This is a genomic window from Pseudomonas sp. F2, assembly GCF_057174385.1.
This window is the reverse complement of record NZ_CM169904.1, coordinates 922,747-980,417: the sequence shown is the minus strand read 5'-3', so window position 1 is coordinate 980,417 and position 57,671 is coordinate 922,747. Positions and strand designations below refer to the sequence as shown.

Annotated in this window: 47 protein-coding genes (2 of these 47 only partly in view); 28 read left to right on the top strand and 19 right to left on the bottom strand. The window is 60.4% G+C overall.

Going from position 1 to position 57,671, the window contains the following annotated elements:
• Positions 1 to 153 carry the final stretch of an NUDIX hydrolase gene (locus AC193Q_RS04320; protein ID WP_098964282.1) on the top strand. It extends 411 nt beyond the left edge of the window, so 153 of the gene's 564 nt are visible here — the last part of the coding sequence; the start codon falls outside the window, past its left edge; it ends in the stop codon at positions 151 to 153.
• Positions 154 to 276: 123 nt separating this feature from the next.
• Here the strand turns inward: AC193Q_RS04320 and AC193Q_RS04315 are convergent, their stop codons facing one another.
• The gene (locus AC193Q_RS04315; RefSeq protein ID WP_483879186.1) at positions 277 to 573 is read right to left on the bottom strand and encodes a DUF1330 domain-containing protein; all 297 of its coding nucleotides are present in this window, start codon (positions 571 to 573) and stop codon (positions 277 to 279) included.
• 69 nt (positions 574 to 642) lie between these two features.
• Between AC193Q_RS04315 and ribBA the strand changes: the two genes are divergently transcribed.
• The 5 genes from ribBA to AC193Q_RS04290 all read left to right on the top strand — a co-directional run bounded on the left by ribBA (position 643) and on the right by AC193Q_RS04290 (position 6,004).
• Complete coding sequence (gene ribBA, locus AC193Q_RS04310) at positions 643 to 1,752, top strand: bifunctional 3,4-dihydroxy-2-butanone-4-phosphate synthase/GTP cyclohydrolase II (protein WP_095666807.1); 1,110 nt, start codon at positions 643 to 645, stop codon at positions 1,750 to 1,752.
• A 327-nt stretch (positions 1,753 to 2,079) separates the two neighbouring features.
• Positions 2,080 to 3,105, top strand: a complete 1,026-nt coding sequence (locus AC193Q_RS04305) for an ABC transporter substrate-binding protein (RefSeq protein WP_047293862.1) — start codon at positions 2,080 to 2,082, stop codon at positions 3,103 to 3,105.
• The gene (locus tag AC193Q_RS04300) at positions 3,102 to 4,016 is read left to right on the top strand and encodes an ABC transporter permease (protein ID WP_121185019.1); all 915 of its coding nucleotides are present in this window, start codon (positions 3,102 to 3,104) and stop codon (positions 4,014 to 4,016) included. Before AC193Q_RS04305 ends, AC193Q_RS04300 begins: the two co-directional genes overlap by 4 nt.
• 6 nt (positions 4,017 to 4,022) lie before the next feature.
• Complete coding sequence (locus tag AC193Q_RS04295; RefSeq protein WP_025111627.1) at positions 4,023 to 4,832, top strand: ABC transporter permease; 810 nt, start codon at positions 4,023 to 4,025, stop codon at positions 4,830 to 4,832.
• A 17-nt stretch (positions 4,833 to 4,849) separates the two neighbouring features.
• Positions 4,850 to 6,004 (top strand): ABC transporter ATP-binding protein, encoded by a 1,155-nt coding sequence (locus AC193Q_RS04290; protein WP_121185017.1) that lies wholly within the window; start codon positions 4,850 to 4,852, stop codon positions 6,002 to 6,004.
• A gap of 127 nt (positions 6,005 to 6,131) precedes the next feature.
• Here AC193Q_RS04290 and map read toward each other — a convergent pair whose 3' ends face one another.
• Genes map through AC193Q_RS04275 form a run of 3 tightly spaced genes read right to left on the bottom strand, consistent with a single transcriptional unit; the run spans position 6,132 to position 7,570 of the window.
• A complete protein-coding gene (gene map, locus AC193Q_RS04285) occupies positions 6,132 to 6,923 on the bottom strand; it encodes a type I methionyl aminopeptidase (protein ID WP_121185015.1) in 792 nt (263 codons plus the stop codon).
• A complete protein-coding gene (locus AC193Q_RS04280; RefSeq protein ID WP_003225727.1) occupies positions 6,920 to 7,147 on the bottom strand; it encodes a ParD-like family protein in 228 nt (75 codons plus the stop codon). Before AC193Q_RS04280 ends, map begins: the two co-directional genes overlap by 4 nt.
• 36 nt (positions 7,148 to 7,183) lie before the next feature.
• Entirely contained in the window at positions 7,184 to 7,570 is a 387-nt protein-coding gene (locus AC193Q_RS04275) for a hypothetical protein (RefSeq protein WP_147438963.1), read from the bottom strand.
• Here AC193Q_RS04275 and AC193Q_RS04270 point away from each other — a divergent pair.
• Positions 7,569 to 8,504: a Ppx/GppA family phosphatase gene (locus tag AC193Q_RS04270; protein ID WP_121185013.1), complete on the top strand. Its 936-nt coding sequence runs from the start codon at positions 7,569 to 7,571 to the stop codon at positions 8,502 to 8,504. The genes AC193Q_RS04275 and AC193Q_RS04270 overlap by 2 nt on opposite strands.
• A 123-nt stretch (positions 8,505 to 8,627) precedes the next feature.
• On the opposite strand, the gene metE is transcribed toward AC193Q_RS04270, so the two are convergent.
• Positions 8,628 to 10,916 (bottom strand): 5-methyltetrahydropteroyltriglutamate--homocysteine S-methyltransferase, encoded by a 2,289-nt coding sequence (gene metE, locus AC193Q_RS04265; RefSeq protein WP_121187741.1) that lies wholly within the window; start codon positions 10,914 to 10,916, stop codon positions 8,628 to 8,630.
• 391 nt (positions 10,917 to 11,307) lie between these two features.
• On the opposite strand from metE, the gene AC193Q_RS04260 reads away from it, so the two are divergent.
• The 5 genes from AC193Q_RS04260 to yecR all read left to right on the top strand — a co-directional run bounded on the left by AC193Q_RS04260 (position 11,308) and on the right by yecR (position 15,601).
• Complete coding sequence (locus AC193Q_RS04260) at positions 11,308 to 12,684, top strand: pyridoxal-phosphate dependent enzyme (protein WP_121185011.1); 1,377 nt, start codon at positions 11,308 to 11,310, stop codon at positions 12,682 to 12,684.
• A complete protein-coding gene (locus tag AC193Q_RS04255) occupies positions 12,681 to 13,853 on the top strand; it encodes a cystathionine gamma-synthase (protein ID WP_095666813.1) in 1,173 nt (390 codons plus the stop codon). Before AC193Q_RS04260 ends, AC193Q_RS04255 begins: the two co-directional genes overlap by 4 nt.
• 532 nt (positions 13,854 to 14,385) lie before the next feature.
• Complete coding sequence (locus tag AC193Q_RS04250; RefSeq protein ID WP_047293847.1) at positions 14,386 to 14,760, top strand: hypothetical protein; 375 nt, start codon at positions 14,386 to 14,388, stop codon at positions 14,758 to 14,760.
• A 186-nt stretch (positions 14,761 to 14,946) separates the two neighbouring features.
• Positions 14,947 to 15,261: a hypothetical protein gene (locus AC193Q_RS04245; protein WP_121185009.1), complete on the top strand. Its 315-nt coding sequence runs from the start codon at positions 14,947 to 14,949 to the stop codon at positions 15,259 to 15,261.
• Positions 15,262 to 15,292: 31 nt separating this feature from the next.
• Positions 15,293 to 15,601, top strand: a complete 309-nt coding sequence (yecR, locus tag AC193Q_RS04240; RefSeq protein WP_121185007.1) for a YecR family lipoprotein — start codon at positions 15,293 to 15,295, stop codon at positions 15,599 to 15,601.
• Position 15,602: 1 nt separating this feature from the next.
• On the opposite strand, the gene AC193Q_RS04235 is transcribed toward yecR, so the two are convergent.
• A complete protein-coding gene (locus AC193Q_RS04235) occupies positions 15,603 to 17,228 on the bottom strand; it encodes an ATP-binding response regulator (protein ID WP_121185005.1) in 1,626 nt (541 codons plus the stop codon).
• A gap of 113 nt (positions 17,229 to 17,341) precedes the next feature.
• Here AC193Q_RS04235 and AC193Q_RS04230 point away from each other — a divergent pair, with 113 nt between their 5' ends.
• Both AC193Q_RS04230 and AC193Q_RS04225 read left to right on the top strand, forming a co-directional pair.
• Complete coding sequence (locus tag AC193Q_RS04230; RefSeq protein ID WP_483879185.1) at positions 17,342 to 17,956, top strand: LuxR C-terminal-related transcriptional regulator; 615 nt, start codon at positions 17,342 to 17,344, stop codon at positions 17,954 to 17,956.
• Between the two features lie 54 nt (positions 17,957 to 18,010).
• A complete protein-coding gene (locus AC193Q_RS04225) occupies positions 18,011 to 18,205 on the top strand; it encodes a PLD nuclease N-terminal domain-containing protein (protein WP_027613057.1) in 195 nt (64 codons plus the stop codon).
• A gap of 97 nt (positions 18,206 to 18,302) precedes the next feature.
• Here the strand turns inward: AC193Q_RS04225 and AC193Q_RS04220 are convergent, their stop codons facing one another.
• Positions 18,303 to 19,301 carry a bile acid:sodium symporter family protein gene (locus AC193Q_RS04220; protein ID WP_041062602.1) on the bottom strand — a complete coding sequence of 333 codons (999 nt, stop codon included), beginning with the start codon at positions 19,299 to 19,301 and terminating at the stop codon, positions 18,303 to 18,305.
• A gap of 85 nt (positions 19,302 to 19,386) precedes the next feature.
• Here AC193Q_RS04220 and AC193Q_RS04215 point away from each other — a divergent pair, with 85 nt between their 5' ends.
• The 3 genes from AC193Q_RS04215 to AC193Q_RS04205 all read left to right on the top strand — a co-directional run bounded on the left by AC193Q_RS04215 (position 19,387) and on the right by AC193Q_RS04205 (position 23,189).
• A complete protein-coding gene (locus AC193Q_RS04215) occupies positions 19,387 to 20,175 on the top strand; it encodes an AraC family transcriptional regulator (protein ID WP_483879184.1) in 789 nt (262 codons plus the stop codon).
• 139 nt (positions 20,176 to 20,314) lie between these two features.
• The gene (locus AC193Q_RS04210; RefSeq protein WP_196302434.1) at positions 20,315 to 22,027 is read left to right on the top strand and encodes an amidase; all 1,713 of its coding nucleotides are present in this window, start codon (positions 20,315 to 20,317) and stop codon (positions 22,025 to 22,027) included.
• Positions 22,028 to 22,211: 184 nt separating this feature from the next.
• Complete coding sequence (locus AC193Q_RS04205) at positions 22,212 to 23,189, top strand: TerC/Alx family metal homeostasis membrane protein (protein WP_476284393.1); 978 nt, start codon at positions 22,212 to 22,214, stop codon at positions 23,187 to 23,189.
• Between the two features lie 91 nt (positions 23,190 to 23,280).
• On the opposite strand, the gene AC193Q_RS04200 is transcribed toward AC193Q_RS04205, so the two are convergent.
• Together AC193Q_RS04200 and AC193Q_RS04195 are read right to left on the bottom strand one after the other, a co-directional pair.
• The gene (locus AC193Q_RS04200) at positions 23,281 to 24,381 is read right to left on the bottom strand and encodes a polyamine ABC transporter substrate-binding protein (RefSeq protein ID WP_047598364.1); all 1,101 of its coding nucleotides are present in this window, start codon (positions 24,379 to 24,381) and stop codon (positions 23,281 to 23,283) included.
• A 297-nt stretch (positions 24,382 to 24,678) separates the two neighbouring features.
• Positions 24,679 to 26,100, bottom strand: coding sequence for a purine-cytosine permease family protein (locus tag AC193Q_RS04195; RefSeq protein ID WP_182401526.1), 1,422 nt, complete (start codon positions 26,098 to 26,100; stop codon positions 24,679 to 24,681).
• A gap of 323 nt (positions 26,101 to 26,423) precedes the next feature.
• Between AC193Q_RS04195 and AC193Q_RS04190 the strand changes: the two genes are divergently transcribed.
• Entirely contained in the window at positions 26,424 to 26,909 is a 486-nt protein-coding gene (locus AC193Q_RS04190; protein ID WP_003225754.1) for a flavin reductase family protein, read from the top strand.
• Positions 26,910 to 27,045: 136 nt separating this feature from the next.
• On the top strand, positions 27,046 to 28,089 hold the full coding sequence (locus tag AC193Q_RS04185) for an LLM class flavin-dependent oxidoreductase (protein ID WP_401275410.1): 1,044 nt from the start codon (positions 27,046 to 27,048) through the stop codon (positions 28,087 to 28,089).
• Between the two features lie 91 nt (positions 28,090 to 28,180).
• Here the strand turns inward: AC193Q_RS04185 and AC193Q_RS04180 are convergent, their stop codons facing one another.
• The 5 genes from AC193Q_RS04180 to AC193Q_RS04160 form a co-directional block, all read right to left on the bottom strand.
• Complete coding sequence (locus AC193Q_RS04180) at positions 28,181 to 28,489, bottom strand: hypothetical protein (protein WP_483879183.1); 309 nt, start codon at positions 28,487 to 28,489, stop codon at positions 28,181 to 28,183.
• Positions 28,490 to 28,704: 215 nt separating this feature from the next.
• Entirely contained in the window at positions 28,705 to 29,109 is a 405-nt protein-coding gene (locus tag AC193Q_RS04175) for a hypothetical protein (protein WP_483879182.1), read from the bottom strand.
• Between the two features lie 6 nt (positions 29,110 to 29,115).
• Positions 29,116 to 40,668 carry a two-partner secretion domain-containing protein gene (locus AC193Q_RS04170; protein ID WP_483879181.1) on the bottom strand — a complete coding sequence of 3,851 codons (11,553 nt, stop codon included), beginning with the start codon at positions 40,666 to 40,668 and terminating at the stop codon, positions 29,116 to 29,118.
• A 24-nt stretch (positions 40,669 to 40,692) separates the two neighbouring features.
• Positions 40,693 to 42,399 carry a ShlB/FhaC/HecB family hemolysin secretion/activation protein gene (locus tag AC193Q_RS04165; protein WP_483879180.1) on the bottom strand — a complete coding sequence of 569 codons (1,707 nt, stop codon included), beginning with the start codon at positions 42,397 to 42,399 and terminating at the stop codon, positions 40,693 to 40,695.
• 154 nt (positions 42,400 to 42,553) lie between these two features.
• Positions 42,554 to 43,003, bottom strand: a complete 450-nt coding sequence (locus AC193Q_RS04160) for a winged helix-turn-helix transcriptional regulator (protein WP_121184992.1) — start codon at positions 43,001 to 43,003, stop codon at positions 42,554 to 42,556.
• Between the two features lie 172 nt (positions 43,004 to 43,175).
• Here AC193Q_RS04160 and AC193Q_RS04155 point away from each other — a divergent pair, with 172 nt between their 5' ends.
• Entirely contained in the window at positions 43,176 to 43,994 is an 819-nt protein-coding gene (locus AC193Q_RS04155) for an alpha/beta fold hydrolase (protein ID WP_483879179.1), read from the top strand.
• Between the two features lie 45 nt (positions 43,995 to 44,039).
• Here the strand turns inward: AC193Q_RS04155 and AC193Q_RS04150 are convergent, their stop codons facing one another.
• From AC193Q_RS04150 to AC193Q_RS04140, 3 genes are all read right to left on the bottom strand, one after another.
• The gene (locus AC193Q_RS04150) at positions 44,040 to 44,753 is read right to left on the bottom strand and encodes a DUF72 domain-containing protein (RefSeq protein ID WP_483879178.1); all 714 of its coding nucleotides are present in this window, start codon (positions 44,751 to 44,753) and stop codon (positions 44,040 to 44,042) included.
• A gap of 346 nt (positions 44,754 to 45,099) precedes the next feature.
• Entirely contained in the window at positions 45,100 to 46,887 is a 1,788-nt protein-coding gene (locus tag AC193Q_RS04145; RefSeq protein WP_483879177.1) for a thiamine pyrophosphate-requiring protein, read from the bottom strand.
• A gap of 235 nt (positions 46,888 to 47,122) precedes the next feature.
• The gene (locus tag AC193Q_RS04140; RefSeq protein WP_121184984.1) at positions 47,123 to 48,016 is read right to left on the bottom strand and encodes a LysR substrate-binding domain-containing protein; all 894 of its coding nucleotides are present in this window, start codon (positions 48,014 to 48,016) and stop codon (positions 47,123 to 47,125) included.
• 176 nt (positions 48,017 to 48,192) lie between these two features.
• On the opposite strand from AC193Q_RS04140, the gene AC193Q_RS04135 reads away from it, so the two are divergent.
• The 5 genes from AC193Q_RS04135 (at position 48,193) to AC193Q_RS04115 (ending at position 51,675) form a co-directional block, all read left to right on the top strand.
• Positions 48,193 to 48,813, top strand: a complete 621-nt coding sequence (locus tag AC193Q_RS04135) for a LysE family transporter (protein WP_121184982.1) — start codon at positions 48,193 to 48,195, stop codon at positions 48,811 to 48,813.
• Between the two features lie 73 nt (positions 48,814 to 48,886).
• The gene (yghU, locus tag AC193Q_RS04130; protein ID WP_483879176.1) at positions 48,887 to 49,726 is read left to right on the top strand and encodes a glutathione-dependent disulfide-bond oxidoreductase; all 840 of its coding nucleotides are present in this window, start codon (positions 48,887 to 48,889) and stop codon (positions 49,724 to 49,726) included.
• Positions 49,727 to 49,957: 231 nt separating this feature from the next.
• Entirely contained in the window at positions 49,958 to 50,326 is a 369-nt protein-coding gene (locus AC193Q_RS04125; RefSeq protein WP_095666830.1) for a hypothetical protein, read from the top strand.
• 66 nt (positions 50,327 to 50,392) lie between these two features.
• On the top strand, positions 50,393 to 51,244 hold the full coding sequence (locus tag AC193Q_RS04120) for an AraC family transcriptional regulator (protein WP_131670230.1): 852 nt from the start codon (positions 50,393 to 50,395) through the stop codon (positions 51,242 to 51,244).
• A gap of 44 nt (positions 51,245 to 51,288) precedes the next feature.
• Positions 51,289 to 51,675 (top strand): cupin domain-containing protein, encoded by a 387-nt coding sequence (locus AC193Q_RS04115; protein WP_121184976.1) that lies wholly within the window; start codon positions 51,289 to 51,291, stop codon positions 51,673 to 51,675.
• 49 nt (positions 51,676 to 51,724) lie between these two features.
• Here the strand turns inward: AC193Q_RS04115 and AC193Q_RS04110 are convergent, their stop codons facing one another.
• Together AC193Q_RS04110 and AC193Q_RS04105 are read right to left on the bottom strand one after the other, a co-directional pair.
• Entirely contained in the window at positions 51,725 to 52,453 is a 729-nt protein-coding gene (locus tag AC193Q_RS04110; protein WP_483879175.1) for a type 1 glutamine amidotransferase, read from the bottom strand.
• Positions 52,454 to 52,574: 121 nt separating this feature from the next.
• Positions 52,575 to 53,771, bottom strand: coding sequence for an MFS transporter (locus AC193Q_RS04105; protein ID WP_483879174.1), 1,197 nt, complete (start codon positions 53,769 to 53,771; stop codon positions 52,575 to 52,577).
• A gap of 242 nt (positions 53,772 to 54,013) precedes the next feature.
• Between AC193Q_RS04105 and AC193Q_RS04100 the strand changes: the two genes are divergently transcribed.
• The 3 genes from AC193Q_RS04100 to AC193Q_RS04090 form a co-directional block, all read left to right on the top strand.
• Positions 54,014 to 54,946, top strand: a complete 933-nt coding sequence (locus tag AC193Q_RS04100) for an AraC family transcriptional regulator (protein ID WP_483879173.1) — start codon at positions 54,014 to 54,016, stop codon at positions 54,944 to 54,946.
• An 87-nt stretch (positions 54,947 to 55,033) separates the two neighbouring features.
• Complete coding sequence (locus AC193Q_RS04095) at positions 55,034 to 55,489, top strand: (2Fe-2S)-binding protein (RefSeq protein WP_027613020.1); 456 nt, start codon at positions 55,034 to 55,036, stop codon at positions 55,487 to 55,489.
• On the top strand, positions 55,489 to 57,671 hold the 5' portion of the coding sequence (locus tag AC193Q_RS04090) for a xanthine dehydrogenase family protein molybdopterin-binding subunit (RefSeq protein WP_121184968.1). It continues 70 nt past the right edge of the window; only the first 2,183 of its 2,253 coding nucleotides appear in the window; the start codon lies at positions 55,489 to 55,491; the stop codon falls past the right edge of the window. Before AC193Q_RS04095 ends, AC193Q_RS04090 begins: the two co-directional genes overlap by 1 nt.

Here is a 57,671-nt window from a genome sequence, read left to right as displayed (position 1 = left end):
AAGTTCTTTGCCCCTGAAGACATTCCGTGGGAGCAGATCTACTACCCGGCGATCCGGCAGATCCTCGAGCGCTATATCGAGGAGCGTCAGGCCGGGGTGTATGGGATCTACATGGGCAATGATGACAGCGGCAAGATCCACTTTATCCGCTGAGGACTGTCTATCCCCTTGTGGGAGCGAGCCTGCTCGCGAAGGCGTCGGGTCAGTCGATACAAATGTTGAATGATCGACCGCTTTCGCGAGCAGGCTCGCTCCCACAGTGTTTAGCGGTGTTGCTTAAAGTGGGGCGATGCCTTCGACGATGACGATGTCCGCCCGCGCCCATTCCTCGCGATAACGTTTCGCTTCCTGATACGCCGCCGAGTGGTAGCACGCCAACGCCTGCTCGTAGCTCTCGAACTCGATCACCACGCTACGCTGAGGAGTAGCCCTGCCCTCGAGCGCTTCGCTGCGCCCGCCTCTGGCCAAAAACTTTGCGCCGAATTCGGCAAACGCCTTCGGTGCGCGCTGGGTGTATTGGCTGTAGTGCTCGGCATCGTCGACATCCACGTGGGCAATCCAGTACGCCTTCATAGTGACCTCATTGTTGATTTTGTATTATGGTATACCAATATTATTTGCAACCAACCCTGAGAGTCCAGCATGGCCTTTAACAGCATCGAAGAAATCCTCGAAGATTATCGCCTCGGCAAAATGGTCCTGCTGGTCGATGACGAGGATCGGGAAAACGAAGGCGACCTGCTGCTGGCCGCCGATTGTTGCACGCCCGAGGCGATCAGCTTCATGGCCCGTGAAGCGCGCGGATTGATCTGCCTGACGTTGACCGACGAGCATTGCCAACGCCTGGGCCTGGAGCAGATGGTCCCGAGCAATGGCAGCGTATTCAGCACCGCGTTTACCGTGTCGATTGAAGCGGCGGTCGGCGTCACCACTGGCATTTCTGCGGCCGATCGCGCGCGCACGGTCGCGGCCGCTGTGGCCACAGACGCCCGCGCTGAAGACCTGGTGCAGCCCGGCCATATCTTCCCGCTGCGCGCCAAGGAAGGCGGCGTGCTGACCCGCGCCGGCCACACCGAGGCCGGTTGCGATCTGGCGCGCCTCGCCGGTTTCACCCCGGCCTCGGTGATCGTTGAGGTGATGAACGACGACGGCACCATGGCCCGGCGTCCGGATCTGGAAGTGTTCGCGCGCAAGCACGGGATCAGGATCGGCACCATCGCCGACCTGATCCATTATCGCCTGAGCACCGAGCACACCATCGAACGCATCGGCGAACGTGAGCTGCCGACGGTGCATGGCACCTTCCGCCTGATCACCTTTGAAGACCGCATTGAGGGCGGTGTGCACATGGCGATGGTCATGGGCGATCTGCGCCGCGAAGAGCCGACGCTGGTGCGTGTACATGTGATCGATCCGCTGCGTGATCTGGTCGGCGCCGAGTACAGCGGGCCGAGCAACTGGACGCTGTGGGCGGCGCTGCAACGGGTCGCGGCCGAAGGTCATGGGGTTGTGGTGGTATTGGCCAATCATGAATCGTCGCAGGCGCTGCTCGAGCGCGTGCCGCAATTGACCCAGCCGCCACGGCAGTTCAGTCGCTCGCAATCGCGGATTTATTCGGAGGTCGGCACCGGGGCGCAGATTCTGCAGAACCTCGGCGTCGGCAAACTGCGCCATCTTGGGCCGCCGCTGAAGTATGCGGGGCTGACCGGGTATGACCTGGAGGTGGTGGAGAGCATTCCGTTTACCGAATAATGCCCAGACACAGGTGATTTCCTGTGGCGAGGGAGCTTGCTCCCGCTGGACTGCGCAGCAGGCCCCAGCTTTTCAGAGAAGCGAGGGTCGCTTCGCAACCCGGCGGGAACAAGCTCCCTCGCCACAATTTCATCTATAGAAAATCCTTCAGCGGTCAAAAAACAGCTTCGCCAGATAACCGGTAAGGCAAAGTGCTTGCACAAAGTTTGGAATACCATAATATGATATTCCATAGACCGAACGACCTGAAAAACCGTCCGGCTACTGCTCCCGACAGGCGGGCAACAACGCAAGCCCGCTCAAAAACACAACAATGAGGGCGTAAAAATGGTGTTGAACAAAGCTGCAACCGCAATCCTTTTTGCGGGACTGCTGAGCGTGACCGGCCAGGCTGCAATGGCCGCCGAGAGTGTGAACTTTGTCAGCTGGGGCGGTAGCACCCAGGATGCGCAGAAACAGGCCTGGGCCGATCCGTTCAGCAAGGCCAGCGGCATCACCGTCGTGCAGGACGGCCCGACCGACTACGGCAAACTCAAGGCCATGGTCGAGAGCGGCAACGTGCAATGGGACGTGGTCGATGTCGAAGCTGACTTTGCCCTGCGCGCCGCTGCCGAAGGCCTGCTCGAACCCCTCGATTTCAACGTCATCCAGCGCGACAAGATCGACCCGCGTTTCGTCAGCGACTACGGCGTCGGCTCGTTCTTCTTCTCCTTCGTCCTCGGCTACAACGAGGGCAAGCTCGGCGCTGCCAAGCCGCAAGACTGGAGCGCCCTGTTCGACACCAAGACCTACCCCGGCAAACGCGCCCTGTACAAATGGCCAAGCCCCGGCGTGCTCGAGCTGGCGCTGCTGGCCGACGGCGTAGCGGCTGACAAGCTCTACCCGCTGGATCTGGATCGCGCCTTCAAGAAACTCGACACCATCAAGAAAGACATCGTCTGGTGGGGCGGCGGCGCGCAGTCGCAGCAACTGCTGGCCTCCGGTGAAGCGAGCATGGGTCAGTTCTGGAACGGCCGGATTCACGCTCTGCAGGAAGACGGCGCACCGGTCGGTGTGAGCTGGAAACAGAACCTGGTCATGGCCGACATTCTGGTGATTCCAAAAGGCTCGAAAAACAAGGACGCGGCGATGAAGTTTCTGGCCAACGCCAGCAGTGCCAAAGGCCAGGCGGACTTCTCCAACCTGACCGCCTACGCCCCGGTCAACGTCGACAGCGTGGCGCGCCTGGACTCGGTGCTGGCCCCGAATCTGCCGACGGCCTACGCCAAGGATCAAATCACGCTTGATTTCGCGTACTGGGCCAAGAACGGTCAAGCCATCGCGACACGGTGGAACGAATGGCTGGTCAAATGAAAATGGCGGCCACTGCGCCCCGCCCCGCAACGGTGACCGGGAGCGCCACTGGCGCTGCCGGCTCGACCCCCACCTTCAGACAACGCTGGAAAGGTGCCGGCAATCTCATCCCGGCCCTGCTGTTCCTCGGTTTGTTCTTTCTCGCGCCGTTGATTGGCCTGCTGTTGCGCGGCGTGCTCGAACCGACCCCCGGCCTTGGCAACTACGAACAACTGTTCGCCAACTCGGCGTATGCGCGGGTGCTGCTCAACACCTTTTCGGTGGCCGGTCTGGTGACGATTTTCAGCCTGTTGCTGGGCTTCCCACTGGCTTGGGCGATCACCCTGGTGCCACGCGGCTGGGGGCGCTGGATCCTCAACATCGTGCTGCTGTCGATGTGGACCAGCCTGCTCGCCCGCACCTATTCGTGGCTGGTGCTGCTGCAAGCCTCGGGGGTGATCAACAAGGCGCTGATGGCGCTGGGCATCATCGATCAGCCGCTGGAAATGGTGCACAACCTGACCGGCGTGGTGATCGGCATGAGCTACATCATGATCCCGTTCATCGTCCTGCCGTTGCAGGCGACCATGCAGGCCATCGACCCGATGATCCTGCAGGCCGGCTCAATCTGTGGCGCCAGTCCGTGGACCAACTTCTTCCGGGTGTTCCTGCCGCTGTGCCGGCCGGGGCTGGCGTCCGGCGGGTTGATGGTGTTCGTGATGTCGCTCGGTTACTACGTTACCCCGGCGCTGCTCGGCGGGGCGCAGAACATGATGCTGCCGGAGTTCATCATTCAGCAGGTGCAATCGTTCCTCAACTGGGGCCTGGCCAGTGCCGGCGCCGCGTTGCTGATCGCGATCACGCTGGTGCTGTTCTACTTCTACCTGAAGCTTCAGCCGGAATCCCCGGTTGGCGCCAGCAACGCGAGGTAAGCCGAGATGCTCCTGACTCCCAATGCCATGAGCCGCCGCATGCGTTTCGGGCTCTACGCCACCACCGGTTTGATCGGCCTGTTTCTGCTGTTGCCGATCGTGTTCATCGTCCTGCTGTCGTTCGGTTCGTCGCAGTGGCTGGTGTTCCCGCCGCCGGGCTGGACGTTGAAATGGTACGGCCAGTTCTTCTCCAACGCTGACTGGATGAACGCCGCGGCGGCCAGCCTCAAGGTCGCGGTGCTGACCACGATCTGCGCCGTGGCCCTCGGCCTGCCGACGGCGTTCGCTTTGGTGCGCGGGCGCTTCCCCGGACGGGAAATGCTCTACGGCCTGTTCACCCTGCCGATGATCGTGCCGCTGGTGATCATCGCCGTGGCGGTGTACGCGCTGTTTCTCAAGCTCGGTTACACAGGGACGATGTTCGCCTTCGTGGTCAGCCATGTGATCGTCGCGCTGCCGTTCACCATCATCTCGATCATCAACTCGCTGAAGCTGTTCGATCAGTCGATTGAAGACGCGGCGGTGATCTGCGGTGCCTCACGCCTGCAAGCGGTGTTCAAGGTGACATTCCCGGCGATTCGCCCGGGCATGGTTGCCGGCGCCCTCTTCGCCTTCCTCGTATCGTGGGACGAAGTGGTGCTCAGCGTGATGATGGCCAGCCCGACCCTGCAAACCCTTCCCGTGAAAATGTGGACCACCCTGCGCCAGGACCTGACCCCGGTGATCGCCGTCGCTTCGACGCTGCTGATCGGCTTGTCGGTTTTGGTCATGGTCATCGCCGCCGCGCTGCGCCGGCGCAACGAAATCAGCGCCTGAGCGCCCAGGAGTACGACATGAGTGCCGTGATCAAAGACGCCTCCCAGCAAAACGACAAACCTCTGGTCAGCCTGCGCAACCTGAACAAGCACTACGGCGACTTTGCCGCCGTCGACAACATCTCGCTGGACATCAAGGACGGCGAGTTCCTGACCTTCCTCGGCTCCAGCGGCTCAGGCAAAAGCACCACGCTGTCGATGCTCGCCGGGTTCGAAACCCCAAGCAGCGGCGAGATCCTGGTCAACGGTCAGTCGCTGGTCAATGTGCCGCCGCACAAGCGCGACATCGGCATGGTGTTCCAGCGCTATTCGCTGTTCCCGCATCTGTCGGTGCGCGACAACATCGCCTTCCCGCTGGCGATCCGCAAACTCGCCGCCGCCGAACGTGACAAGCGCGTCGACGCGATGTTGAAACTGGTGCAACTGGAACAATTCGCCCATCGCCGCCCTTCGCAATTGTCCGGCGGCCAGCAACAACGCGTCGCCATCGCCCGCGCGCTGGTCTACGAGCCACGCATTCTGTTGATGGACGAACCCCTTGGAGCGCTGGATAAAAAACTGCGTGAAGACTTGCAGGATGAACTGCGCCAGTTGCATCGGCGCCTGGGCATCACCATCGTCTACGTGACCCACGATCAGGAAGAAGCCATGCGCCTGTCGCAGCGCATCGCGATCTTCAGCCACGGCAAGATTGTCGGCCTGGGCAGCGGTTATGACCTGTACCAGAATCCGCCGAACGCGTTTGTCGCGTCGTTCCTCGGCAACTCGAACTTCCTCAAACTCAAGGCCCAAGGCAATGCGGCGGCGGGTTTTGAGGGGCAGTCGTTGTCGATTCGCCTGACTGCCGGCTTGCACACCGATCAGGATGTGCTGCTGATGGTGCGGCCGGAAAAGGCAGTGGCGCTGAGCGTGCAGCAGGCGAGCGCAGAACCGCTGACAGCGGGTTGGAACGAGGTGTCGGCGCAGGTGGTGGAGGTGTTGTTTCTTGGTGAGAGCCAGACGTGCAGCGTGCTCACCGCAGGCGGTACTTCGATGACGGTAAAAGCGTTGTCCGCCGCCGGCATGCCGCTCAAGGCTGGCGACCCGGTGCGGGTACGCTGGGCGACGGCGGATGCCTGTGTCTACACCGAATGGGCTGAAAGCGACCTCAATAAAGCCGCCGGATCTCACTGATATACCCCACGCAATACACCTCCCTGTGGGAGCGGGCTTGCCCGCGAAGAGGCCGGTACATTCAATATCAATGTTGAATGTGCTGACGTCTTCGCGGGCAAGCCCGCTCCCACAGGAATCTCAGTGTTCAGGCGATCGGAGTGAACCCTTCAATTTCGTCCGGCCACGCCGTGAGGATTTCGAAGCCTGTCTCCGTCACCGCCACCATATGCTCCCACTGCGCCGACAACGAGCCATCCTTGGTCAGCACGGTCCAGCCGTCCGGCATGTTCTTCACATGGCGCTTGCCGGCGTTGAGCATCGGTTCCACGGTGAAGATCATCCCCGCCTTGAGCTTCATGCCCTGATTGGGGAACCCGTAATGCAGGATCTGCGGTTCATCGTGGTAGACCTTGCCAATGCCATGCCCGCAATACTCGCGCACCACGCTGAAGCCTTCTTTCTCCGCCAGACTCTGGATCGCATGGCCGATGTCGCCCAGCGTCGCGCCCGGACGCACCCTGCGGATGCCGGCGCACATGGCGTCGTAGGTGGTCTTGATCAGGTGCTGCGCTTCTGGCGTCGCCTCGCCAACCACGTACATGCGGCTGGTGTCGCCGAACCAGCCGTCCTTGATCACCGCGATGTCGAGGTTGACGATGTCGCCGTCTTTCAACGGCGTGCCGGACGGAATGCCGTGGCACACCACGTCGTTGACCGAGGCGCAGACGGTTTTCGGGAAACCGTGGTAACCGACGTTGGCTGGAATCGCTTTCTGCACGTTGACGATGTAATCGTTGCACAACCGATCCAGCTCATCGGTGGTCACCCCCGCCTTCACATGCGGTACCAGCATCGCCAGCACCTCGGCGGCCAGCTTGCCGGCAGCACGTGACTGAGCGATTTCGGCGGGGCTGTTGATCTTGATCTGGTTTCTCATGCGCTGACGGCTTCCTGAGTCAGTTGGTGCAGATCCAGCCCGCCGTTCTGTTCGGCGCGGATCAGCAAGCGGCAAATGGCGCTGTGGTCGAGGTTGGGGTGCAGTTCGGCAAGCATGCCGATGCGCATCCAGTGCTCGGCCTGCGCGTTGATCGAGCGGCTGAGTGCATTGCTGGAGATGCGCAGGTTCTCGTGCATGTCTTCCGAAATCTTTACGATGCCCATATCCAAATCCAATACGAAGTGTATATGGATCGTATATTAGCCAAGCCTCATGGAAAATTGCAAATACACTCCGCAAACCTGCTGAGATAAACGTGCAGGAGCTGCCGCAGGCTGCGATCTTTTGATCTTCAAAAACAAAGTCAAAAGATCGCAGCCTGCGGCAGCTCCTACAGGGATTTTGTTTTGGTTTTTGGGGGAAGCGTGTGGAATTTCAGGCAAAAAAAAGCTGCCCAAAGAGGCAGCAAAAACTTTAAGAACACGCGATGTATTGGGCTCAGGATAGACGCCGGATAATGACAGGGTCATGACAGCCAACAATTCACTGAACCGCCCCTGCCCCGTCATCAGGATGTCATCAAGCGCATCGCAGAATCCTCGCAAACCGTCTTGAGCCTTCGACGGATGCTTTGCAGGGATTCCCATGAAAGAAGACGCCTCGCTCTTTGCCGCCATCGACCTGGGTTCGAATGCGTTTCGCCTGATGATCGGCCAGTCAGTTCGCAGTCGAAAAGGCTTGATGATCCAGGAAGTCAAAACCCTGCGTGAGCCGGTGCGACTGGCCGAAGGTTTTGACGGTGGTGCTCTGGACGAAATGGCGCTGGACCGGGGCTGGCAGGCGCTGGCGCGGTTCGGCAAGAAACTGCGCGGATTCGAGGCCGGCAAAGTGCGGGCCGTGGCAACCAGCGCGGTGCGCGAGGCCGACAATGCGCAGCTGTTTCTGCACAGCGCCGAACGTCATCTGGGGTTTCGCATCGATGTCATTTCCGGCCATGAAGAGGCGCAACTGGTCTATGCCGGCGTCGCCCATTCCCTGCCGGGCGCTGAAGACATGCGCTTGGTAGTCGATATCGGCGGTGGTTCCACCGAGCTGATTCTCGGCCAGGGCACACAACCGCTGCTCACCGAAAGCATCGCCATCGGCAGCGGCACCCTGGGCGTCCGCTATTTCCCTGACGGGCGCATCGCACCCGGTGCGCTGCAGGAAGCCGAACGCGTGGCGATCCTGCACTTCGAGAAAGTCGCCCGCCGCTACCGCGCGCAGGGTTGGCAGCAGACCATTGGCTCGTCCGGCACGGCGCGAATGCTGGCGAAAGTGCTGAAGGCCAATCGCTTGAACGACTTCGGCCAGGATGGCATTACCTATGGCGGGTTGTTGCGTTTGTCGTTGTTGCTGCTGAAGGTGAAGAACGTTCAGCAGTTGAAGCTGGCAGGTTTGCAACCGCATCGCCAGAGCATTTTGCCCGGCGGATTGGTATTGATGCTGGCGGCGTTCAAGGCATTCGGGATTTCGCAGATGGCGCCGTCGGAACCGGGGCTGCGCCTGGGTGTGCTGCATGGATTGATGAGCCGGCACTGATACCCTACACACTCCAGTGTGGGAGCGGGCTTGCCCGCGAAGGCGGAGTGTCAGTCGAGAATTATTCAGCTGACACTCCGCTTTCGCGAGCAAGCTCGCTCCCACAGGGTTTGTATTCAGGCTTCAGGCCAGTTCTTTGCGCAGCTGACGGGCGGCGGCAACCATGTGCACCAGTGCCGCCTCAGTCTCCGGCCAGCCACGGGTTTTCAAGCCGCAATCCGGGTTGACCCACAACCGCTCGGCCGGAATCCGCTGCGCTGCCTTGCGCAGCAAACTGGCCATCTCCGAAGCATCGGGAACGCGTGGCGAGTGGATGTCGTAGACACCCGGGCCGATCTCGTTCGGATAGGCGAAGGCTTCGAAGGCATCGAGCAATTCCATGTCCGAACGCGAGGTTTCGATGGTAATCACGTCGGCATCCATCGCCGCGATGGACTCGATCACATCGTTGAATTCGCTGTAGCACATGTGGGTGTGAATCTGGGTTTCGTCACGCACACCCGAGGCGCACAGGCGGAACACGTCGGTGGCCCAGTCCAGATAGTGCTGCCATTGCGCGCGGCGCAGCGGCAAGCCTTCGCGGAATGCGGCCTCGTCGATCTGCACGATCTTGATTCCGGCGGCCTCCAGATCCACCACTTCGTCACGGATCGCCAGCGCCAGTTGCCGCGCCTGCACTTCACGGGACACGTCCTCGCGGGGGAACGACCACATCAGCATGGTCACCGGGCCGGTCAGCATGCCTTTCATGACCTTGCCGGTCAGGCCCTGGGCGTAGCGGATCCAGTCCACGGTCATGGCTTGCGGACGGCTCAGATCACCGACGATCACTGCCGGTTTCACACAACGTGAACCGTAGCTCTGCACCCAGCCAAAACGGGTGAATACATAGCCGTCCAGTTGCTCGGCGAAGTACTCGACCATGTCGTTGCGCTCGGCTTCTCCGTGCACCAGCACATCGAGCCCCAGTTGCTCCTGGATTTCCACGGCGTGACGGATTTCGCTGTACATGGCTTCGGTGTATTCGGCTTCGCTGAGCTTGCCTTGCTTGAACGACTGACGCGCCAGACGAATCGAGGCGGTCTGCGGAAATGAACCGATGGTGGTGGTCGGGAACAGCGGCAGATCGAGGCCGGCGCGCTGCTTGGCGATGCGCTGGGTAAACGGCGACTGGCGCTGGCTGTCCTGCGCGGTAATGGCCGCCACACGGGCCTGCACCGCCGGTTTGTGAATACGTGGCGAGGCGGCGCGGCTGGTCTGTACCGAGCGGCTTTGGGTCAAGGCGCGGAGCACCTTTGGTGACTCAGGCTCGTTGACGGCCTGCGCCAGCACGGCGACTTCTTCACACTTCTGCACGGCAAACGCCAGCCAGCTTTTCAGCTCGGCATCGAGCTGGTCTTCGCGGCTCAGGTCCACCGGACTGTGCAACAGCGAACAGGACGGCGCGACCCACAGCCGATCACCCAATCGCTCATGCGCATGCTGCAAAGTCGCCAGCGCATGTTCCAGATCGCAGCGCCAGACGTTGCGACCGTTGACCAGGCCCAGCGACAACACTTTGTAGGCCGGCAGGCGATCGAGGATGGTCGGGTACTGTTCCGCTGCACGCACCAGATCGATGTGCAGACCGTCAACCGGCAGATTGGCGGCCAGGCCGAGGTTCTCTTCCAGACCACCGAAGTAAGTGGCGAGCAGTTTCTTCAGCGGATCACGCTGGATCTGGTTATAGGCTCGCTCGAAAGCGTTCTTCCACTCCTGCGGCAGGTCGAGCACCAGAATCGGCTCGTCGATCTGCACCCATTCCACACCGAGGGCGGCGAGCCGGGCGAAGATCTGCCCGTACAGCGGCAGCAAACGATCAAGCAATTCAAGCTTGTCGAACTCGGCGCCTTTGGCCTTGCCCAGCCATAGATAAGTCAGTGGGCCGATAATCACCGGTTTGACGTTATGGCCGAGGGCACGTGCCTCTTCGACTTCTTCGAACAACTGTTCCCAACCGAGCTGGAACTGTTGATCGACACTGAATTCCGGGACCAGATAGTGGTAGTTGGTGTCGAACCACTTGGTCATTTCCTGAGCGTGCGCACCGCCGCAGCAGCTGTCGCTGACACCACGGGCCATGCCGAACAGGGTTTGCAGGGTGGCTTTGCCGTCGTGCGGACGGAAACGCTCGGGGATCACCCCAAACATCAGCGAGTGAGTCAGCACCTGGTCGTACCAGGCGAAATCGCCCACCGGCAGCAGCTCGATGCCGCTGTTTTTCTGCAAGTCCCAATGGGCCTTGCGTAGTTCACGACCCACTTCACGCAGGCCGGCCTCGTTCAGTTCTCCTTTCCAGAACGCCTCTTGCGCTTTCTTCAGTTCGCGGTCGCGACCGATGCGCGGAAATCCGAGGGAATGGGCCAGTGCCATGACAAACAACTCCAATGTCTTGTTGATGGCGGCCATTGTCGGGATCAGGCATTGGTGAGACAAACTCATTTTAATCTTGATGATCACAAGTTTCCCTCATGATCAAATGCCAGCTGTTTGCCCGCTGAAACATGTTTTGCCCTGCAGGATATTCCTGCGCGAATCAAGCAATCGAGCGCGGTCACGACGCCCTTTGAATACTCCATGGCGCCTTGATGTAAACCCTCTGAAACCGCGCCGTTGCAGGCTTTGATTCTGTTCTATGGTTAGATCGAAATGGCTGTATCTGCGGCTGACTAATGGTTGCGACAGATCCTGTCTGCGCCTATGTTGCACGCGAGCTTTTCCCCGCGAATGGAACGCGATCAACACCACTACAAGAGGTGAAGAAATGTCAAAGGATTCACGCCCTGCCGTACTTGGGCTGATCGGCAATACGCCGCTGGTACAAGTTACCCGCTTCGATACCGGCCTCTGCACACTGTTTCTCAAACTGGAATCACAAAACCCCGGCGGCTCGATCAAGGACCGCATCGGTCTGGCGATGATCGACGCCGCGGAACGCGACGGGCGCCTGCAACCGGGTGGCACCATCGTCGAGGCCACCGCCGGCAATACCGGCCTGGGTCTGGCGCTGGTCGGCCGGGCCAAGGGCTACCGCGTGGTGCTGGTGGTGCCGGACAAGATGTCCACCGAGAAAGTCCTGCACTTGAAAGCCATGGGCGCCGAAGTGCACATCACCCGCTCGGACGTCGGCAAGGGCCACCCCGAGTATTATCAGGACGTCGCCGCCCGCCTGGCGAAAGACATTCCCGGCGCGTTCTTCGCCGACCAGTTCAACAACCCCGCCAACCCGCTGGCACACGAGTGCAGCACCGCGCCGGAAATCTGGGCGCAGACCGAGCATGACCTGGACGCGATCGTGGTCGGCGTCGGGTCTGCCGGCACCCTGACCGGGCTGAGCCGTTTCTTCAAACGCGTACAGCCGGATCTGCAAATGGTCCTCGCCGATCCGGTGGGTTCGGTGATGGCGCAATACAGCCGCGACGGCACGATGCCGACGCCCGGTTCGTGGGCGGTGGAAGGCATCGGCGAAGACTTCATTCCGTCGATCACCGACCTCAGCAGCGTGCGCCACGCCTACTCGATCAGCGACGAAGAAAGCTTCGATCATGCCCGTCAGTTGCTCAAGGCCGAAGGCATTCTCGGGGGTTCGTCCACCGGCACCCTGCTCGCCGCCGCGCTGCGTTATTGCCGCGAACAGACCGAGCCCAAACGCGTGGTCAGCTTCGTCTGCGACACTGGCACGCGCTATCTGTCGAAGGTCTACAACGACCAGTGGATGACCGATCAGGGCCTGTTGCAGCGCAAACGCTATGGCGACCTGCGCGATCTGATCGCCCGCCGCTTCGAAGACGGCCGCGTGATCAGCGTCGGCCCCGACGACACCCTGCTGACCGCGTTCCAGCGCATGCGTCTGGCGGATGTCTCACAACTGCCGGTGCTGGTTGAAGGCAAACAACTGGTCGGCGTGATCGACGAATCCGACATCTTGCTCGCGGTGCACGAAGACGCCGCGCGCTTCAGTCAATCGGTATCCAGCGTGATGACCGACAAACTGCAAACCCTCGCACCTGGCGCCCATCTCACCGAGCTGGAAGCGGTGCTCAGTCGTGGCCTCGTGGCGATCATTGCCGACGCTTCGGGCTTCCACGGTCTGATTACCCGCACCGACATGCTCAACCAATTACGGAGATCCCTCGCATGAGTCAGCACGACGATAAATCCCAAGGCTTCGCGACCCGGGTGATCCACGCCGGGCAAGAGCCGGACCCGACCACCGGTGCGCTGATGCCGCCGATCTACGCCAACTCGACGTACCTGCAAGACAGCCCCGGCGTGCACAAGGGCTTCGACTACGGGCGCTCGCACAACCCGACGCGTTTTGCCCTGGAGCGTTGCGTGGCGGATCTGGAAGGTGGCACCCGCGCCTTCGCGTTCGCGTCCGGGCTGGCGACGATCTCCACCGTCCTCGAACTGATCGATGCCGGTTCGCACGTCATCTCCGGCAATGACCTGTACGGCGGCACGTTCCGCCTGTTCGACAAGGTGCGCCAGCGCAGTGCCGGACACCGTTTCAGCTATGTCGATCTGACTGACCTGGCGGCGTTCGAAGCGGCGCTGCAGGACGACACCCGCCTGGTGATTGTCGAGTCGCCGACCAACCCGCTGCTGAGCCTGTCGGATCTGGCCGCGATTGCGCGCATCTGCCGCGCACGCGGAATCATCAGCGTTGCCGACAACACCTTCGCCAGCCCGTACATTCAGCGCCCGCTGGAGCTGGGTTTCGACATCGTGCTGCACTCGACCACCAAGTACCTGAATGGTCACTCCGACGTGATCGGTGGTATCGCGGTGGTCGGGCAGAATGCCGAACTGGCGGACAAACTCGGCTTCCTGCAGAACGCGGTCGGCGCGATTTCCGGGCCGTTCGACGCGTTCCTGACCCTGCGCGGGGTGAAAACCCTGGCGCTGCGCATGGAGCGTCATTGCAGCAACGCGCTGGAACTGGCCAAGTGGCTGGAGCAGCAGCCGCAGGTCAAACGCGTTTACTACCCAGGCCTGCCGTCGCACCCGCAACATGAGTTGGCCAAACGGCAGATGCATGGTTTTGGCGGGATGATCTCGGTGGATCTGAACAGTGATCTGGATGGCGCACGGCGCTTTCTGGAAAACGTGAAGATCTTTGCCCTGGCAGAGAGTTTGGGCGGTGTTGAAAGCCTGATCGAGCACCCGGCGATCATGACCCACGCGACCATTCCCGCTGAAACCCGCGCCAAACTGGGCATCGGCGATGGCCTGGTGCGTCTGTCGGTGGGGGTCGAAGATCTCGAAGACCTGCGCGCCGATCTGGCGTACGCGCTGACCAAAATCTGATCCTGCAACAACGACAAAGCCCGCAGTGATGCGGGCTTTGGTTATTCGAGCAGGCGGCCAGTGCTGGTCTCTGGCTTACAAGGTTTATCGGGCCTCTCACAGTACAAAAGCAACCATGGAAAAAGAGCGGTGCTTTGCTGCCTCACACGGCATAAGGGCTGGATCTCAGCGCGGAGATCTTTCTAACCGTGTACCCTTCGGAACGCGCCCCACGTCCCCTTGCTATCCGCTTGCGCATCAGTCTGCGTCTTCGCCTACACCTTTGAGGCTAGCAAATGCCATCGAGTGATGGTCAGGTGTTTTTAGACTGATTTCCTTCAAGCCCCCGTCTGCAAGGAAGTTAACCGACTATCACTTGCTCCCCCGGCCCGCCATGGCCCGTGTTTGACGATCTATACTTTTCAGCTCGCTTTCGCAGTTTCATGCAATACGTCGACACCCGTGCGCGTTACCGTGCGCCCGTGCCAATCGCCAATCTGGTCAACCCCGGGCCAACGGAATGCTGTGTGGCTGATGGGTCGTGGAGAAAATCATGAAACACACGCTTTTATCAGGCGCCATTCTTGCGGTCGCGGCGACCGTGATGTTGCCAACGGTTTGGGCTGCGCAGCCGCAGGCGATGGCCTCTGATGGTTCGGATCATGTGGGGGCCGGCGCAGTCGCCTCTGATGGCTCTGATCACGTCGGCGCCGGTGCAGTCGCCTCTGATGGCTCTGATCATGTCGGGGCTGGCGCGGTAGCCTCCGATGGCTCTGATCATGTCGGTGCTGGTGCACTGGCCTCCGACGGCACCGACAAGGTCGGCGCCAATCGGTATGCCTACTCACGCGTCGGTGTCGGTTCTGATCGCGTCGCTTCGGCGCTGATGACCGGCAGCTATTCCGACCAGTTTAACGCCCCTCAGTAATCAACGCGGGGCGACCCGTTCGGGTCGCCTCTCCCACCGCGGCACTAGCACATTTGTGCTAATCGACCACCCCGCCACCCGGCGCTATATTCCCTCGCAACCCCCCGACGTCCCCCAACATTGCCACTGTGCAGTGCGCGGGATCGTTGTGCCTGGACATCAGAACAACACCAAGGAAGAAGCACCATGAAACTGCATTCCAATCTGTGCAAAGTAGCCATTGTCGGCGCCCTGATGCTGGGCGCCAGCGGTTGCCAGACTGCCAAACCTACCGAAGCCAGCATGAAAGAACGGGCCCAGACCGTCATCGGCAAACCGGTGTCGAAAATCGACAACATCCGCAGCGACAGCACCCTCACCTACTACACCGCGTATACCCCGGCCGGCGAGTACAACTGCGAGTTGCCCAGCGGGGCGATTATCGCGGTGGCGAGCATGGGCATCATGACTCCGCCGCTGTCTTGCCTGCCCAAAGGCGCCTCACCGATCCCCGTTCAGTAATTGATTTCTCCGGTAAAGGACGACGCTCATCATGAAAACCCAGATCGCTACTCTCACCCTCACCGCCCTCGCCCTGACCGGCTGCGCCACGCCCAAACAGTGGGAAGCCACCGGCGGCAGCAAGAACGACGGCGTGGTTCAGGTCTCCTATGAACTGGGTCAGTTTGAAAGCGGCCAGACCAGCGCCGCGCAAGGTCTGACCGTCGCCTCGGAACGCTGCAAAACCTGGGGCTACAAAAATGCCGAAGTGACCGGTTCGGAGAAAAACATCTGCCGCACCATGGGCCAGTACAACTGCCTGCAAACCACCATCACTCAGGACTACCTCTGCAAGCGTTGAGTCAGACCTGCTCGGCCGGCTCGGTTTGCCGGTCGCGCAGGGCCCGCAAGGTCGCGCGCAGCTCGGCCGGGCGTACCGGTTTGGACAGGATGGCAATTTGGCGGTCGTGCAAAGCCGCCTGTATTTTCTCGATGTCATGCCCGGTGATGATCATCGCCGGCACCGCAAAACCACGCTGGCGCCGCACCTCGTCGATGCACTCAATGCCCGTGGAATGCGTACCCAGATCGTAATCGGCGACGATGATGTCGCAATCGGTGACCAGCCCCTGCCCGCTCAACTCGCCTTGCACCACGCAGCCCCAGCGCTCGAGCAGCGCCGAGGTCGCCAGCAACACGTTGCGATCATCCTCCACCAGACACACCTTCAGCCCGGTCAACAGGCCGGCCTGCCGCACATCGTCACGCATGGCCGGCAACTGTGGCGCCACGGCCACCGGCAAGCCATACAGGGTGACCGCCGTGCCGCGCCCAAGCTGCGAGCGCAAGTTCACATCGACGCCGATCAGCTGCCCCAGACGCTTGACGATCGACAGCCCGAGGCCGACGCCTTCCACGTCTTTGTCACGCACCTGACGCACCCGATAAAACTCTTCAAACACTTTCGGCAGATGCTCCTCGGCAATGCCGTTGCCGCGGTCATAAATCACGATGGCCAGTCCGACACCGCGTTTGCGCACGCCGATCAGCACCGGGCGTTGCGCGCCATACTTGAAACAGTTGGAAAGCACGTTCTGCACCATGGTCGCGAGCAACGCCGGATCGCTCTGTACCCAGTATTTGCATGGACGCAGGCGCAATTCCACACCGGCCCAGCGCGCGGCTTCGGCGTTCTGGCGGACCAGATCGGCCAGCCACTCGCCCAGATTGAACACCTGCAACCTGGGCAGGACGCGCCCGTTGTCGAGGGTGTAGAGGTCAAGAATCGAACGGAACAACTGCGAGACGTTGAGCAGCGACCGGTCAATGTTGTCGACCAGTTGCCGCTCCTGCTCGCCCAGCCGCGACTCACGCAGGCACGCCGTGAACAGACCGATGGAGTGAATCGGCTGGCGCAGATCGTGGCTGGCCTGGGCGAGAAAACGCGACTTTTCCAGATTGGCTGCGACGGCTTCTTCAGAGGCCTTGCGCGTGCGCTCCAGCAGCAAGTGCGCGTAGAACGGAATCACCGTGCTGGTGAGCATCAACATCAGGACCATGTACGGTTGCGCCTGCCACACCGGTGTCAAGCGATAGACTGCCAGCAGCGCCAGCAGCGCCAACCCCGTGGCAATCGCCAGGTAGCGCGAGCCATAGCGCATGCCGTTGCCCAGATTGACCCAGATGATCACCGCGTACAGCGGCAACGCCGCTTCACCGCCGAGCACCAGGCCGAAACAGGTGCCGGTGTAATCGTGGATCATGCCGAAAATCCGCCGCGCCGGGTAATGCCCTGGCCAGCGCGCGATGGCCTGGCGCAAGGCAATCGACGCCAGCAGAAACAGCGCGATGTAGACCACCACCGGCAGATAGGTAGCAAAGCGCTGACCCGGCAACACGCCGAGCACGCCAATGTAAACCATGGCAATGCTGGCGATGATGATCCGCAGATTGGCCTGATCCAGCTCGGTGTTTTTCTCGAACTTCATGGGCAACGTCCTTGTGCGACAGTCGTCAGATTCAGCAGCGGTCGGCAGGCAATCTGCGCTTGCGGTGCTAAGGTGCATGCCGTAAACCACGCTGATCCAGGGAGGGTCACGTCATGACATGCCGCATCATCATAGCCGACGATCACCCGTTGTTTCGCGAAGCCATGCGGCGCACCGTGCAGCGCCTGTTGCCCGAGGCGACTATCGAGGAGGCCGGCGACCTCGACGCCGTGCTGGCCTTGCTGCCCGACGGCAGCGAGCCGGACACGCTGATTCTCGACCTGCGCTTCCCCGGCCTGACCTGCATCAGCCAACTCGCCGAGCTGCGCCGAAAACTGCCACGCACCACATTGATCGTGGTGTCGATGGTCGACGACGAGGCGTTGATCGGCGAAGTAATGGCGGCCGGCATCGACGGTTTCATCGGCAAGAACATCGCCCCGGATGAAATCGGCCAGGCCATTCTGGCGATCCGCGAAGGTGAAGTGCTGGTCAGGTTCGCCCCTTCCGGGCTGCTGCCGCTGGAGACCGGCACCGCCCTCACCCCGCGTCAGCAGGATGTGTTGCGGCTGATCGCCCAAGGCAAGACCAACAAGGAGATCGCCCGGGAGCTGGATATTTCGCCGTTCACCGTGCGCATCCATGTGTCGTCGTTGTTGCGCACGCTCAATGTGCCGTCGCGGGCAGCCGCTGCGGTGAAGTATTCGGGAGGCAGCGGCGCAATTTAAATGAACCCTGCGCGCTTGGGCTCACCTAACTGAAAGACCATCAGGAGGTAGCCCATGCAAATTGAACCCGTCTGGATCGTACTCGCCGTCGTTCTTGTGATCGTTGAATTGTGGGCGATCAACAGGGTGCGCAAGAGCGCAGGCAAAGGCAGCAATAAAGGCGTGTGGATTATCGCCATCGTGTTCGTGCCGTTGTTTGGCCTGATTGCCTGGGCACTGGCCGGCCCGAAACACGTTACGCAGGATTGAGAAAATCCCCCTGTAGGAGCTGCCGCAGGCTGCGATCTTTTGACTTTCAAGATCAAAAGATCGCAGCCTGCGGCAGCTCCTACAGGGAATGCAGCGTTTACGGATCAACTTGTGCCATCAACTCCGGCACCGATTCCGGCCGTTTCGCGTAACGCTGCGCCAGCACTGCGCAGACCATCAATTGAATCTGATGGAACAGCATCAGCGGCAGGATCAACACGCCAATCGTGCTGCCGGCAAACAACACCTGCGCCATCGGCACGCCAGTGGCCAGACTCTTCTTCGAACCGCAGAACAAAATGGTGATGCGGTCTTCCTGGCTGAAACCGAACGCCTTGCCCAGCAAGGTCGACGCCAGCAACACCAGCGCCAGCAAGATGCAGCAAACCACCACCAGCCCCAACAGATCGACCAGCGGAATCTGATGCCAGATACCTTCATTGACCGCCTCGCTGAACGCGCCGTACACCACCAGCAGAATCGAACCCTGATCGACAAACTTCAGCCAGTTTTTGTTGCGCCCCACCCATGCGCCGATCCAGCGCCGAGCGATCTGCCCGGCAATGAACGGCAGCAGCAGTTGCACGCTGATCTTCAGAATCGCATCGACGGTCGAACCGCCGTCACCGTGCACGTTCAGCAGCAGCGTCACCAGCAACGGCGTGAGGAAGATCCCGAACAGACTCGATGCCGCCGCACTGCAGATCGCCGCCGGAATATTGCCCCGGGCCAGCGAGGTGAAAGCAATCGCCGACTGCACGGTGGCCGGCAACGCGCAAAGGTAGAGCATGCCCATGTACAGCTTGTCGCCGATCAGCGGTGACAGCAGCGGTTTCAACGCCAGACCGAGGAGCGGGAACAGCACAAAGGTCAGGCCGAACACCAACAGGTGCAGGCGCCAGTGGCCGGCACCGGCGATGATCGATTCGCGTGACAGTTTTGCGCCGTGGAGAAAAAACAGCAGCGCGATGGCGATGTTGGTCAGCCAGCCGAACCCGACCGCCACCTGCCCGCTGGCCGGCAGAAAACTGGCCAGCAGCACGACGCCGATCAGGGTCAGGGTGAAGTTGTCGGGCAGGAATCTTGGTCGGGTCATGGGTCTGTTCATCCGGGGGTTGCCAGTACGTGACTGCGACTCTAACGTGAGCAGAAATTACCGACTAACGCCGAAGAGCCAACAGATGCCGCCTAAAGGACATGAGAAAAGCTTCCGGCGCAGCATTCCCGGGTTGCCCAGCCTGCCCCGTCCGCTATACGGGCGCACCGAGTCGCTGCCCAATCGCGCGCTGACCCGGCGTCACAGTCACCCGTGGGTGCAATTGTCATACGCGATTCAGGGCGTGCTTGAGGTGCAGACCAGCGCCGGGCGTTTCGTCGCGCCACCGGAGCGCGCGGTGTGGATTCCGGCGGGCGTGCCGCATCGCGTGTTCAGCTCGCCGCACACTGAAATGCGCAGCCTGTACATCGATTGCAGCGTGGCCGGCTGGGCGCTTGAGCGCTGTCATGTGCTGGGCGTCAGCTACCTGCTGCGCGAGCTGATTCGCGCCTTCAGTCGGGTGCCGGTGGAATACGACGAGAGCGGCGCGCATGGCCGGTTGGCCCAAGTGATCCTTGATCAACTGGCCGAGGCGCCGCAGATTGACCTGATGCTGCCGCTGCCGCAGGACAACCGTCTGCGGCAGATCTATCAAAGTCTGGAGCAACATCCGGAACAGCAGACCACACTGCAGCATTGGAGCGAGAAGTTCGGCGTCACCGAAAAAACCCTCAGCCGCCTGTTTTTACGCGACACCGGCCTGACCTTCCGCGCCTGGCGTCAGCGCTTGCGTCTGTTGGGCGCACTGACCCCGCTGGAACGCGGCGAACGCGTCACCGACGTGGCTCTGGCCTGCGGTTATGACTCGACGTCGGCGTTCATCGCGGCGTTCCGTCAGCAGTTCGGCGAGACGCCGGGGGAATTTTTTCGCTGACTTTTGTCGATATTTATCGAATTAGCACATGCCAATCGACAAAGTTCAGGGTACAGTTTCGCCCATACGGAATTCTTTACGCGTTATGACCATAACCCTGATGACCCACCCCTTTAGCGAACCTGTCGGCGGTAACAGCATGATCGAAGTCACTGAAGTCTCCATTGCTCAATTACGCGCGGCGCTCGACGCCGGCCAGACCACCGCGGTTGAACTGGTGCAGGCCTATCTGGCCCGGATCGACGCCTACGACGGCCCGCACACCGCCACCGCACTGAATGCGGTGGTGGTGCGCAATCCTGAAGCGCTGGCCGAAGCCCAGGCGTCCGACGCGCGCCGGGCCAAGGGCGAAACCCTCGGCCCCCTCGACGGCATCCCTTACACCGCCAAGGACAGCTATCTGGTCAAGGGTCTGACCGCCGCCTCCGGCAGCCCGGCCTTCGCCGATCTGGTGGCGTATCGCGACGCCTTCACCATCGAACGCCTGCGCGGCGCCGGGGCGATCTGTCTGGGCAAGACCAACATGCCGCCGATGGCCAATGGCGGCATGCAGCGTGGCGTCTATGGCCGGGCCGAGAGCCCGTACAACGCCGCCTACCTGACCGCGCCGTTTGCCTCTGGCTCGTCCAACGGCGCCGGCACCGCCACCGCTGCGAGTTTCTCGGCCTTCGGCCTGGCGGAAGAAACCTGGTCGAGCGGTCGCGGCCCGGCGTCGAACAATGGTTTGTGCGCCTACACGCCGTCGCGCGGAGTGATTTCGGTACGCGGCAACTGGCCGCTGACGCCGACCATGGACGTGGTGGTGCCGTACGCACGGACCATGGCCGATCTGCTTGAAGTGCTCGACGTGGTCGTCGCGGAAGACCCCGACACCCGTGGCGACCTGTGGCGCCTGCAGCCCTGGGTGCCGATCCCGAGCGTCGCCTCGGTGCGCCCGGCGTCCTACGCCGAACTGGCAGTGAAACCCGCGGCACTGGCCGGCAAACGCCTCGGTGTGCCGAAGATGTACATCAATGCCGACCCTGAAGCCGGCACCAGCGAAGCGCCGGGCATCGGCGGCCCGACCGGGCAACGCATCAACACCCGCCCTTCGGTGATCGACCTGTGGAAACAGGCCCGCGCGGCTCTGGAGGCGGCCGGCGCCGAAGTCATCGAAGTGGATTTCCCGCTGGTCTCCAACTGCGAAGGCGACCGTCCGGGCGCGCCGACCGTGTTCAATCGCGGCATCGTTTCCAAGGAGTTCCTGCACCACGAACTGTGGGACCTGTCGGCCTGGGCCTTCGACGATTTCCTGCGCGCCAACGGCGATCCGAAGCTCAATCGCCTGGCCGATGTCGACGGGCCGAAAATCTTCCCGCACGACCCGGGCACCCTGCCCAACCGTGAAGGCGATCTGGCTGCCGGCATGGACGAATACGTGCGCATGGCCGAGCGCGGCATTACCCCGTGGGACCAGATCCCGACCCTGCCGGACGGCCTGCGCGGCCTGGAAAAGACCCGCAAGCTCGATCTGGAAGACTGGATGGACACGCTGAAACTCGACGCGGTGCTGTTCCCGACCAACGCTGACGTTGGCCCGGCAGATGCCGATATCAATCCGGAATCAGCGGACATCGCCTGGAGCAACGGCATCTGGGTCGCCAATGGCAATCTGGCGATCCGGCACCTCGGCGTACCGACCGTCACTGTGCCAATGGGGATCATGGCCGACATCGGTATGCCGGTCGGCCTGACCTTCGCCGGTCGCGCCTACGATGACTCGAATCTGCTGCGCCTGGCCTCGGCGTTTGAGGCGACGGGTTCGAAGCGTCAGGTGCCGCCGCGCACTCCGGCGCTGACTGCCGGCAAGTAATCAGAACGGCGGGGTTGAGACCGCAAAAGGTCTCAATTCCCGTCGTCACTATTCCCCCTCCCTGATCGCGACACTTCGCTTTTCCCGAACTATTGCTCAGAAATAAGCGATTTTTCTTGCAACCAAACTCGCCGCTAGCATGGCCCTGCCTGACCCTAATTCAATAAAAGCCAGGGAGCCCGCCATGCCAACGACCAACATCAATATCGGCGAACCGTGGATGTGGGGCGCGTTTATCGTCTTCGTCCTCGCCATGCTTGCACTGGACCTGTTCGTTTTTGGCGGACGCAAGGCACACCGCGTTTCAGTGCGGGAAGCGTCCTGTTGGGTGATCGCCTGGTGTGCGCTGGCGTTGGCTTTCGCCGGGTTGCTCTGGTGGTATCTGCACGGCGAGTTCGGCGCCGACATTGCCCAGCGCAAGACCCTGGAATTCCTCACCGGTTATCTGATCGAGCAGTCGCTGTCGATCGACAACATGTTCGTTTTCGTGATGATCTTCAGCTACTTCGCCGTGCCACCGGAACTGCAACGCCGGGTGCTGCTGTACGGCGTACTCGGGGCGATCGTGATGCGCGCGGCAATGATCTTCGCCGGGGTGTGGCTGGTGTCGCAGTTCGAGTGGCTGTTGTATGCCTTCGGGGTGTTCTTGATCATCACCGGGATCAAGATGCTGATGTTCGCCGAGCAACAACCTGATCTCGACAAAAACCCGCTGCTACGCTGGGTGCGCGGGCACATGCGAATCACGCAGGGCTTTCATGGCGAGCGCTTTTTCGTGCTGCAGAACGGCGTGCGCTGGGCCACGCCGATGTTCCTGGTGCTGGTGCTGATCGAGGCCAGCGACCTGATGTTTGCGGTCGATAGCATCCCGGCGATCTTCGCAGTCACCACCGATCCGTTCATTGTGTTCACCTCGAACATCTTCGCGATCATGGGACTGCGCGCGCTGTACTTCCTGCTGGCAGACATGGCCGACCGCTTTCATTTGCTCAAATACGGACTGGCGATCGTGCTGGTGTTCATCGGCGGCAAGATGACGTTGATGCCGTGGTTTCACATGCCGGTGGAATGGTCGCTGGCGGTGGTCGGAGGGGTGATTCTGGGGTCAGTGGTGTTGAGCCTGATCGTCACCCGCAAGGAAAACCAAACACAATCCCTGTAGGCGCTGCCGCAGGCTGCGATCTTTTGGCGTTGTCTCCTGGAAAAACAAGATCAAAAGATCGCAGCCTGCGGCAGCTCCTACAGGGGTGTGGTTACTTGTCGGACTTGATGCTGGTCCACACCCGGGTGCGTACGCGTTCGAGTTTTTGCGGCAGGGGCTGGACGACGTAGAGGGTTTTCAGGGCTTCAGGCGTTGGCGTCAGGTTCGGATTGCCGGTGATGTCTTTGTTCACCAGCGGCATCGAGTCTTTGTTCACGTTCGGGTAGCCGAGGAAGTCGCTGATCGGCGCAATGACTTTTGGATCGAGCAAGGTGTTGAGGAATTCATGCGCCTCTTCGACATTCTTCGCGCTCTTCGGAATGGCGAACGTGTCGAACCAGATCGGCGCGCCCTCCTTCGGCAAACGCCAGTCGACCACCACACCGTTGCCCGCTTCTTTCGCACGGTTGCCGAACTGATAGAAGCTGCCGGAGTAACCGATGGCCACGCAGATGTCGCCGTTGGCGATGTCGGTCATGTACTTGGCCGAGTTGAAATAAGTCACGTACGGACGAATCTTCAGCATCAGGTCCTTGGCCTTTTCATAGTCGGCCGGGTTCTGGCTGTTCGGGTCGAGGCCGAGGTAATGCAGGGCCAGCGGCAGAATTTCCGAGGGCGAATCGAGCATCGCCACGCCGCAGGATTTGAGCTTCTCCATGTTCTCCGGCTTGAACACCAGATCCCAGCTGTCGACCGGCGCGTTGTCGCCGAGCGCGGCCTTGACCTTGGCCGGGTTGAAACCGATCAGTACCGTGCCGTACATGTAGGGCACGCCGTACTGATTGCCAGGGTCATTGGCGTCGAGCAGTTTGAGCAGCGCCGGATCCTGATGACTCCAGTTCGGCAGTTTTGACTTGTCGAGTTTCTGGAACACACCGGCCTTGATCTGGGTGTCGATGAACTGGTTCGACGGCACCACCAGGTCGTAACCGGAGTTGCCGGTGAGCAACTTGGCCTCCAGCGATTCGTTGGTGTCGAAGGTGTCCCAGGTCACTTTGATGCCGGTCTTTGCCGCGAAATCCTTGGGCACCGACGGCAGGATGTAATCCGCCCAGTTGTAGACCCGCAGCTCGCGCTGCTCGGCGTGTACCGCGCTGGCCAGCAGCGTCAGCCCACAGACGGTGGCACCCAGAATGCGTTTCATCGTGACCATGGTTGTTTCCCCGGAATGCGACGTGAGATCGATGGTTTTTATGTTCTGTACACGGCAGCGGCTGTAAAAGTAGCCAAGGGCAAGCAAAGTCCAGCGTTTTATTGTGGCTTTGATTCTTGCCGACCGCGGGGTCGCGGCACAGTGGGTGATGGGCCAAAAGGGGATCGAAATGGCCAATTTGAATGACCACTGGAATGCGGAAGCTGGACGGGGGATCACTTGTGGTGAGGGGATTCATCCCCGATGGGGCGCGAAGCGGCCCCCTTTACATCTCAAAGGGGCCCGCACTCGCTGATTTCACGACTGCTTCGCAGCCGATCGGGGATAAATCCCCTCGCCACGTTGCTTCTGCGTCTGCCCCCGTGTGGCGAGGCAGTAATACAGCGGCACCGTCACCACCAGACCAAACAGCCACGACAGATCTGCACCGTCGACCAGATTGGCGTACGGCCCGACGTACAGCGACGTATTGGCGAACGGCAGTTGCACAATGATCCCGATGAAGTAGGCAATGATCGCGTGCAGATTGAAGCGCCCGTAAATGCCGCCGTCCGCGCGGAAAATCGAGCTGATGTCATAGTTGCCGCGCTTGATCAGGTAGAAGTCGATCAGGTTGATCGACGCCCACGGCACCAGCACCAACAGCAACGCCAGAATCAGCCCGATGAACTGCGAAATGAAATCCGCCGAGGCACCCAGCGCTACCACGCAGCAAGCCGCCAGCACCACGCTCGACAACACCACGCGCACCTTGATGCTCGGCGTCCACTGACTGGCGAACGTCTGGATCGAGGTGATGATCGACAGCACCGCGCCGTACAGATTCAGCGCGTTGTGGCTAATGATATTGAGCAGGAACAACACCATCAGAATCGGCCCCAGCCAACCGGTGGACTGCTTGACCGCCGCCATCGCCTCGGTGCCTTCCGGCGTCGCCAGAACCGCCACCGCGCCGAAGCTGAACGACAGAATCGTGCCCAGCGTCGCGCCCAGATAAGTGGCCCAGAACGGTTTGGCGATACCGATATCCGCCGGCAGGTAACGCGAATAGTCAGACACGTACGGCGAGAAACTGATCTGCCAGATGATCCCCAGCGACACCGTTGCCAGCCAGCCCGACAGGTTGAAGCTGCCGCGCGTCAGGAAGTCCGCCGGCAAGTCGTGGGCGAAGATGTAGAGGAAGCCGGCGAGCAGCGCGCTGCCCATCACCCAGGTGCCGATGCGGTTCAGCGTGTGGATGAAGTTGTAACCGATCACGCCAATCGCCGTGGCCGCCAGTGCGCCGATCAGAATGCTCAGCGGCGCTGGTACCGACGGCGCAATGCCGACAATCGATTTACCGGCCAGCACGATGTTGGAAATGAAGAAGCCGATGTAGATCAGCGCTGCAAAAAACACGATCAACAATGCGCCGTAACGCCCGAACTGACCGCGACTCTGGACCATTTGCGGAATGCCCATGCGCGGGCCTTGTGCCGACGCCAGCGCGATCACCACGCCGCCGATCAAGTGCCCCAGCGCAATCGCCATCAGCCCCCAGAGCAAATCGAGATGGAACACCTGAACCACCATGGCGCCGGTGACGATGGGCAGTGGCGCGATGTTGGTGCTGAACCATAAGGTGAAAAGGTCGCGGGCCTTCCCGTGGCGTTCCGCGAGTGGGACATAGTCGACCGTGTGATTCTCGATCAACGGATCTTGCCGGGACATCTGGGACATATGCATGAACTCGAGTTTGTCTGTTCTTATCTTTGTATGAAGCCAAACCGGGGGGACTCTGGGTCGCCCCTCAGATGCAGACCATATTATGGTATTCCAAACATTTCACAAGACTGATCCGTAGTTTACGGCGCTAGCTGATCCGCCATCCTCACTGATACTGCGGCCTGCAGGCCAGCCAGAAGCCCAATAAATGCTGAGTTTCCGACGAAAGCACCACGTTTATCGGTTCAGCCTAAAAGCCCTTGCAAAGAAAAAATACTGGTATACCATCAGACCAACAAATACATAAAAATCGCGTCACAACACCCGAGGACCGTCCAATGATCGATGCTGCCATCTACAAACAAGTCATGGGCTCGTTTCCGTCCGGCGTCACTGTCATCACCACGCTGGACGATGACGGCCAGATCGTCGGCCTCACCGCCAGCGCCTTCAGTTCACTGTCGATGGACCCGGCGCTGGTGCTGTTCTGCCCCAACTACAGCTCCGACTCCTACCCCGTACTGATCAAGAACAAGCGCTTTGCGATCCACGTCCTGTCCGGTGGCCAACAGAGCGAAGCCTATGCCTTTGCCCGTAAAGGCAAAGACAAGGCGCAAGGCATCGAGTGGACATTAAGCGAGCTGGGCAACCCGATCCTGGCCAATGCGACGGCTATCATCGAGTGTGAGTTGTGGCGTGAATACGAAGGTGGTGACCACGCGATCATGGTCGGGGCAGTGAAGAATCTGATCGTCCCGGAGCAACACACCGGGCCGCTGGTGTACTGCCACGGCAAGATGGGCGCCCTGCCCGTTCTGGCCTGATCGAAGAACAACTGTGGGAGCGAGCTTGCTCGCGAAAGCGTCTTGCCAGTCGCCATAGATGCTGGTTTACACCGCCTTTCGCGAGCAAGCTCGCTCCCACAGGTAGCCTCAACAATAAAAGATCCGAGGATGCGTCATGAAATTTTCCCTGTTCATCCACATGGAACGCTGGGACGAAAGCGTCAGCCACCGCCAACTCTTCGAAGACCTGACCGAACTGACCCTGATGGCCGAGGCCGGAGGTTTCAGCACCGTGTGGATCGGCGAACACCACGCGATGGAATACACCATCTCGCCCAGTCCGATGCCGCTGCTGGCCTACCTCGCCGCCAAAACCACCACCATTCACCTCGGCGCCGGCACCATCATCGCGCCGTTCTGGCACCCGCTGCGGGTCGCTGGTGAATGCGCGCTGCTCGACGTCATCAGCAACGGACGCATGGAAGTCGGCCTGGCCCGTGGCGCCTATCAGGTCGAATTCGATCGCATGGCCGGCGGCATGCCCGCCTCCAGCGGCGGCCAGGCCCTGCGCGAAATGGTCCCGGTAGTCCGCGCCCTGTGGCAAGGCGACTACGCCCACGACGGCGACATCTGGAAATTCCCCACCTCCACCAGCGTGCCGAAGCCGATTCAGAAGCCCAACCCACCGATGTGGATCGCCGCCCGCGACCCCGACTCGCACAACTTCGCCGTGGCCAACGGCTGCAACGTGATGGTCACGCCACTGATGAAAGGCGACGAAGAAGTCGTCGACCTGAAGAACAAATTCCAGACCGCACTGGACAACAACCCCGACGTCCCACGTCCGCAATTGATGGTGCTGCGTCACACCCACGTGCACTCGGCGGACGATCCGGACGGCTGGAAAGTCGGCGCCAAAGCGATCTCACGTTTTTACCGCACGTTTGATGCGTGGTTCGGCAACAAGGAAACGCCGGTCAATGGCTTCCTCGCTCCGAGCCCGGAAGAGAAGTTTGCCGGGCGGCCGGAGTTTGAACTGGAGAGCCTGCACAAGACGGCGATGATTGGTACGCCGGAAGAGATCATTCCGCGGATCAAGTATTACCAGGAACTGGGGGTGGATGAGTTCAGTTTCTGGTGTGACAACAGCTTGCCGCATGAAGAGAAGAAGAAGTCGCTGGAGTTGTTTATCAGGGATGTGGTGCCGGCGTTTCGCTGAGCTGACTTGTAAAAAACCGGGCATTAGCCCGGTTTTTTTTAGGTGTCTCCGAAACAGTTCGAATATCAAAGGAAATTTTGCAATCAACAATTCAATACTGGTAATCCGCAAAGAAAAATATCACATACAAAAAGAACGCAAAACTTGCCAATACCGCCCGCCCGGCGGGGTCAGCACCCCTGCCCAATCCACCGGGTGCAATGGCAACCGTTGCCCCTCTTAAATAGTTATAAACACCTTGAGCAAACCATAACTGAACAGAAAGTATCGTAAAAAAACGCCCCCAACTGCCATTGAACTGAAAGTAGCCATTGAGTAGTGCTGCGAGCAATAGCCCCACTCCCACCCAATCACGGTATTTGAATAGCCAGCTGATTTTTGATTTACTTGTTATAGGCATCGACAGTTCTTTTAACGATATGATCCCAAACGTCCTGCGCACCCGAAAAGTTGGGTTAACGGGGGGGGGGGCTGGGCTAATGTGGTTAACGGGGACAGACCACATTTTCCGAGTGCTTTCCAACCGTGATCTGTCCCCATTTATTATTCCAATTACTCTTCTTAAACATGATCTGTCCCCACTTACCCCCTGCTCGCTCGATAGCGCTTGCATCATTAAGCTTGCGCTAATGAATACAATCTTTTCCTCTCCTCAACAACATCCAATCGATCGAACTCCCTAACAAAGCTCTCTACCTCAGAATCTAAATTACAATTAAACTTCCACAATGCTGTAGCGCCAACATTCTGAACGAACTCCAATCCATCCAAGACCTCTCCTGACTCCTCAAATCTTAACACTTTCATCTTACCCATCAGTTTTTCAAGCAAATCAAGTACATACCCCTTACATTCTAAAGAGAAGAGCTGCTCGTACATTGCAGGCTCGTTGCGTAAAAGATCTTCTGAAAAAGTCAATTCCCCATCAATATAATTTATGCAGAATTCTAAAGCAGAAAGCCGCCTTCCCTTCTGATGCACAAACAGAAAATAAACAATACGCATGGTGATTTCGCACATTATTAACTACCTTAAAGGTTGAAGATGCCAAACTTCTTTAGTAACAGGATTATAAACCATCTCCATCGAGCCATTCGTATAACGAAAGAACCCTGCCATCCTATCCGGCGTAACCGTTGTTGCTGTTTTCAGGACCTCATCCGCCTGAACAAAAGGTGCCCCACGCCCAGTCGACCATAAGCGATTGTAGTAATACTCTGAGAATTTGAAAGGAGTTCCTTCCGCCTGGTAGAAACCATCAACCATCTTGATTTCTGGGAGACTACCTTTTGCACCACCTGCGACATCAATAATTGTTTCTGCCCCTCCCACTGCCTTGGAGGCCGTAAGGACTGGGAGAATCGCACCCGCGATGGCGCCACCATCTCCTAACGCATCAAGAAAAAGCTTACCCCATTGCCCTTGAAGCAGGTATTGCGACTTTTGAGTTTCTCCGGCTGTTTCCCGCAAACACGAGATAGTGCCGCAGCTCAGGTTCGCCATTTTTACGCTGACTAAAGTGAAAGCCTTACAGAACTCCGACTGACAATTCAGCAGCAACTTCTCTCCCAGGGTCTTGCTAGCCTGGTCAAATTGAGCCTGCTCAGCCTCATTGAAACCATTCTGGCTGTCGGCTATAGGCTTCCACTTGCTCAGCTCATTTTCCTGACATTGCACATCCTTCCCACACGCCTCTACCAACTGCTTGGAAATGGCCTCTTTCTGCGCATGGGTCAAGTAGTTATTAGCTGTAGCTTGCTGTGCCACCCATCCTGCAACTTGTTGATCTTTATCGCTTCCTCCCGCTGCGGCAGCTACCGTCATGCCCAGCAGTTGAGAGGTCATGGCCAATACTTGATCGTGCGCGGCACCCGGGAATATTTTCTCCCCGGCTAAGTCAATGAGTGCCTTGTTCGCGCCGGCAGCCAATGCGGAGGTTGCAAAGTCTCCACCGGCAGCTTCACCGATCAATCCACCGACAATCGCATGCACGGCGACTTTGGTTGGTAAACCACTGCCAAGAAGGCTATCACCGACTTTTTCGTAAATGGCACCGCTCAAGGCATCTGCCGCCAGGCCGATTACCGCCTGACTCAAGTTGTCTTTGAACTTCCCACCGTTGACAACAGTTTTCAGTGCCGAATTAACCGCCAATCGAACACCAATAGCCTGACCCGCAATGCCACCACTAACCCCAGCCGCTACATAGTTTTTCAGACTGTCGGTTGAAGTGACATCCTTGATAACTGCTCCCAGATTCCCTCCATTATTGATCGTACTGATCACTGCGCCACTGGCAGCAGACGTCAACACAGCAGTTGCAGCAATATTCGCCCAACCGGCGGCGGTCGCCGTGCCTGCAAGCGACGTTCCTGCAGCCGCCATGGCGGTTCCCGACCCTGCCGTCGCTCCAGCCGCCGTACCTACAGCGGCACTTGCTGCACCCGCAGTCAATGCGGTCACGATGATGATGATCGCCAACATCGCACCCTGACCAAGTCCCGAGTGGCTGTACTTGAAGCTCTCATGAGCCTCCTGCACCTTGCGCCAATCCACATCTCCGCGTTGCTCGGCGTCCTTCAACCAAGCTAACTGCGGATTAGCCTGCACCATTGTCTCGATGGTCTGACTCACCGTTTTCTGATCGATTTGCCTGATATCAATCTTCAGGCCATCGACAGCTCTGATCACCAGATTCCCCTCTGCGGTCAATTCACTTTGTCGCAGAGTTTCGTCGGTGTGTCCTTTACCCTTCATGGAGTTCCAAGACAGGCTGCTACTGCTTTTTTCGTGACTTTCCTGCTTGAGGTCCTTTACCCCTTCAAAGGTCACGGAACCACCGCTTTGCACCATCAGGTTGTTACCGCTATCAAGCTTCGCCACTTGATAGCGCTGATCACCACCACTGACCAAAATCAGGTCTCCACCTGTGGTGATTTCAGTGCCGACATGAGTGACGCTAGTGACTTCGTCGCGCTTGGTTTTTTTGCTGCCGAAGCTGCCCTTTTTCTTCATGTCATACAACGAGTAATCCGTGTCCTGCGCGGCAAGGATATCGATACGATCCCCGGCCACCAGATAAGCCTCATCCCCTGAGGTGATGCGGCTAGAGATCACCGCAAGATTCTGGCCCGCAGCCAACGCCACATCACCGCCTGCGGTAATACCGGACATGACCTGGCTGACGTGATCTTCCTGACGGGTAACTTTCTTATTCTTGGATAAAGAATGTTCTTCATCAGCGGCCGAACTAACAGTCAGGTTTTCGGTGGCTGACATCGCAAGGTCACGCTTGGCGTCGATCTGACTGGCGATGACTGTGAGATCACGACTCGCATCAGCCTTGAAGTCACGCCCAGCACCAATATCAGCACCCAATTGGGTGATGTCGCTGCTGTTGTGCCGATCGTCATGGAACACACTGTTGGTAACTTGCACCGACGACACGTTAATGTCGCGCCCCGCATTCAGGACCATGTCCTGGCCGCTTTTCATCACGCCACCGGTGATGTTGATGTCGTTGGCCGCTTTGACGGTCAGGTCATTGGCCGCTTCGATCCGTGCGGCGTTGTCGGCGTAGTCATGATGCTGGGTGCCGAATCGGGTGCTGTTGTCGGACGAGGTGATGGTCCGTTCGTTGATCACATCCCCGGTGCGAGTCGTCAGGTTCACGTCGCGCCCGGCGATGATCCCGCCGGACTTGTTGACGATATTGTTGGTCGCCAGCAGATCAAGACGGTTGCCCGCTTCGATCACTCCACTGTTGACCAGATCCTTGCCCGCCGTCGCCGACAGATTATTCGTCGCCTTCAACGTCCCGACGTTATCCAGGTTTTCACCGGCAATCAGCGTCACATCATTACCGGCAATCAGCGCCCCGGTAGGACCCAGACGACCATTGGCCTGCGCCAGATAAACCACCGGCACCAGCACTTTCTCACCGTTCACTTCGTGCTCTTCGAGCCAGACGATGTCGTGGGTCAGCGCGGCGACTTGCTGCGAGGTGAGGCCGACGCCTACCGACAGGTTGAGTGCATCCTTGCTGGCGATGGCGTTGTTCATCAGGTACTTGAACATGCCCTCGTTGGAGGTCTGGCCGTCGATGAACGCCTGGCCGGTGCGGGCGGTGACGGCTTGCTGGATCAGGCGTTGTTCGTAGAAGCCGTCGCCGAGACGCTTGGCGCTCTGGTCGGGGTCGTGGCCGAGTTTTTCCAGCAGGTAGTCGGAGCTCATGAACGACTTGAGGTCGGTCAGCACCGGGTTGGTTTCGATCAGGTATTTGTGCGCGTTGGACGGCGCCTTGGTGTCCGGCAGACCGGTGACGCGGGTCACCGGACGGGTGTCGATCGACTCCATGGCGTCGTTGCCACGGTCTTTCATGCCCGGGCCGGCGGGTTTCACCGGCACGTTGACGTCGACCGTGCTGGCCACGGCCTGCACGACACTCGGGGTGCGGTGGAACGTATCCACTGCGCGCGTACTGTCGGAGACTGCGGGCGGTGCATCAATGAAAAGATTGCGCGGGCCGCCGCTGCTTCCGGCTACTACGTGTGCCTCGGTAGTGACGGTTTGCCCACCTACGGTCCAGGTTGGCGCCGGGCCGGTCGCGGCGACTGGCGCGGTATCAGCGGCGCCCTGCCCGCTCAAGCGGAACAGACCATTCTCCCCGGTTGGCAGGGAGAAGCCTGGTAGGGACAGCGGGTTGACCTGCTGTTGGGCGAGGTCCGGCGGCAGTTGGCTGTTGATGCGGATAACGGTGGTGCCGGTGTTGCCGACGTTGGTGTTGCCAACTTTATTGGTACCGCCGGTAGAGCCGTAATCCTCGTGGATCACGCTGTTCTGCAGTTCCTTGGTAGCGGTGATCGAGACATTGCCGCCAGCCTGAATGACCGCGTTGCGACCCGCGACTGGACTGGTGCCGTCAGTGGCGACTTCTTTGTCAGAGGTCAGTGTGAAGCCCTGCAGTCTGGTCGGCATGTCGACCAGGTTATTCGGATCATATTGCGATTGCGGACTGGTGTTACCCCAGGCATAACCGGACAGGGTGAGGTCGCCCACCGACTTGTTTGTCACCGAGTCCTTGATCACGACCACCCGGGTCAGACCGCCGTCGTGACCAGGTTCCCGCCCCGTCGCCGAGGTGACGACGCCTTGAGCAAAGTTCCCGGTTCCGTCGATGTAATAGACGTTCGGAAAATCAGGGTTATTGCGCTGGTTGTACGCCACCACCTCAGGCATGAAGACATTGAACGAGCCTGAGTCGATCGCGCCGGTACGGAAGATTCGGGTGCGTTCGATGCTGCCACTCACCGCACCGACGTTCCGCATATTGTTGGCGTTGATGGTGATGTTGCCGGAAGCGCTGAGCGTACTTTTGCTGTTGAGGAATTCACCGCCGTTGAAGATGAAATCGCCACCGGCTGTCAGCAATGACGATGCCGTGGTGTCATTGTCCTGCCCACCTTCGAAGACTTCGTGAGCAATCAGATTGACGTCGTAGGTGCCTCCTGAACAATCGCCGCACTGAACGCCGATGAAGCCGGAAACCAGCTTACGACTCAGGGCGAAGCTCTGCGTACCGTCGTCTCCCGAGGTGCGGTTGGCGAAGTTGGCTGCGTCAATCTTGAAGGTCTTGCCGCTCTCCATCGAACCCGACAGGTTCGACACCTGACTGGCCTGTGCGGTCTCGTAACCCTTGATGGTCACATTCCCCAACCCGTAGAAATCACCGTTCTGGTTGGTCAGATTGCCCACACTGAGCGTCATGTCGTTGCCGCTGAAAATCAGCCCGCGATCATTGAGCAACGATGGCGTGCTGATGTTCAGGTTCTGCGCCGCCCCGAGGGTGCCGTAGTTGGTCACACTACCGGCATTGACGGTCAGGTCTTCACTGGAAGTGATGCGCCCGGCGTTGACGAGGGCCCCGCCCACACTGATGGTCGAGGTCGCACCCGCGGCGAAGCTGCCGTTCGCGCCGATGTTCATCTGTGCAGCAGAGAGGTAAGTCCCGCGCTGGCTCGACAGTCGGCCATTGCCGCTGTAGCTGCCGCTCAACTGCATATCGATCAGACCATCACTGGCGATCAAGCCGTCGTTGGTCCAGTTGCCGCCTCGCACCTGCAACACATCCGAGGCCAGCAACTTGCCGCTGGCGCTCTGGCTGAACTGCCGGACGTTGACGTTCAAGGTTCCGGCCTGAATCACGCTGGAGTTGTTCCAGGTATCGGCATTGAGTTCCAGCAGCCCACCAGTGGTGATGCTGCCCCCCGCACCGATCACATTGGCCGTGGAGATCTCGAACTTGCCGCGGCCGACGTGGTTGAGCTGACCGCCGTCATTGAGGAAGCTGCCGACGTTGACGGTCATGTCGGTGTTGGCGGTTTCCAGCACGCCGTTACGGTTGTCGAGTTGGCCGCCGATCTGCAAATCGGTCTTGCCCCAGTTGCCCAGCGAACGCAGACGACCATTCTGGTTGTTGACGCTGGCCGCCCTGACGGCGAGTTGCGTGTTGCTTTCAATGACACCCGCAACGTTGCCCAGTGCGCCGCTGAGGCCGAAGTCGATGCGCTCACCGGCAATCTGCCCGGCAGCGTTGTCCAGGTTGGTGCCGCTGACGCCCACCAGACCTTTGGCATAAAGCACACCGTTGCGGTTATCGAATCCGGCGGTGGCGATGTTTGCGTCTGTCGCTTGCGCGGAGATGCGTCCGCCGTTGTTGTCCAGCCCCGCCAATGCCGTCAGCTTCAGACCTTGCGCCTGAATGATGCCGCCCTGGCGGTTGTTGTTGAGGTCGTAGCCATTACGCAGCACACCCACCGTCCGCGCTTCGAGTGCGCCTTTGATGCTGGACAGGATGCCGCCGCGGTTATCGATGTTGGCGGCGTTGACGCTCACATCACCGTTTTGCGCGATGACTTTGCCGCTCTGGTTGTCGAGATTGCCGCTGACATCGAGGGTCAGGCCGTTTTCACTTTGCAGCGCGCCTTTGCCATTGTTCAGGCTCGCCGCCTTCAGTTGCAGGGCGGCGTTCTGGCTGTAGATCAAGCCGTCAGCGTTGTTGCGCACCGCGCCGCTGGCGGTGATTTGCAGCAGATCATTGGCGGCGATGGTGCCCTTGTTGCTGTTGTCCAGCGAGCCGGTCAAAAGCTCGAGGCTTTTCTGGCTGGCGATTTGGCCGTTCTGGTTACTCAGGTCGGTCACGCCTTTGATCTGCACCGGGCCTGCACCGGCCAATCGGCCGCCGTTGTTGTCGAGGTCGCCGCTGAGGTTGAGGGTGATCGCGTCGTTACTGGCGATCTGGCCGCCACTGTTGTCCAGTCGCGAAACCGTGGCGTTGATCGCCTGCTGCGCATTGATCGCGCCGTCGACGTTGGTCAGCGCCATGCTCAGCAGATCCAGCGCACCGTCGCTGGCGATCAAGCCGCCCTGACTGTTATTGAGCGCGCCGTTCAGCGTCAGGCTCTGCCCTGCTCCGCTGCTCAGAATGCCTTTGTTGCTGTTATCGAGGCTGCCGGCCTTGACGGTCAGGCTGCCCTCGGCAACCAGTGCACCGGCGCCACTGTTGAGCAACGCGTTCTGGAGCTCGACCGCGACATCACCGAATTTGCTCGAGAGTGTGCCGCTGTCGCGGTTGTCGAGGCTGTTGCCGCTGACGCTCAACCCTTGCCAGCCGGACAGCAAGCCCTTCTGGTTGGTCAGTGTGGTGCCGCGCAGCAAGAGTTTTTCGCCGCTGATCAACCTGCCGGCGTTGTTGTTCACGGCACGAGCGATGACGTCGAAACTCAGGTTGCTGGAGATCTCACCGCGCTGGTTGTTCAGGTCGCGCAGGCGCTTGAGGGTCAACGGTCCCTTGGCGGTGAGCAGGCCGTTCTGGTTGTCGAGGTCGCCATTGCCCAGGTCCAGCGTGATGGCTTGGTCGCCCAACAGGCGGCCGCCGTTCTGGGTCAACGAAGTCAGGGTCAGATCGATGTCACCCGCGGCGGAGACTTCACCGCCATTACTGGAGTCCAGACTGGTCGCGGTCAGCTTCAGATTGCCCTTGCTGTTGATCAAACCACTGTCACGGTTGTTCAGCGCCATCGCATTGAGCGTGACCGCGCTGACACCCAGCAGCGTGCCGCTCTGGTTGTTCAGATCGGCGCTGCTGATGTTCAGCGCCTGCGCGGCACTGATCAGACCGCTGGCGTCGTTGCGCAGCAGGCCATCGACCGTGAGTTCAAGATCGCCACGGCTGACCAGGCTGCCGCCGCTGTTGTTCAGGCTGCCCGCCCGCACATCGATCGACGCCGCGCCGATCAGGCCTTTGACGTTGTCCAGCGCGTTTGCGATGCGCAGGGTCAGGCCCTGATTGCTCAGGAGTTTGCCGTTGCTGTTGTCCAGGCTCTGCGCGGTCAGGGTGAACGCTTCAGTGCTGGAGATCGTACCGCCCTGGTTGTTGACGCCATTGAGTTGCTTGAGCAACAGAGTGCCAGGCGCGCTGATCACGCCGTTGATGTTGTTCAACTGGCCGTGATTCAGGTTCAGGTTCAGGCGCGTGTTGCTGAGCAGCTTGCCGCCCTGTTGATCGAAGCCGGTCACCGACGCGGTCAGTGCGCCCTGGCTGCCGATGCTGCCTGCATCGCTGTTGGTGACCTGGCCGGCGACGAGATCGAGCGTGTCGGCGCTGCTCAGCGAACCGCTGCTGTTATCGAAGTCACCGGTCGTGACCGTGACCGCGCCTTTGCCGCTGAGGGTGCCCTTCTGCCGGTTATCCAGGCCAGTACTTTTCAGCACGAGGGCGCCATCGGTGACGATCCGGCCGCCCTGGTTATCGACCTTGCCAGTGCTGTCGAGGATGAGATCTGCAGCGCTGGACAGGCTGCCGCCAGTGTTGCTCAGTTGCGCGGAAGTGACGGTCAGCGCGCCTTCGCTGCTGACTTTGCCGAGGTGGTTGGTGAAGTCGCCGCTGAGGTTCAGCAGCATGTCCTGCTGGCTGAGCAATTCACCGCCGCTGTTGTCCAGCGTACGACCTTGCAGCTTCAGCAGCGTGCCCGTATCGATCAGGCCTTTGTTGCGGTTTAGCAACTGATCGACCGTGAGCGTCAATGCCTTGCTGGTGAAAACCTTGCCGCCATCGCTGTTATCGAGTTTTTTACCGGTCAGCAACAGATCGCTGTTGGTGGTGATTTCACCGCCACGGTTGTCCAGTTCATCGACCGTCAGGGTCATGGCTTTGGTCGAACCGAGCAAGCCACCCTGGCGGTTGTCGAGGGTCTCGGCGCTGAGTTTGAGTACGCCGGTGGCGATCAGTTGAGCGTTCTGGTTGTTCAGGCTTTTTACCTGAATGGACGCATCGGACTTGCCGGCAATGCTGCCCTGCTGGTTGACCAGCGTATCGGCGGTCAGCGTCAGTTCACCGTCGGCGATGAGTGTGCCGGACTGGTTGTTCAAGGTCTTGTCGGTGGTCAGCACCAGTGGGCCGCGACTGCTGATCAAGCCATTCTGGTTGTCGAGGCTCACGGAATGGCTGTCGAGTGCCGCCGCAGAAATCACGCCTTTGAGGTTATTCAGCGCTGCCGCAATGCGCAGCGTCAGCCCTTGCTGGCTGATCAGCTTGCCGTTGCTGTTGTCCAGGTTGGTGGCCGCAAGCGTGAATGCTTGCTGGCTGGAGATCTCGCCGCGCTGGTTGTTCACGCCATTGAGGTTTTTCAGCAGCAGCGTGCCGGGCGCGTTGATCAGACCGTTCTGGTTGTTCAATTGGCCGTGGTTCAAATCAAGGGTCAGGTCTGCCTTGCTGAACAGCTCGCCACCCTGCTGATCCAGCCCGGTGACCGATACGTTCAACGCTTGCTGGCTGGCAATCCGGCCAGTGGCGTTGTTGACCTGAGCGGCCTTGAGCGTCAGAGACGCTTCACTGGTGAGTTTGCCGCCCAGGCTGTTGTCGAAGTCGCCGGTATCGACATGACTGGCGCCTTTGGCACTGATCAAACCTTTCTGGCTGTTATCGAGACTGGCGCTGGTCAGGGTCAACGTGTTGTCGGTGCCGATCGAACCCGCCCGATTGAGTACCAGGCCACGGCTGGTTACCGACAAGACGCCGGCTGTGCTCAGGCTACCGGCACTGTTGTCGAATCGGCCGAGATTGGCCGTCAGCGTGCCCTCGCTGCTGATAGTGCCCTGCGCGTTGATCAGGGCATCGTCGAGGGTAATCACCAGGCCGTTGAGGCTGTTGAGGCGACCGCCGCTGTTATCCAGGCTGCTGCCAGTAAGCGTGGTTGCGCCCTTGGCGCTGATCAGGCCTTTATTCAGGTTGATCAGTTCCGCCACGGCGAGCCCCAGATCGGTGCCGGCCAGCAGCTTGCCGCTGTCGCTGTTGTCCAGGCGCTGGCCTTTGATGTTCAGCAGCAGACTGCTGGAGATTTCGCCGTTACGGTTGTCGATGTCGTCGACCGTCAGGGTCAGCGCTTTTGTGGTGCCGACCAGACCGCCATTGCGGTTGTCGAGGGTCTTGCCGGTCAGGCTCAGATTGCCCTGAGCGACCAGCGCACCGCCCTGTTGTTGCAGCAAACCGATGATCGCCGTGAGATCGCTCTGGCTGGAGATCCGACCTGCGGCGTTTTGCACTTCGCCCGCGTTGAGGCTGACTGGACCGACCGCACTGATGAGTCCGCCGCTGTTGTCCAGACGTGTGCCGGTGTAGGCAATACCGGACTTGCCGGTGATCTGGCCCTTGTCGCGGTTGTCCAGGCGGTCGACGTTAAGTGTCAATTGCTGATCGGCCTGGATCACGCCGGCACGGTTGTCCGCGGTATCGCTGCGCAGTGCCAGGGTGGTTTTACCGATGAGTTTGCCGTCGCGGTTGTCGAGGCTGCCGGTTTGCGCATCGATGGCGCCCTTGGCAGTGATCTCGCCTTTGTTGCGGTTGTCGAGCAGACCGCGCACGCGCAAGGTCAGGCCGCCGTCGCTGACCAGCACACCGCCATCGCGGTTATCGAGGCTGGCAGCCTGCAGGTTCACCGATTGTCCCGAGCCGAGCACGCCGTCGCGGTTGTCCAGCGCGCCACTGAGGTCGAGATTCAACCCCAGATCGCCAAGGATCTGACCGCTGCGATTGTTCACTGTCGCCGCGCTGAATCGGGTGACACCGCTACTGGAAACCTCACCATTGCTGTTGTCCAGCAGACCGAGGCTACCGGTCAGGTTGCCCGCGCTGTGAATCAACCCTTGAGTATTGAGGACTTGATTGGCGTTGACGTTCAGCGTCGCGTTGCCGAGCACGCGGCCGCTGCTGCGGTTGTCCAGCGTACCGGCGCTGATCGTGGTGCTTTGACCGCTCAACGTACCGCCCTGATTGTTCAGGGTTTGCGCGGTGCTGACAGTGAGACTGCGGCTGGCGACCAGACTCTTGCCAGTGTTGTCGAGACGCTGCGCACTCAGGTTCAGATCACCGTTGCCGTTGCGCCCGCCGTCGGCATTGACCCCGGCTTCGATGACGCCGCCGTTGGTCAATTGTCCGCCGGCACTCAAGGCAATACTGTCGCGGGCCGCGAGGGTTTGCCGGTTGGTCAGATTGCCTTGGGTCTGCACGTTCAATGCCGTGCCGGCATACACCGGCCCGCGCGCATCGAGACTGGCAGCCTTGACGTTGACCGCACCGGTCGCCGAGGTATCGACAAGGCTTAATTGACCGTTGGCATCAAGCTGAATATCGCCACCGCTGGCAATCAGTTTGCCGTCGAGCTTCACGCCGACCCCGGACTCGGTGCCCACCAGTTTGATCGCCCCGGCATACATCCCGCCGAGTGCCGAGGAGTCGATTGCCAGTTGCGGTTTGGCGCTGCCATCATCGGCGCGGGCGGTGGCGTTCAAGGTCTGCGCGTTGACGTCATTGCGACCGGCAACGATGGTCAGGTTCTGCGCCTGCAGTTGCGCGTTGATCTTCGCACTGCGGGTGATAATCTCGAAACGGTCGACGTTGCTCGCATTGAGGCCGGCGCCTTCGATGGCGACGCTGCCCTGGTCGACCTGGAAGCGATCCAGACGGCCGTTATCCAGCACCGGTTTGCCGGTGCTCAGCGTCACGCGGGGTGCATTGATGAAGCCGCAACCGTTGCAAGTGATGCCGTACGGGTTGGCGACAATCACCCGCGCCGACTGCCCCGCCACCTCGGTGTAACCGCGCAACTGGCTCGGGTTGCCGCTGATGACTTCGTTGAGAATCGCTTGCGCCGAACCGCTGTTTTTCAGGTTCGGGTTGCCGATGATGTGCCCGGCCAACTGGGTGTTCGAGGTTTGCGTCGAGCCGTTGTTGAGGATGACGCCCTGCGCGCCGACGTTGTAATCGTGGAATTGGTTATGCGAAAGGCCGCTGCCGTTGGGCGTGGCGATGTTGATGATCGGCACGCCATTGCCGGCCCGATCCAGCGCGGTGTTCGGGTTGGCCACGACAATGCCGTCGGCCTGCGCCCACATCGGTTGCCAGAACATGACGTTCGCCAGCAGGAACGCCAGCCCGCGCTTGGGCATGCCCAGAAACGACTCACGGTTTTTTACGGCCGCAGAAGGCTGGCCTGCAAGGAAGGCGAACTGACGAACATCCATGTCGATGGTCTCGAAGAATTTGAATTAGATGAAAAAGTCGAGGCGGAAATAAATCGGCGCTTCACGCTCGGTCAGCACGTCCGGGCGTTCGAGGGAGTGCGCAAAGGTCACGCTGGCGGCCACGTGCTCGCCACGGGCGAACAGTTCCAGCGAGTTGCTCGACATGCGCCCGTGCTGATCACCATTGTAGCGGTCGCCGCGAATCACGCCCTGGTCGTAACCGAGGCTGGTGCCGTATTCAGCGAACACCGGACGCAGCCATTCGGCCGTCACCGGACGGCTCCAGCGCAGGTCGTTGCGCCAGTAACCGCCGCTGTCGCCGGACAGCGACTGATCCTTGTAGCCACGGATCGACGACAGCCCGCCGAGGCTGGTGCGTTGTGAACTGAACAGCACGTCCTCGCTGCGCTGGCCGGTCATCAGGCTGCTGAAGCTGAAGGATTCGCCCCACACTTTGAACGGTTGCAGATAGCTCAGGGTTGCGGTGTATTTGCGGTAGCGTGCGTCCGGTTCGCCCGGGCCTGGATCGTGGCTGCCCTGCGCGTCGAACGCGCCGATGCCTTCCTGCATGCCGGCGTCGAAGTTGACGAAGGCGCTGCCGATGCGGCGACCGTGGTTGAAGCCGAACTGCGCTTCGCTGATGCGGTTGCTGCTCAGCTTGAGCTTGCTGTCTTCGATGTAGTTGTTGGTGCGCAGGTAGGACAGGCCGGCGCTGAGCGAGGTCTTGCTCACCGAGTCGCGATGGATCACCCGCTCGGCGCGCAGCTGATGGTTTTCGCTGTCGCCGGTCTGCTTGAAGTTGTAGCCGTTGGCGGCGATCTGCGAGCGGTAGTCGCTCTGGCTGTAGGTGTAGCTGAAGTTCCACCAGCCCCACGGCAGGTTGTAATTGAGCATGGCGTTGCTGGAGGTGTGCTGGTGGTCAGTCATTGCATCGTGACCGCCGCGCAGGCTCAACTGATCGGCCAGGCCCAGCGGGCTGTCCCAATCGAAAGTGGTGCCCCACTGCTGTTCACCGGTGCTGCGTTGGCCGTCGTTGCTGCGCGACAGTCCGGCACGCCATGGCTTCTGCGGGTTATTGGTGACCAGCACTTCACTGCCGCCGACGTTCTTGCCCGGCGCCAGCTCCATCTTGGCCTGATTGGACGGCAGGCGATTGAGCTGATCGACCATCTGCTCGATCTCGCGCAGGTTGACCAGTTCGCCGGACTTGCCGGGAAAGGCCATCGCCAGTTCGCGCTGCGAAAGCTGGCTGTTCTCGGCGCCCTTCATGCCTTCGAGTTTGCCTTCGACCACCAGCACTTTCAGGTGCCCGCCGGACAGATCCTGCTGCGGCAGGTAGGCGCGGCTGGTGACCAAGCCTTTCTCGATGTAATGGTCGGTGATGACTTTCAGCAGCTCGTTGAGCTGGGGTACACCAAGGCACTGGTCGATGTAGGGCTTGAGCAGACGGGTTTTGTCGCTGTCGGACAGACTGTCGGCGCCCTTGAGCTCGATGTCCTTGATCGGGAAACAACGGGTGTCGGTGGGCGCCGCTGGTTGCGCTGGACCTGCCTCTTTGCCGGGCAGATTTTTCAGGTCTTCAAGACGCCGCTGCTGCTCTTCGAGCAGGCGATTTTGGCGATCGCGGATCAGGTCGGTCTCACCGGGGGTCGGTGCAGCGAAAGCTATTTGAAGCGGAGACAGGCACAGCAAAGCTACGCACAACCTCGCCACGAGGGCGGGTGGATACATGTTCGATCCCTCGAGACGGAATGACATCAAAATAGTGGCGCGATATTAGATGGCCATCATTTTGACGTCAAACAAACATTTCGACCGTTTGTCGGGTTTGTAACAGGGATTGAACAATCGACGCGGTTGCGGTTTTCCGGGGTTAATCCCTGGTTCAGTGCGCAACGCCCAACTTCGTCGCCACGTCCTGCGGTGCCAGCAGGCGGCCATCCGCTGAACGCAATTCCAGCTTCCTGATCGGCTGCCGCTGCTGCGCGTCAACCATCACCGAACCCGCCTCCCCCGGCGCATACAGGTGTTCGCCGCCCCACTGCGACAGCGCAACGATCACCGTCTGCAAGGCCTTGCCGCGTTCGGTCAGCACGTATTCCTTATAGGCACCGCCATCGGCGGCCGGCACGGTTTGCAGGATCCCCTGCTCAACTAAGGCCTTGAGCCGGGCGCTGAGCATGTTCTTGGCGATGTCCAGATTCTTCTGAAAATCACTGAAGCGGCGGATGCCCTCCAGCGCATCGCGGATGATCAGCAGCGACCACCAGTCGCCGATCAAATCCAGCGTACGGGCGACCGGGCAGGCGTTGCCGTGCAGGCTTTTGCGCTTCACAGGGTGTTTCTCCGTCAAATCCAGCGTGTGGTTGCATTTTACAACTGTGTTCGCGGAAAAGAACCACGCCGCCAGCGCAGCACCTGCATACAAGTGGCCACGGTCGATTGCGCGGATAGTGAATCCTGCTTTTACAGCCCCTCCCCAACGCGTACTCAAGCAAGGAGTTTCCATGAGCACATTCACTACCGATGACGGCACACAGATCTATTTCAAGGACTGGGGCAGCGGCAAGCCCGTGCTGTTCAGCCATGGCTGGCCGCTGGATGCCGACATGTGGGAATACCAGATGGAATACCTGAGCAGTCGCGGCTACCGCACGATTGCCTTCGACCGTCGTGGTTTCGGCCGCTCGGATCAACCGTGGAGCGGCTACGACTACGACACCTTCGCCGACGACATCGCGCAACTGATCAAACACCTCGACCTGCGCGACGTGACGCTGGTCGGCTTCTCCATGGGTGGCGGCGACGTCAGTCGCTACATCGCCCGCCACGGCAGCGAGCGCGTTGCCGGGCTGGTGCTGCTTGGCGCGGTGACGCCACTGTTCGGCAAGAAGGCCGATTACCCGCAGGGCGTCGACACCTCGGTGTTCGACGGGATCAAGGCCGGCCTGCTCAAGGATCGCGCGCAGTTCATCGCGGACTTCGCCGCGCCATTCTACGGCACCAATCAGGGCCAGAAAGTGTCCGATGGCGTGCTCACGCAAACCCTGAACATCGCCCTGCTCGCCTCGCTGAAAGGCACCGTGGATTGCGTCACCGCGTTTTCGCAAACCGACTTCCGCCCGGACATGGCGAAGATCGACGTGCCGACTCTGGTAATCCACGGTGACGGCGATCAGATCGTGCCGTTCGAAACCACCGGCAAACAGGCGGCGGCGATGATCAAGGGCGCCGAGCTGAAAGTCTACGCTGGCGCGCCCCATGGTTTTGCCGTGACCCACGCCGAGGCGCTGAATGAGGATCTGTTGGCCTTCCTCAACCGCTGACGATCATCGGCGCGACGATCGTCTGCGATGACGTGTCCGCCTGGCTCAATCCGCCATCAACGCTGCCAGTGCCAACGCGTTACCCAGCGCGGCACCACTGGCGGTGTTGTCGAAGATGCACCAGACCGCGGCGCCCTCTGCTGCCGCGACCTGCATCTGCTCTGCCAGCGCTTGCAGATAACGCTCGTTGTAGGCGCTGTGGTAGATGCGTGGCGAACCGTGCAATCGCCAATAACGCACCCCTGTCCAGCCCTGCGCCGAACCATCGGTACTGATCCGCGACGGATCGACCATGGCCTGGGCAATCCGATACGCCTGCAGCATCGGCGCTGCCGTTACCCATGACTCATGCCGTGGCTCAAGCACCACGGCACCGGCGAAGCGTTGGCGCAACGCCACGAAAAACGCCTCTGCGCTTGTCGGTTCAAAGGCCAGCGACGGTGGCAGTTGCACCAGCAAGCATCCCAGCCGATCGGCCAGCCCCTCGCACTGCCCGAGAAATTCGTCCAGCGCTTGATCACAGTCCCGCAGACGCCATTCATGAGTGATCTGCTTTGGCACTTTCACTGAAAAGCGAAAGCCCGGCGGCACCGAATCCGCCCAGCGCGCATAGGTCTGACGCCGATGCGGACGATAAAACGAGCTGTTGATTTCCACGCAGTCAAACCGCGCCGCGTAACGCTGCAGATGCGTACCCTCGGCCGGAAACTGCGGCCAATACTCGCGCCCCAGACTCCAGCCCGCGCAACCGATGAACATCAAAAAAGCACCTTCGCTGCTTCACCCATGAAAATCTCCACGGTCCTCGTTCACAGATTCAGGACACAACGAAATACCTTGGGAGCTGGCTTGCCAGCGAAGGCGTCGACACCTCCACAATCGCTGCACCTGACACAACGCTTTCGCGAGCAAGCTCGCTCCCACAGGGTTCTGCGGCGCTCACAGATTTGGGACACGACGAAATACCTGTGGGAGCTGGCTTGCCAGCGAAGGCGTCGACACCTCCACAATTGCTGCACCTGACACAACGCTTTCGCGAGCAAGCTCGCTCCCACAGGGTTCAGCGGTGCTCACAGATTTGGAGCGCGACGAAGCGCCTGCACGATTATTTTTTGCCGGGGAGGACGCTGGCCAGTACCTGCTTGGCGGCTTGCACGATCACCCCCGCCTCGTCAGAGTCGCCCTTGAGCAAGGTCGTGGCAAACTTCTTCGCCTGTTCGAGTTTGATGTGTGGCGGCAAGGGCGGCACGTTGGGGTCGGTCTTGAACTCGATCAGCACCGGTACGTCCGAGGCCAGCGCCTGCTCCCAGGTGGCAGCGACGTCCTCGTCGCGGTCGACGAAAATCCCTTTCAGGCCGATGGAAATGGCGAACAGGTGATACGGCACATCGGGAATGCTCTGCGAGGCTTCGAACTTCGGATCGCCTTCCATCACCCGCTGCTCCCAGGTGACCTGATTCAGATCCTCGTTGTTGAACACCGCGCAGATCCATTTCGGGCTGCTCCATTGGCGCCAGTATTTGGCGACGGTGATCAGCTCGGCCATGTTGTTCATCTGCATCGCGCCGTCACCCACCAGCGCAATCACCGCACGCTCGGGGTGCGCAAACTTGGCGGCGATCGCATACGGCACGGCTGCGCCCATCGAGGCCAAGCCACCGGACAGCGAACATTGCATGCCACGACGGATCTTCAGGTCACGGGCGTACCAGTTGGCGCACGAACCCGAGTCACTGGTAATGATCGCCTGCTCCGGCAGGCGCGGTGACAGTTCATACACCACCCGCTGCGGATTGATCGGATCGGCTTTGGACATCGCGCGTTTTTCCAGGGTCTTCTCCCAGGTGCTGCGCCAACCTTCGATTTTCTTGCGCCACTTGTGCGAGGTTTTCTGTTCGAGCAACGGCAGCAGCGCAGCGAGGGTTTCGGCGGAGTCACCGACCAGATTGACCTCCATTGGGTAACGCAGGCTCAGCATGTCCGGCTGCAGGTCGATTTGCACGCCACGCGCCTGACCTTCCTTGGGCAGAAATTCGGCATAGGGAAAGCCCGAGCCGATCATCAACAAGGTGTCGCATTCACTCATCATTTTGTAGCTCGGCTCGGTGCCCAGCAGGCCGATACTGCCGGTGACCCACGGCAAATCGTCCGGCAGCGCGGCCTTGCCGAGCAACGCCTTGGCCACGCCAGCACCGAGTTTTTCCGCGATGGCGATCACTTCATCCGTCGCTTGCAACGCGCCAGCGCCGACCAGAATCGCGACTTTTTCACCGCTGTTCAAAACGTCGGCGGCGCGCTGCAGATCCGCCTCGTAGGGCAGCACTTTCGGCTTGGTGTATCCGACGCCGGAATGCGCAGTGCCGTGTGCCCGCGCCGGTGACTCGTACGCAAGATCCTGCAAATCATTGGGCAGAATGATCGCCGTCACCCGCCGCTCGCCAACCGCCGTACGCACGGCACGATCGAGCAGATGACGCACCTGCGACGGCGCCGAGGCCTGCTGCACAAAGGACCCGGCCACGTCCTTGAACATCGAGACCAGATCCAGCTCCTGCTGGTAATGACTGCCGAGCGCCGTCCGCGCCTGCTGACCGACTATCGCCAGCACCGGCTGGTGATCCATGCGCGCGTCGTACAGACCGGTGATCAGGTGCGAAGCGCCGGGCCCCGACGTGGCGATGCACACGCCCAGTTCGCCAGTGAATTTGGCGTGGGCCGACGCCATGAACGCGGCCATTTCTTCGTGTCGGGCCTGAACGAATTCGATCTTGCCATTGGCTCGGGCGAGCGCGCCGAATACGCCATTGATGCCGTCTCCCGGATAACCAAAAATCCGCGTGACGCCCCATTGGCTGAGCCGCTCAACCAGAAAATCGCCCACTGTCGTCGTCATTTCGTTCCTCGCCTGTCACCGATGCATGAAGCCTGCCCGGCGAGATATTCGCCGGGCGGTACATGGGTCTGGACAGTCGGGACGCGCGCGAAGTTTCGATTGTTTTTACCCGACGGCATTGCCGAACCGCTCCCTCTGGGAGCTGCCGGAGGCTGCGATCTTCTGAGGTTGTTTTTGGTGCATGCAGGAACGAGCGGCGATGACGCCTGACCCATTGACTGCAGCCCCTCTGTCGTCAAGGCTTCAGATCATCCACGAGCGGTGGGCTGCACGCACTCATCTGCCGGGCAATCCACTCGCGAAAAAGCATGGCATTGGCGCTCTGTTCGAAGGGTCGCGGTGACAGCAGGCAATAGCTCGAACCGTCCCGCACAAAGCCGAACGGCGCGATCAACTGGCCGGACTTGAGTTCGTCCTGCACCATGAGAAACGACGCCATTCCGACGCCCAGCCCGGCCAGCGCGGCCTGAATGCACAGGTAGAAATGCTCGTAATCGACCCGACTGACACCCGATGCGTTCATGCCAGCCAGTCGCATCCAGTTGTCCCACGCCTGCGGGCGCGTCTTGCTGTGCAGCAGGCAGGCGCCACGCAAATGATCACCGTCAGGTCGACTGGACGGCACGCAGACCGGGCCGATCCACTCTTCACAAAGGGTCACGCCGTGCACGGTTTCGTCCCAATGGAAATCGTCACGGCGGATCGCCAGATCCACCCCTGAACGAGCGAAGTCGATCGGCCCGCCGGCCGTCAGCAGTTGCACCTGCAACTGTGGATGCGCGCTGTGGAAGTCGGGCAGTCGCGGGATCAGCCATTTCATGGCGATGGTCGGCTCGCAGGACACCACCAGCACGTCATCGTGGACTTCGCGTTGCAGGCGATAAACCGTGCTCTGCAACTGCTCGAACATCGGCGCGGTGACATTGAACAGCAAGCGCCCGGCATGGTTGAGAAAGATCGCGCGGTTACGCCGCTCGAACAATTCGACCCCGATCGCCTCCTCCAGCAAACGCACCTGGCGGCTGACTGCGCCGTGGGTGACGTGCAGCAGTTCGGCAGCCTTGACGAAACTCTGGGTCTGGGCGGCGGTGTTGAAGAAGCGAAAGGCAGCCAGCGGAGGCAGGTTCATATAGGCGATGATTTCTCACAGGTTTTCGCGACTATAAATCGTTTTTTTTGCCCGTGACAATTCCCCATCATGGCGCCATTCGGAGCCTGCCGCATCCCTCCAAACATTTGCAAGAATGACTGCGGACAGTGCATCTGTGAAATCAAGTAGCGCAAATGACGCGATGGAGCGTAGGCATGAATGAACTGTTTCTGGTAATCGCCATCACCCTTCTGGCGGTGATCAGCCCGGGCCCGGACTTTGCCATGGTCACTCGCAACAGCTATGCCTACGGCCGACGCAGTGGTCTGCTCGCTGCGCTGGGCATCGCCTGTGGCGTGCAGGTTCATGTGTTCTACACGGTGTTCGGGGTGGCGCTGATCATCACCCAATCGCCATTGCTGTTCTGGATGATGAAGCTGTTGGGCGCCGCATACCTGATCTATCTGGGCATCAAGTCCTTTACCAATCAATCGGTGCTGATATTTTCCGATGCGAGCGCTTCGGTGCCCCGAGCCTGGAAAGTGTTCTGCTCAGGTTTTCTGACCAATGCACTGAATCCGAAAACCATGATGTTTGTGGTGGCGGCCTACAGCCAGGTGGTGGAGCCTGGCAGTTCGCTGACGGTGAACTTTGCCTATGGCTTGTTCATGTCGGTCATTCATTGGCTGTGGTTCAGTCTGGTTGCGCTGTTTTTCTCCACTGAACGGTTACGCCGTCGCCTGCTGGAAAAACAGCGGCTCCTCGACAAGTTCATCGGGATTGCGCTGATGGGACTGGCGGCGTGTTTGATCATTCCGGGGGTTGCGCAGTCTTGAGCTAGAGCGTTTATGCTGTCGTGTCTGATATCCGTCAGGTCATTCTCGGCAAGTTCACCATGAGGCCCATTTCATGAGTAAAGCGCCCTACGCTCCGCCCAAGGTCTGGAAACACGAAGCGCCGTCCGGCGGCCATTTCGCCAGCATCAATCGCCCGATTGCCGGGCCGACGCATGACAAGACATTGCCTGTCGGCAAACATCCGCTGCAGCTGTATTCCCTGGCGACCCCCAATGGCGTGAAGGTGACCATCCTTCTGGAGGAGCTGTTGGCGTTGGGGCATTCCGGGGCCGAATATGACGCCTGGCTGATCCGCATCAACGAGGGCGATCAGTTCTCCAGCGGTTTTGTCGAGATCAATCCGAACTCGAAAATTCCGGCGCTGCTCGACCGCAGCGCACAGCCGCCGATTCGGGTGTTCGAGTCCGGTTCGATCCTGCTGTATCTGGCGGAAAAGTTCGGCGCCTTCCTGCCCAAAGACCCGGCTGGCCGCACGGAAACCCTGAACTGGCTGTTCTGGCAGATGGGCTCTGCGCCTTATCTGGGCGGCGGCTTCGGGCACTTCTATGCGTATGCGCCGGAGAAGCTCGAATACCCGATCAACCGCTTCACCATGGAAACCAAGCGTCAGCTCGATGTGCTCGACCGACGCCTCAAGGAAAGTCGCTACCTGGCCGGCGACAGCTACACCATCGCCGACATCGCGGTCTGGCCGTGGTACGGCCAACTGGTGCGGAACAATGTGTATTCAGCCGCCGAATTTCTGGCGGCCCACGAATACACCCACGTGCAGCGCTGGGCAGAGGACATTGCCCAACGCCCTGCGGTGATTCGTGGCCAGCGCGTCAATCGCACCTGGGGTGACGAGGCGAGCCAGGTTGCCGAGCGGCATCAGGCCAGCGATCTGGATTGACGCCACAATCCCACAAAGATTTGTACTGGACAGGGGCATCCCGCTTCACAGCAACCTTTGTGGGAGCGAGCTTGCTCGCGAAGGCGCCAAGTCAGTCAACACTGACATAACAGACCTACCGCTTTCGCGAGCAAGCTCGCTCCCACAGGGAATTCGGGTTGGACTTGAGGATTTGTGAATCCTCAGCAATTACAGTGAGACCACACCACCACTGTCGTCAAAGGATCTGCAATGCCTGCTGGAAAACGAGAACTGGCGCGGATCGAGCGGCGCTTGATTGCCACGCTCACCGACGCATGTGAAACCGCAAAAGCTGAAATCCAGGGCTTCACCTGGCTGACCCACACCGCTGACCTGAACGCGTTGGCGGCGACCCTGAAAGTAATCTGGGTGTTCGATACTGAGGCCAACAAAAATCTCGCCCTCACACAAGCCAAAGCGCGGATCTTCGAACTGACGGCCACCGCGCTGAGGGAGGCCGATATCGACCTGCCCGCATCAGAGCGCAACGTGTGTTTCGACTCCGAGGAGGCATGCCAACGCACGCACGGTGGCAACTGGCGTGAGCGTCTGGCGCAAAATACGCGAGGGCAACGGTGACACCCTGCTTTCGATCAGCTTGGCTATCATCGCTCGCAGCAGGCTTCTCTCAGAGACAGTGAAACCATGGAACAGTCCAGACCAGATCCAGATTCCGATTGGGTAGTGCGCAGCACACAGCCGGGGCGGATAGAACGTATCGAAGCCCGGTTTGGCGGCCATGGCTACCACCCACATCGGCACGATACTTACTCGATCGGTCGCACCCTCTCTGGCGTGCAAAGCTTTCACTACAAGGGCAGCCTGCGCCACGGCTTACCGGGTAACACCTTGCTCCTGCATCCTGATGAACTGCACGATGGCATGGCCGGGACCGAAGCGGGGTTTCGCTATCGAATGGCCTATATCGATCCGGCTTTGATTCAGCAGGTGTTGAAGGGTGAACCGCTACCCTTCATCGCCGGCGGTCTGTCCAGCGACCCGCGCCTGTATCGCGCCAGTGAAGCGTTCGTGCAGGCGATGGATTACTCGCTTGATCCGCTGGAAGAACAGGACGCCCTGTTTGATCTGGCAATGGCCCTGCGCGCCGTGGCCGGCAAACCTCGCGGGCGCAAACTGCTCGATTACCCGGCAGCCGAGCGCGCAAGGGAATTCATCATGGCTCACCTGCACCAGAGCATTACGCTGGAAATGCTGGAGCACGCCAGCGGCCGTGAAAGGTGGAGCCTCTCTCGGGACTTCAGAGTGCTGTTTGGCACCAGCCCCTATCGTTTCGTGACCCTGCGTCGCCTGGATATATTGCGCACGCTGCTGCTTGACCGATTCTCGCTGGTGGATGCCGCACTGGCTGCGGGTTTTCACGACCAAAGTCATATGACCCGGCACTTCACCCGCACATATGGGGTATCTCCGTCGCGTTGGCTGGAACGCGTCCTGGGGCAAAGGCAACTTGCAGGATCGTACAAGCATCGCCAATAACCCCTCCGCTAGGCTGACGGCTCCTGTCTGATAGAGGATTTGTCATGCCACATACCAGCAAAGTACCAGCACTGCACGCCATCAATCTGGCGCAGAAATCCGCGCTGATCGATCAGCAGTGGAGCCCCCGTGTGGTCGCCGAAATGAATGACTACCAGTTCAAAGTGGTTCGCATCGAAGGTGAATTCATCTGGCACTCCCACCCGGAAACAGATGAGGCCTTTATTGTGATCGAGGGCACGCTGCGGATCGACCTGCCCCATGGCAGCGTATACGTCGAACCGGGTGAGCTGTACGTCGTGCCGCGCGGGATCGAACATCGGACGGCAGCGGAAGGAGAAGCGCGCCTGATGATGATCGAGCCTCGGGGGGTGCGTAACACCGGGCACGAAGGTGGCGAGCGCACGGCTGACAACGACATCTGGATCTGAGCAGGAGGCGCCGTGATGCTGCGATGCGACGGCGCCATTGTTTGAGTATCTAGTCGTTGGTTTGCCGCTGATAATGCGCCATTAGCTTGTCGAGGAACTCGAACAGTTTCAAGTTCATCTGCTCATAAGCGTTGGTGCGAAGCGCCGCGGGCTGCTGAACGAAACGACAATCCAGCGCCGCCGCGAGCTCGTCAGGGGACGCGGCAATCAAACGCTCCACGACCTCCGCCGTGAACTCCATGTGGCACTGGAAGCCGTAGACCAGATCGCCGTATTCGACAATCTGACGGGGGCAGCCCTCACTGACGGCGAGGACCTTCGCCTGCGCCGTCAGCCCCGGCATATCGTTGTGCCAATGACCGACGTCGAGCGCATCGCCGAAGTGCGCCACCTTGGCGTTGTTCTTGCCCGCCTCGGTCAAGGTGATCGGAAAATTGCCAATCTCCTTTTCCGGGCTGTGACCATGCGCAGCACCCAGCGCTTCGCCGAGCAATTGCGCCCCCAGGCAAACGCCTACCACTGCCTTGTTCGCGTTAATCGCTCTAACGATCAGGTCGCACTCGGCAGCCGCATCGAAATGCGGGCATTCCTCTTTGCTCGTCGCCGGCGATTGCGGGCCGCCCAACACCACCAGCAGGTCGATGTTTTCGACGCTCGCGGGCAAGGCCTCAAACGCATGTACCCGCGAATAACTCGCTTCATGGCCACGTTCGCGTACCCAGGTTTCATAGGCGCCGGGCGATTCGAATGCTTCGTGAACCACGAAATGAACGTTCATTGGAAATCCTTGATGAGGGGCTGGAGGAGTGATGCGCCAAAGACTATATGACACACAGTGTCATTGGCAAATCCGTTGCTGGAGCAGAGCTGCCAACTCCACGATCACTCTCGCACTTCTCTCAACCGACCACGTTCGACTCGACAAAATGCACGTGTGCAGCACTGCGCCCCGCTAACCAGGCGAGCACCGACGCAATCACCAACACCGCCGCGCTGAGCTCGAAGGTGGCTTTGTAACCGCTCAGATCAAACGCCAGACCACCGACGATGGCCCCTCCGGCGATTGCCAGTTGCACGATGGCCACGAGCAAGCCTCCGCCAGCTTCGGCATCCTCCGGGAGTGTTTGCGCCAGCCATGTCCACCAGCCCACGGGCGCCGCCGTGGCGACCAGTCCCCACAGTCCGAGCAGCACCGCAGTCAGCAGCGGTGATGCGCCGAAGTTGACCAGCGCCAGGGCGATGAGCGCCATCATCAGCGGGATAACCGTCAGCGTGCGGTACAGGCCGGTGCCGAGGAATCTTTCGATCACAAAGGTCCCGATGAAACCGGCAAGCCCCAGTCCCAGCAGCATCAAGGACAGGGTTGAGACGCTGACCCCGGTGACCTCCTCCAGAAAGGGCCGCAGGTAGGTGAACAGCATGAATTGCCCCATGAAAAATACGCTGACAGCGACCATCCCCAAAGCGACCGGCCATTGCTTCATCAGCCGCAGGGCGTTGCCGCTACCGGCCTGACGCTCGAGCTTGAAGGACGGCAGACTGATCAGCAGCCATATGGCCGCCAGCGCGGCGACCGGAACCACACAGAAGAACGCGCCGCGCCAGCCTATCAACGATCCGAGGAAGCTGCCCGCCGGAGCAGCGATTACGGTCGCCAGCGCGTTACCGCCGTTGACAATGGCCAGTGCCCGGGACACTTGATCCGGCTGCACCAGCCGCATCGCGGTCGCCGCCGACAACGACCAGAAACCGCCAATGGCGATGCCGATCAGGGCCCGCCCGAACATGAACGAAGGGTAGCCCGGCGCGAACGCGACCACCGTCCCCGAGACGATCATCAGCAAGGTCAGCCCCAGCAACAGCGTCTTGCGCTCGATGCGAGCAGCGACCGCTGCAATCACCAGGCTGGTCACCAGGGCGAACGCACCGGACACGGAAATCCCCTGCCCGGCCTGGCCTTCGGTGATGTGCAGTTCGGCGGCAATCGGCGTCAGCAGACTGACCGGCATGAATTCTGAAGCGACCAGAGCGAAGGCGGACAACGACATGGCCAGCACCGCGCTCCAGCCACGCTGTTCTGTGGAAAGGGAGGTCATGGGAACTACCTGTATGGCGAGAGGCGTCCGGGCGATTGCCCCGACGAACTGTTTTCACGGTGCGAGGATCGCGTTGTCGAATCGCGTCTCTCCCGTAATGGTTTGACACATTCTCCCGGTCGATCCACCTCCGCCCTAGTGCATTCCTCTTGAATGCTTGCCTGATCCTCTGAGGTTGCGGGGTGGTGTATAGGAAACGCCTGTGCAGCGGATTAGAGTTCGAGCAACAGGAGTTGTCCGACATGATCCCTACCCCGCTGCGCCCCGCATCACCTTTGGCGTTGAACATTGACTCGCGCGTGAGCGTGCCGGGTGACGTCGCCACGCCGATACCCGGCCTGTCGCTGTTTCGTCGCGATCAGCCGGCGCCACCGACCGTGTGCATGATCGAGCCGAGCCTGATTCTGGTGGGCCGTGGGGAAAAGCGTTTGTGGGTCGGCGGTGAGGGTTACCGCTACGACCCTTCGCGGTTTCTGGTCACCTCGCTGGATCTGCCCGCCAATTCCGAAGTGATGCTTGCCAACCCCGAACAGCCCTGTGTCGGGCTGGTGCTGAAACTGGATGTCGGCATGCTCGCCGAGATCCTCAGCAAAGGTGGTTTGCCTGCGAAACGGCAGCCGTCGATGAACGCGGGCGCTGGCATTGGCAGCATGTCGTCCGCGCTGGAAGGCGCGCTTGAGCGCCTGCTGGCATTGCTCGACGAACCTGAAGCGATCCCGGTACTGGCGCCGCTGGTGCTGCGGGAAATCCACTATCGGCTGCTCCATACCGATCAAGGCGCGCGGCTGCGGCAGATCACGGCCGTCGATGGCCAGGGTTATCGCATCGCCAAAGCCATCGACTGGCTCAAGGTCAACTACAGCACAGCGCTGCGCATCGATGAGCTGGCGGCGCGAGTGCAGATGAGCGCGCCGACCTTTCACCACCACTTCCGCCAGCTCACCGGCATGAGCCCGCTGCAGTACCAGAAATGGCTGCGATTGAACGAGGCGCGCCGGTTGATGTGGATGGAGCGTCTGGACGTTTCGCGAGCGGCGTTTGCGGTCGGCTATGAAAGTCCCTCGCAGTTCAGCCGCGAATACACACGCCTGTATGGCACCGCACCCAGTCGGGACATCGCGCTGCTGCGTGGCGAACCCTTCGCCGCAGAAGCGCTGGGTAACGCGGCCAGTTGAGCAAGAACACGCTTTACCGGTGAGGCGCCGCGCAGCGTTTCACCGCTTATAAAAATGCACGTCAACCGATGATCGAGCGGGTGAACCATGGAACTACGAATCAACCAGAAAACCTATCAGGTCGATGCCGACGCCGATACGCCCCTGCTGTGGGTGATCCGCGATGATCTGGGCATGACCGGCACCAAATACGGCTGTGGCCTGGCGCAGTGCGGCGCCTGTTCCGTGCTGGTGGACGGCAACGTGGTGCGCTCGTGCGTCACGCCGGTGGCCGGTGTGGTCGGTCGCGAGGTCACCACCATTGAGGCGATTGAGGCCGATGATGTGGGCAAACGGGTGGTCTCGACCTGGGTTGATCTGCAGGTCGCCCAGTGCGGCTACTGCCAGTCCGGCCAGGTAATGGCCGCCACGGCGCTGCTCAAGCAAAACCCCAAACCGAGTGACGCGCAGATCGAGGCGGCGATGGTCAACCTGTGCCGCTGCGGCACGTACAACGCCATTCACGCCGCCGTGCATGAGCTGGCCGGCAAGGGAGACGCCTGATGAACGTGCGTATCGATCCGTCCCAGGAAGCATCAGCACTGGCGCTGCACGAACCGATCAACGTGTCGCGCAGACGTTTCCTGGCCGGCACCGCCGTCGGCGCACTGGTGCTCGGCTTCGGCCTGCCGCTGGGCACGACTCGGGTGCAAGCCGCAGTGGCGGCCGCGACTGCCGAGCGTGGCACGCAGGTGCCGGCGTTTCTGGAAATCCGCCCGGACAACCGCGTGCGCCTGCTCTGCCCGTTCATGGAAGGCGGACAAGGTACGTTCACCGCGATGGCGCAGATCGTCGGTGAAGAGCTGGATGCCGACCCCGCGACCTTCCTGGTCGAAGCCGCGCCGCCCGGCGAAGCCTATGTGGTGATGGAAAACGGCATGCGCATCACCGGCGGCAGCATGTCAGTGCGCATGAGTTACCCGGTGATGCGCCGCCTCGGCGCCCTCGCCCGCGCCATGCTGCTGCAGGCCGGTGCGCAGAAACTTGGGGTGCCGGTCAGCGAGCTGAGCACCGAACCCGGCAAAGTCATGCACGCCAAATCGGGTCGCTCGCTGGCCTACGGCGAACTGGCCGAACACGCCATGGATCTGCCGGTGCCCGATCCGGCCTCGGTGCAACTGCGTGATCCGAGCCAGTTCCGCTGGATCGGCAAACCGGTGAAGCGCGTCGATGCCTACGACAAGTCCACCGGCAAGGCGCTGTACAGCATCGATCTGAAAGTCGATGACATGCTCCACGCCGCCGTTCAACATGCGCCGCGTTTGGGCATGACCGTAGGCAACTTGCGCAACGAAGAGCAGGTCAAGGCGATGAAAGGCGTGCATTCCGTGCATCGTCTGCCGGGTGCCGTGGCCGTGGTCGCCGAGCGTTGGTGGCACGCCAAACGTGCGGTGGAAGCGATTCAGGTCGACTGGCAAGAGCCGACTGCCGACAGCAACGCTCGGCCGATGCCTGCAGACTTTTCCAGCGATGCCTGGCTCAAGCGCCTGGCTAACGACAAAGGCCCGGCCAGGGATGATGAAAATGAGGGCGACGTGGCTGCAGTTCTGGCCAGCGCCAAAACCCGGATTGACGCCACTTACCACAACCAGTATCTGAATCACGGCCAGTTGGAGCCGCCATCGGCGCTGGCCCGCTTCAATCCCGACGGTTCGCTGGAGGTCTGGTTGCCGAATCAGGCGCCGGACATGTTCCGTGCCGACATCGCCAAACGCACCGGACTCGACCCGTCGCGCATCACCTTGCATTCGCCATTGCTGGGCGGCTTCTTCGGTCGGCATTTCCTCTACGACGCCGCCAGCCCCTACCCGCAGGCGATCGAGTTGTCCAAGGCGGTTGGCCGCCCGGTCAAACTGATCTGGAGCCGCGAGGAAGAGTTCCTGCGCGACGTGCTGCGTCCTGTAGCCGCGGTGAATTTCCGCGCCGCGCTGGACAACGACGGCTGGCCGCTGGCAATCGAAGCGATCAGCGCCACCGAAGGCCCGACCGAGGCGCTGGCCGGCAAACAGGGTGAGAAGCTCGACCCGACGGCGCTTGAAGGCTTGTCGGGCAAGTCCTATGCAATCCCCAACAAGCGCATCGCACAGATCTACGCCAAAGGCCCGGCGATGCTCGGTTACTGGCGTTCGGTGGGCAACTCGCTCAACGACTTCTTCTATGAGTCGTTCCTTGACGAACTGGCTGACAAGGGCGGCAAGGATCCGTTCGAATTGCGCCTGCACCTGCTGCGCGACAACCAACGGCTGACCACGTTGCTGCACGCAGTGGGCGAGCTGTCGGGTGGCTGGAAGCGTGGGCCGTTTACCGCGGCGGACGGCAGCAAACGTGCGCGAGGCGTGGCGATGGCGTCGCCGTTCGGTACCCAGACGGCGGTGATCGCCGAGGTCTCCATCGAGCATGGTCAGGTCAAGGTGCACGACATCTGGCAGGCAATCGACCCCGGCAGCATCGTCAATCCGGCGATTGTCGAAGCGCAGGTCAACGGCGCGGTGGCGCTGGGCCTGTCGCAGACCCTGGTGGAGGAAGCCGTGTGGATTGATGGCAAACCGCGTGCGCGCAACTACGACTTGTATCCGATCCTGCCGCCTGCGCGGATGGCCCGGGTCCACGTGCGTGTGGTCGAGAGCGGGGAAAAAATGGGCGGCATCGGTGAACCACCGTTGCCCGCTGTCGCGCCCGCCGTCGC

Bases quoted from the DNA above. Each gene is read 5' to 3' on its own strand.
- AC193Q_RS04315 (WP_483879186.1), bottom strand. From the start codon at position 573: ATGAAGGCGTACTGGATTGCCCACGTGGATGTCGACGATGCCGAGCAC.
- ribBA (WP_095666807.1), top strand. From the start codon at position 643: ATGGCCTTTAACAGCATCGAAGAAATCCTCGAAGATTATCGCCTCGGC.
- AC193Q_RS04305 (WP_047293862.1), top strand. From the start codon at position 2,080: ATGGTGTTGAACAAAGCTGCAACCGCAATCCTTTTTGCGGGACTGCTG.
- AC193Q_RS04300 (WP_121185019.1), top strand. From the start codon at position 3,102: ATGAAAATGGCGGCCACTGCGCCCCGCCCCGCAACGGTGACCGGGAGC.
- AC193Q_RS04295 (WP_025111627.1), top strand. From the start codon at position 4,023: ATGCTCCTGACTCCCAATGCCATGAGCCGCCGCATGCGTTTCGGGCTC.
- AC193Q_RS04290 (WP_121185017.1), top strand. From the start codon at position 4,850: ATGAGTGCCGTGATCAAAGACGCCTCCCAGCAAAACGACAAACCTCTG.
- map (WP_121185015.1), bottom strand. From the start codon at position 6,923: ATGAGAAACCAGATCAAGATCAACAGCCCCGCCGAAATCGCTCAGTCA.
- AC193Q_RS04280 (WP_003225727.1), bottom strand. From the start codon at position 7,147: ATGGGCATCGTAAAGATTTCGGAAGACATGCACGAGAACCTGCGCATC.
- AC193Q_RS04270 (WP_121185013.1), top strand. From the start codon at position 7,569: ATGAAAGAAGACGCCTCGCTCTTTGCCGCCATCGACCTGGGTTCGAAT.
- AC193Q_RS04275 (WP_147438963.1), bottom strand. From the start codon at position 7,570: ATGGGAATCCCTGCAAAGCATCCGTCGAAGGCTCAAGACGGTTTGCGA.
- metE (WP_121187741.1), bottom strand. From the start codon at position 10,916: ATGGCACTGGCCCATTCCCTCGGATTTCCGCGCATCGGTCGCGACCGC.
- AC193Q_RS04260 (WP_121185011.1), top strand. From the start codon at position 11,308: ATGTCAAAGGATTCACGCCCTGCCGTACTTGGGCTGATCGGCAATACG.
- AC193Q_RS04255 (WP_095666813.1), top strand. From the start codon at position 12,681: ATGAGTCAGCACGACGATAAATCCCAAGGCTTCGCGACCCGGGTGATC.
- AC193Q_RS04250 (WP_047293847.1), top strand. From the start codon at position 14,386: ATGAAACACACGCTTTTATCAGGCGCCATTCTTGCGGTCGCGGCGACC.
- AC193Q_RS04245 (WP_121185009.1), top strand. From the start codon at position 14,947: ATGAAACTGCATTCCAATCTGTGCAAAGTAGCCATTGTCGGCGCCCTG.
- yecR (WP_121185007.1), top strand. From the start codon at position 15,293: ATGAAAACCCAGATCGCTACTCTCACCCTCACCGCCCTCGCCCTGACC.
- AC193Q_RS04235 (WP_121185005.1), bottom strand. From the start codon at position 17,228: ATGAAGTTCGAGAAAAACACCGAGCTGGATCAGGCCAATCTGCGGATC.
- AC193Q_RS04230 (WP_483879185.1), top strand. From the start codon at position 17,342: ATGACATGCCGCATCATCATAGCCGACGATCACCCGTTGTTTCGCGAA.
- AC193Q_RS04225 (WP_027613057.1), top strand. From the start codon at position 18,011: ATGCAAATTGAACCCGTCTGGATCGTACTCGCCGTCGTTCTTGTGATC.
- AC193Q_RS04220 (WP_041062602.1), bottom strand. From the start codon at position 19,301: ATGACCCGACCAAGATTCCTGCCCGACAACTTCACCCTGACCCTGATC.
- AC193Q_RS04215 (WP_483879184.1), top strand. From the start codon at position 19,387: ATGCCGCCTAAAGGACATGAGAAAAGCTTCCGGCGCAGCATTCCCGGG.
- AC193Q_RS04210 (WP_196302434.1), top strand. From the start codon at position 20,315: ATGATCGAAGTCACTGAAGTCTCCATTGCTCAATTACGCGCGGCGCTC.
- AC193Q_RS04205 (WP_476284393.1), top strand. From the start codon at position 22,212: ATGCCAACGACCAACATCAATATCGGCGAACCGTGGATGTGGGGCGCG.
- AC193Q_RS04200 (WP_047598364.1), bottom strand. From the start codon at position 24,381: ATGGTCACGATGAAACGCATTCTGGGTGCCACCGTCTGTGGGCTGACG.
- AC193Q_RS04195 (WP_182401526.1), bottom strand. From the start codon at position 26,100: ATGTCCCAGATGTCCCGGCAAGATCCGTTGATCGAGAATCACACGGTC.
- AC193Q_RS04190 (WP_003225754.1), top strand. From the start codon at position 26,424: ATGATCGATGCTGCCATCTACAAACAAGTCATGGGCTCGTTTCCGTCC.
- AC193Q_RS04185 (WP_401275410.1), top strand. From the start codon at position 27,046: ATGAAATTTTCCCTGTTCATCCACATGGAACGCTGGGACGAAAGCGTC.
- AC193Q_RS04180 (WP_483879183.1), bottom strand. From the start codon at position 28,489: ATGCCTATAACAAGTAAATCAAAAATCAGCTGGCTATTCAAATACCGT.
- AC193Q_RS04175 (WP_483879182.1), bottom strand. From the start codon at position 29,109: ATGTGCGAAATCACCATGCGTATTGTTTATTTTCTGTTTGTGCATCAG.
- AC193Q_RS04170 (WP_483879181.1), bottom strand. From the start codon at position 40,668: ATGGATGTTCGTCAGTTCGCCTTCCTTGCAGGCCAGCCTTCTGCGGCC.
- AC193Q_RS04165 (WP_483879180.1), bottom strand. From the start codon at position 42,399: ATGTATCCACCCGCCCTCGTGGCGAGGTTGTGCGTAGCTTTGCTGTGC.
- AC193Q_RS04155 (WP_483879179.1), top strand. From the start codon at position 43,176: ATGAGCACATTCACTACCGATGACGGCACACAGATCTATTTCAAGGAC.
- AC193Q_RS04150 (WP_483879178.1), bottom strand. From the start codon at position 44,753: ATGTTCATCGGTTGCGCGGGCTGGAGTCTGGGGCGCGAGTATTGGCCG.
- AC193Q_RS04145 (WP_483879177.1), bottom strand. From the start codon at position 46,887: ATGACGACGACAGTGGGCGATTTTCTGGTTGAGCGGCTCAGCCAATGG.
- AC193Q_RS04140 (WP_121184984.1), bottom strand. From the start codon at position 48,016: ATGAACCTGCCTCCGCTGGCTGCCTTTCGCTTCTTCAACACCGCCGCC.
- AC193Q_RS04135 (WP_121184982.1), top strand. From the start codon at position 48,193: ATGAATGAACTGTTTCTGGTAATCGCCATCACCCTTCTGGCGGTGATC.
- yghU (WP_483879176.1), top strand. From the start codon at position 48,887: ATGAGTAAAGCGCCCTACGCTCCGCCCAAGGTCTGGAAACACGAAGCG.
- AC193Q_RS04125 (WP_095666830.1), top strand. From the start codon at position 49,958: ATGCCTGCTGGAAAACGAGAACTGGCGCGGATCGAGCGGCGCTTGATT.
- AC193Q_RS04120 (WP_131670230.1), top strand. From the start codon at position 50,393: ATGGAACAGTCCAGACCAGATCCAGATTCCGATTGGGTAGTGCGCAGC.
- AC193Q_RS04115 (WP_121184976.1), top strand. From the start codon at position 51,289: ATGCCACATACCAGCAAAGTACCAGCACTGCACGCCATCAATCTGGCG.
- AC193Q_RS04110 (WP_483879175.1), bottom strand. From the start codon at position 52,453: ATGAACGTTCATTTCGTGGTTCACGAAGCATTCGAATCGCCCGGCGCC.
- AC193Q_RS04105 (WP_483879174.1), bottom strand. From the start codon at position 53,771: ATGACCTCCCTTTCCACAGAACAGCGTGGCTGGAGCGCGGTGCTGGCC.
- AC193Q_RS04100 (WP_483879173.1), top strand. From the start codon at position 54,014: ATGATCCCTACCCCGCTGCGCCCCGCATCACCTTTGGCGTTGAACATT.
- AC193Q_RS04095 (WP_027613020.1), top strand. From the start codon at position 55,034: ATGGAACTACGAATCAACCAGAAAACCTATCAGGTCGATGCCGACGCC.